Genomic DNA, 56,437 nt, shown 5'->3' with positions numbered 1-56,437 from the left:
CCCGAGCTGTCGATCGCGGGCATGCTCGGCGTCGGCGCCTTCGGCATCGTGAACGGCTGGATGACGGTCGGCACGCTGGTCGCGGCCGTCGCGGTGAGCGCGTACCTGCGCTGGCCGATCGACTCCATCGGCTGGTTGCTGGCGGAGACGAACCAGGCCGCGTCGGCGCTGGAACGCTACTGGGAGGTCATCGACTCCCCCGTGACGATCACCAGCCCCGCCTCGCCCGCGCCGCTGCCCACGCCGCTGCGCGGGCACGTCCGGTTCGAGGACGTGCGGTTCGCGTTCGAGGACGGCAACGAGGTGCTGTCGGGTGTGGACCTCGACCTGCGTCCCGGCGAGACGGTGGCGCTGGTCGGCGCGACCGGCTCCGGCAAGACGACGCTGACCGCGCTCGTGCCGCGACTGGCGGACGTCACCGGTGGCCGGATCACGATCGACGGCACCGACGTCCGGGACCTGTCGCTCGAGGACCTGCGGCGGGTGGTCGGCACGGCGTTCGAGGAACCGGTGCTGTTCTCCGCGTCGGTCACCGAGAACGTCGGGCTGGGCGTGCCGGACGTCTCCGAGGCCGCGGTCCGCGAGGCGTTGCGGGTGGCCAAGGCCGAGGAGTTCGTGGACGCCCTGCCGTGGGGGCTCGCGACCCGCATCGGCGAGCAGGGCCTGTCGCTGTCCGGTGGTCAGCGGCAACGGCTGGCGCTCGCCCGCGCGGTCGTCGGCAGGCCGTCGGTGCTGGTGCTGGACGACCCGCTGTCCGCGCTGGACGTCCACACCGAGGCCGAGGTGGAAGGGGCGCTGCGCCGGGTGCTGCACGACGTCACGGCGTTGGTCGTGGCACACCGGTCGTCGACGGTGCAGCTCGCCGACCGCGTCGCGATGCTGGCCGACGGCAAGATCGCCGCGATCGGCTCGCACCGGAAGTTGTTGGAGACGAACGAGGAATACCGGCGCCTGCTGTCCAACATGGACAGTGAGGAGATCGTGGAAGAGGAGGTGGCGTCGTGAGTGAAGAGGAGTGGCGCGGCGTCGCCGCGGAGGACATCGAGGAGATCTCGCACTCGACGGGCCTGCGCCTGCAGGCCCGGTCCCGCAAGCTGCTGGGCTCGTTGCTGCGCCCGCACATCGGCCGGGCGTCGCTGGCGGTCGCCGCGGTGGTCGGTGGCAACCTCGCGAACCTCGCGGGCCCGCTGCTGATCGCCGCCGCGATCGACAAGGGCATCCCGGCGGCGATGAGCGGCGGCGCGTGGATCCTGGTCTGGTGCGTGGCCGGCTACGCGATCTGCGCGGTGCTGACGACGTTCCTGCGCTGGGCGTTCCTGCGGATCTCCGGCCGCGTGGGCCAGGACCTGGTCCTGGACCTGCGCGGGCGGATCTTCCGGCACTCGCAGCGCCTGTCGGTCGGGTTCCACGAGTCCTACACGTCCGGCAAGGTCATCTCGCGGCTGACCAGCGACGTGGACGCGTTGCAGGACCTGCTGGAAGAGGGCCTGGACAGCCTGTTCAACGCCGCGCTGTCGGTGGCGGGCATCGCGATCATCCTGATCTACCTCGACGCGCCGCTGGCGTCCGTCGTGGTGGCGGGCTTCCTGCCGTTGTACTTCATCTGGCGCTGGTTCCGCCGCCGCTCGATGGAGGCCTACCGAGGCACGCGCGGCGCCATCGCGAAGATCATCATCCAGTTCGTCGAGTCCATGAACGGCATCCGCGCGGTGCAGGCGTTCCGGCGCCAGCCCCGCAACGAGCAGATCATGAAGGGCTTCAACGGCCAGTTCCGCGACGCGAACACCGACGCCCTGGGCGTGATGGCCACGTTCGTCGCCTCGATCCGCACGATCGGCAACGTGTCGCTGGCCATCGTCCTCGCCTGGGGCGCCTACCGAGTGGTGGGCGGCGCCCTGGAACTGGGCGTACTGGCGGCGTTCATGCTGTACCTGCGCCGCTTCTACGACCCGTTCGACGAGCTGGCGATGTTCGCGAACTCCTACTCCTCGGCCACGGCCGCGCTGGAGAAGATCTCCGGCATCCTGGAGGAGGAGCCGTCCGTGCCGGAGCCCGTCGCGCCGGTGGCCCTGCCGCACGCCCGCGGCGCCATCAGGTTCGCCGACGTCGAGTTCAGCTACCCCGGCACGTCCCGGCAGGTGCTTCCGCGCTTCTCGCTGGACGTACCCGCGGGCCAGACCGTGGCGCTCGTGGGCGCAACCGGCGCCGGCAAGACCACCGTGGCCAAGCTCGTCGGCCGGTTCTACGACCCGTCCGCCGGCTCCGTGCTGCTGGACGGCCTGGACCTGCGGTCCGTGGCGGACACGGACCTGCGCCGGGCCGTGACGATGGTGACCCAGGAGAACTTCCTGTTCTCCGGCTCGGTGGCGGACAACATCGCCCTGGGCCGTCCGTCCGCCTCGAGGTCCGAAATCGAGGCGGCAGCCGCCGAACTGGGCGCGCACGAGTTCATCGCCGCCCTCCCCGACGGCTACGACACGGACGTCCGCAAACGAGGCGGCCGCCTCTCCGCGGGCCAACGCCAGATGGTCGCCTTCGCGCGCGCCTTCCTGGCCGACCCAGCGGTACTGGTCCTGGATGAGGCAACATCATCACTGGACGTACCCACCGAACGCGCCGTGCAGGCCGCCCTGGAGACAGTGCTCGCCGACCGGACGGCGTTCATCATCGCCCACCGCCTGTCCACAGTCCTGATCGCGGACCGCGTACTGGTCCTGGATGGTGGCATTGTGGTGGAAGACGGCTCCCCGGAGGAGCTGATCGGTGAGCGGGGCCGTTTCGCGGCCCTGCACACGGCCTGGCGCGACTCGCTCGCCTAGGCCTGAGGTCGCGTTCGCGCCAATGGGGATCTGGCGCGAACGCGACCCGCGTCCGTCCGCCCGGAACGCGACCACCCTCAACACCACGTCGTCCGATAGGTTCTGCGCCGAGGCTCCGGAAGACCCGAGGAGAAATTTCGTGGAGTTGCGAGTCCGGGACGGCCGCGCCGTGCTCGCCGGGGAGGACGAGTCCGGTGAGCGCGAGGTCGACCCGCACAGCCTGCCCCTCGGCGCCGACCTCGCCGAAGCCCTGCACGAGTGGGCCAAGGTCGCGGACGCGGTCGTGCGCACCGAAACGCCGGCCGATGGTGTCGCCAGTGCGTTGGTCACGCGCCGGGGCAAGCAGCTCGCGGGGCGGATCGCGGCCGTCATGAACTCGCCGGTCAGCTACACCGACCCGGTCAGCGGGGAACTGGTGAGCGTCGAGGCGCCCGAAGCTCCCGCGAAGGCCGAACCGCCGGCGCCGGCCGTCGAGCCGGAGCCCACGCCGTGGGGCACCGGGCTCACGGTCAGCGCCATCACCGCGGCGATCGTGACGGTGACCGTCGTGTCGCTGTCGCTGGGTCTGGGCGAGACCAGCAGGTGGCTCGCGCTCGTCGCCAACGTGCTGGTCGTCGGTGGACTCGCGCCGAGCGTCTGGCTGGGACGCAGGGTGCCGGTGTGGCGCTGGGTCGCGTACGGCGTGGTCACCGGGGTGCTCGTCGCCTGGTTCGCGCTGATCCTCACCCTGCTCTAGTGCCGCGTCGCGGCTTAGTTCTGGCGCTTGCCCCGTGGATGAAGGGACCCTTCATCGACCTGAGGTGGGTGAAGGGTCCCTTCATCCACAACCGGGAGCACAACTAAGCCGCGACAACCTACTAGCAACCCCTCAGAGCAACGCGTAGAACGCCACCGCGCCCGCCGTCGCCACGTTCAGGGAATCCACGCCGGACGACATCGGGATCCGCACCGCCACGTCCGCCGCCTCGATCGCCTCGTCGGTCAGGCCGGGGCCTTCGGAGCCCAACAACACCGCCACGCGACGGCCTCGCAAATTGGCATCTGCAAGATGCAGCGCGGACGGCCGGGGCGTCAGAGCGGCAACTGTGAACCCCTTGTGCCGCAACATGTTCAGCGCCGCGGGCCACTCATCCGTGGTAGCGAACGGCACGCGCAGCACGTGGCCCATCGACACCCGCACACTGCGTCGATACAGCGGATCGCTGCAGCCGGGGCCCAGCACGACGCCGTCGACGCCCAGCGCGGCGGCGTTGCGGAAGATCGAGCCCAGGTTCTCGTGGTCGCCCACGCCCTCCAGCACGGCCAGGCGCTGAGCTCCGGAGACCAGCTCGTCCAACGACACCGCGGGGGCACGATCGGCCGCCGCGAGCACGCCGCGGTTCAGGTGGAAGCCGACGACGGAAGCCATGACCTCCGCTGACGTCACGTAGGCGGGAACGTCCAGGTCAGCGAGGTCCAATGCCTCGATCCGCCGGCGCACGCCGAGCAGGCCGCGCACCGGGTACGGCGAGGCCAGCAGGCGTTCCACCACGACGACGCCCTCGGCGATGACGAGGCCCCGTCCTCCTGGCCGGTCGGGCCTGCGATCGGCCGTCGACAGGTCGCGGAAGTCGTCCAGCCGCGGGTCGGCCGGGTCGTTGATCTCGATCACCTTCGCCACGCCGGAAGTTTCGCATCCTGCCCGATGTGGAACAGGCGAGGTAGTCCGGAGGGTGGAACCGAACACGCCCGACCAGCGCATGATCGCTGGTTGTTACCTCGACGTGACAGAGAGCACCGTTTTGGGCGATGTATAGGAGGTTTCCGCTGTGTCACGTTTGGCGTTCCGCCTGGCCCGCGCCCACCGGCGCCGAGCGAAGGGGTAGCGGCATGGGAAGCGAAGTGTCCAGCCGCACGTTCACCAGAGACGATCGCCTGCGTTATCGGGAGAAGATGCAGCGAAGTCTCGACGCACTGGCCACCATGCTGGCCGAAGACACGTTTTCCTTTCCGCGTCGGCAGATGGGGCTCGAGATCGAGTTGAACCTCGTCGACGACGCCATGCGGCCGGCGATGGCGAACTCGGAGGTGCTCGAGAAGATCGACGATCCCTCCTACACGCTCGAACTGGGACAGCAGAACCTGGAGATCAACGTCCCGCCGCGCGAGCTCGCGGGGGGTGAGATGCTTGGCCTGGAAGAGGAACTGCGCACGTCGCTCGACAACGCCGACGCCAAGGCCCACGACGTCGGCGCCAACCTCGCGATGATCGGCTTGCTGCCCACGTTGCGGGAGAGGCACTTCGACCGCAAGTGGCTCTCCGAGGCACCGAGATACGCGCTTCTCAACGACACCATCTTCAAAGCCCGCGGCGAGGAGATGGTGCTGCACATGGAGGGTCCGGCGATGCCGGGCAAAGGCCCGGAGAAGCTGCACACCTACGCCGAGTCGATCCTGCCGGAAGCCGCGTGCACGTCGGTGCAGCTGCACCTGCAGGTCGAGCCGACGCACTTCGCCGCGCACTGGAACGCCGCGCAGTGCCTGGCCGGAGTGCAGGTCGCCATCGCCGCGAACTCGGCTTTCCTGCTGGGCAGAGCGCTCTGGCACGAGACCCGCATCCCGTTGTTCCAGCAGGCCACCGACACCCGTCCGGACGAGCTGAAGAACCAGGGCGTCCGGCCGCGGGTGTGGTTCGGTGAACGGTGGATCACGTCGATCTTCGACCTGTTCGAGGAGAACGTGCGCTACTTCCCCAGTCTGCTGCCCGAAACCGACGACGAGGACCCGATCGAGACCCTCGAAGCCGGTGGCGCGCCTCGTCTTTCCGAGCTGCGCCTGCACAACGGCACGATCTGGCGCTGGAACCGCCCGGTCTACGACGTCGTCGACGGCGTGCCGCACCTGCGCGTCGAGAACCGCGTCCTGCCCGCGGGGCCCACGGTGCTCGACACCATGGCCAACGCCGCCTTCTTCTACGGCACCCAGCGCGCCCTCACCGGCCAGGAACGTCCACTGTGGACGCAGATGTCGTTCCAGGCGGCCGAGGAGAACCTCTACACCGGCGCCCGGCACGGCATGCACGCCCAGCTGTACTGGCCGGGCATCGGCTGGATCCCGCCGGACGAACTGGTGCTGCGCCGGCTCCTGCCGATGGCGCACGAGGGCCTGCGCGACTGCGGCGTCTCCGACGAGGCCCGCGAACGCTACCTCGGCGTGATCGAACAGCGCTGCCTCGCGCGGCGCACGGGATCGTCGTGGCAGCGGGAAACCGTTGCGCTGCTTGAGGAACGCGGACTGTCGAGGGAAGCGGCCCTGAGCGGCATGCTCAAGCGGTACATGGAGCTGATGCACGCGGGCGAACCCGTGCACACCTGGCACGTGGGCTAGGGCTTCAGCTTCTCCAGGAACGTTCCCCAGACGGCCTTGGGCAGGCCGGCGTCAACGGCGCCGCCGGCCTCGTCCCCGCCGACGAACACCGACACCGACAGCTCCGGGGTGTACCCGAGCATCCACGCGTGCCGAACCGGTCCGTCCACCGGCCACACGCCGGGCCGGCACGCCAGGTACGGGTTGGTGTCGCCACACACCGGGTCGTCCCGCAGAACCTTGGTGACCTGCTGAGCGATCTCCTTGCTGCGCAACGGATCCCGGTCGAACGCCGGCTGCGGCGTGTCCAACGCCTGGTAGAGCGTCGCCCCGTGCACATCGGTGACGTGCGTGACGAAGTGAGCGTCCCGGTGCACACCCTCCGCGGCGAACGTCGCATAGCCCGACGCCAGGTCGAGCGGCCGCAGCACACCTCCGGGTCCGTCGAGCAGCTTCGTCCGGCTGCCCTCGACGTCCGCGAACTCCGGCACTCCGGCCCGATGCGCGACGTTGATCGCCCGCTGCGCATCACCCTCGCCGAACGGCTTTCCCTCCTGCACCGCCGCTGCGGCGGTGAACGGGAAGAACGCCGAACCGGGCTCCTTCGCCACACCACCGGCGAAGTCCACCGCGGGATCGTTGCCCGGCGCGTAGGCCCGCACCGCACCGCTGGCCGGGTCGACGGCGGTCACCGAGGTTCGCGCGGCCGACTTCTCGCGAATCGCCGACGCCCCAGCGGACTGCGCCCTCGCGTCGATCGTCGTCACCACGACGGCACCGGTGTTGCGCAGCTGGTCCAGCGACAGCGACGCCCGCGTGCCGAGCTCGCGGACGATCTGCCGGACCAGCGGCGTCTCCGGTTCGCCCGACCGCCACAGCTCCGAGGCGTCCGCGTACTGCAGCACCACATAACGCTCCGACGGCTCCTCAAACCGTTGCCACACCGCCGCGGCAACGGCGCCGACGAGCACCAGCACACCCAGCACAGGCAGGAATCGCCTCATCAGCTCCCCCAAGCGGTCAGGTCTGCTCCACGAACTTCTGCCAGATGTTCCTGGGCAGCTCCGCGTCCGGACCGCCGGCCAGCACCGTGATCGCCATCCGACCGGTGTACCCGACGGTCCAGACGTGGCTGCTCGGCTTGTCCGGCGCGGGCTCGTACGTGGCAGTCCTGCACACAGCGCCAGGACAGAGGGTGTTGTCCTTCAGCACGGTCGTGACCTGCTCCGCGATCGCCTTGCTCCGCGCGCCATCCGGGTCGAACGCGGACGAGGTGCTCTCGACGGCCTTGTACAGCAGGTCGCCGCTCTCTGCGGTGATCTTGGTGACGAAATGCGTTTTGTGGTGCACGCCTCCCGCGGCGAAAGTCGCGTACACCGTCGTCAGGTCCAGCGGGCGCATCGCCGCCTGGTCCCCGCCGACCGCGATGCCCGCGTTCGGCAGGCCGCCGCCCTCGCCGACGAGCAGCTTCTTCTCTTGGCCGGCAACGACAACGGTCTCCGGCACACCCGCCTGCCGGGCGGCGGTCACGGCCGGCCTGATGCTGACCTGGTTGGAGATCAGGTCGTACATGACGACCTCACTGGACTTGGCGAACGCTTCCCGCAGGGTGGTCTGCTTGCCGAGCTGCACGTTGCCCTTGTTCCGCACCAGGACTCCGGCCACCTTGCGCGGCGAAGAGCCGTCGAACGTCGAGTCCAGCGTCTTGCCGTTCTGCAACGCCGCGACCACGTCGATCGGGAGGAACGCCGTTCCGGGCTCCTTGAGCACTCCGCCCGCGAAGTCGACAGCGGGATCCGCGCCGGGCACATAGGCCACCACGCCGCCCGTGGCCGGATCGACGGCGGTCAGCGAGCGCGGCGTCGCCGACTGGCCCTGCGCGATCGCGGCGACTCCGGCCGCCTGCGCCTTCGGGTCGATCGTCGTCACCACGACCCCGCCGACCTGCCGCAACTGGTCGGGCAGGATGGACGCCTGCTGGCGCACGTCCGCCAGGACCTGCTGCACGAGCGGCGACTTCGGGTCGCCGTCCTTGCTGTTCCACATCGTCGAGCCGTCCGCGTACTGCACGACGAAGTCCTTCAGTGGCACCGAAGCCGGCGGCGCGGCGTCCGACCGTTGCCACACCACCACCGCGACAACGGCACCGACCAGCACCAACGCGCCCAGCACAGGCAACAAACGCTTCACGACACTCCCCCCAGAGTTCATTCCCTGGGGTCAATCTAGCGGCGACGGCCTGCCTTCAACGGCGCAACGTCCGCACCGTCGTGGGAGATCCGGCATTCGTCCGGCGTCACGGCCTCGACCGCCAGCGTCAGCTCGCCCTTCACCCCGGTGTAGATCGACTCGCCGCGGGACGCCAGCGAGGCGTGCACGCGGTTCGAGTCGGTGAAGTCGCGTTCGTCCTTCACCCGCTTCTTCCCGGTCTCCTCCGGCCGCGTCGCGCTGCGGAGGTTGACCTCCAGCCACGCCGCGACCTCGGCCGGCGACGTGAGCACTTCCTCAGGCGTGCGTTCGAGCCGGACCTGCCGAGGAGACGCGTGGTCGAGGGACGTGTGCTCCACATAGGCGTGCCAGTGGGTGTTGCGCATTGACCAGGTCTGCTCGACCGGCCAATCCTCCTCGGTGGTCATGACTCATATCTTCCACCCTTAACACGAGGAAACGTGAGGAGGTCGCGAACGTTGATCTCGTGATCCACCCGCACGGCCGAAGCCAGCCGCCGATCGTGCGTGACCAGCAACAACGTGCCCTCGTAACTTTCGAGCGCTTGTTCCAGCTGTTCGATCGCCGGCAAATCCAAATGGTTCGTGGGTTCGTCCAGGACCAAACAAGTGGTGCCACGAGCTTGCAACAGGGCCAGACCGGCACGGGTTCGTTCGCCCGGCGAGAGTTCGCGCGCCGGCCGCAGCACGGTGTCCGCGCCGAGCCGGAACTTCGCGAGCAACGTGCGCACCTCGACGTCCGGCAGCCCCGTCGCGCCGGCCACGATCCGCAACGCCGATGCGTCGGAAGCGAACTCGGCGCGGAGTTGATCGACCTCGCCGACCACCACCCCCGGCCCGATCGAGCGGTCGCCGGAGACCAGTGGGATCCGGCCGAGCAGCGCGCCGAGCAACGTCGACTTGCCGGAGCCGTTCGGTCCGGTGATCCGCCACCGCTCGCCCGCGCCGATCGTGAGGTCGATCGGCCCGAGCGTCACCTCCCCGCGACTGACCACGGCGTGGCGCAACGTGAACGCCACCGAGCTGCCGCGCCCGGCCGACGGCAGGGTGAGCCGCAGTTCCCACGCCTCGCGCGGTTCCTCGACCTCCTCCAGCCGGTCCAGCTGACGGTCCACAACGGACGCTTTCGCGGTCAGGTTCTCCGCTCCCCGCTTGTGGCCCGCGCGGACGTTCTTGTCCGGCTCGTCGTTGCGCGCCTTGGCACTCGTCGCCCGGCGCACGCCCTTTCGCGACCACTCCTTGACCTGCCGGCTGCGCTGCACCAACGAATCGCGCTTGCCCGCGTAGGCCTCGTACTCCTCCTGGGCCCGCCGCCCGGCGTTCGCCTTCTCCTCGACGTAGGCGTCCCAGCCGCCACCGAACACGGTGAGCCGGTGCGAGAACTCGTCGAGCTCGGCGATCGCGGTCGTGGTGCGCGCCAGGAACTCCCGGTCGTGGCTCACCAGCACGATCGCGCCCGGATACCCGCTGACGTGGGACTCCAGCAGATCGAGCCCGATGGCGTCGAGGTCGTTCGTCGGCTCGTCGAGCAACAGCACGTCCGCGCGCGTCAGCAACACCGCCGCGAGCCGGAGCCGCGCCTGCTGCCCGCCGGACAGCTCGTCCGGCGCACGGCCGTCGAGCAGATCCGCCTTGAGGCCGAGGCGTTCGCAGACCGCGTCCGCACGTTCGCCGAAGTCACCGGCACCGATCGCGGTCCAGTGGTCGAGCGCGTCCGGGTAGTCGTCGCCACCACCCTCGCCGAGCGCTTCGGCCGCACGTTGCAGCCACGCTTCCGCCTCGGCGACGCCGGTGCGGCGGGCGAGGTGGTCGCGCAGGGACTCTCCAGCAACGTGGAGGGTCTCCTGCGTCAGGTGCGCGACGGTTCCGGTGCTTGAGACAGATCCGGTCTCCGGGCGCAGCTCGCCGGACAGCAAGCGGAGCAATGTCGACTTGCCGACACCGTTGGGCGCGATCAGACCGACGCGGTCACCAGGCGAAACATCGAAATCAACCTCCGAGATCACGGTCCTCGGACCGAACGACAGCGAAAGGTTCCTGGCTGTCAGCACGGACACGCTTCCGACGGTACGTGCCTCCGCAACTGGTTAACTCGTCCTTGTTGCTAGTAAGTTGCAAGTACCAAGCGATTGCAATTGGGGAGATGTCATGGCCCAGTACGTGCTGCCGGATCTCGACTACGACTACGGCGACCTCGAGCCGGCGATCATCGGCGAGATCAACGAGCTGCACCACGGCAAGCACCACGCCGCCTACGTGAAGGGCGCGAACGACACGCTCGAGCAGATCGAGGAAGCCCGCGACAAGGAGTCCTTCGGCTCCATCGTCGGCCTGGAGACCACGCTGGCGTTCCACCTGGCCGGCCACGCGCTGCATCAGGTGTGGTGGAAGAACCTCTCGCCCAACGGCGGCGACAAGCCGGTCGGCGAGCTCGCCGCGGCGATCGACGAGCACTTCGGCTCGTTCGACAAGTTCCGCGGTCAGCTCAACGCGGCCGCGTCCTCGATCCAGGGTTCCGGCTGGGGCATCCTCGCGTGGGAGCCGATCGGCCAGAAGCTGGTCACGTTGCAGCTCAAGGACCACCACTCCAACCTGTCGATCGCGACCACGCCGCTGCTCGCGTTCGACATCTGGGAGCACGCGTACTACCTGCAGTACCGCAACCTGAAGGCCGACTACATCTCGGCACTGTGGAACGTCGTCAACTGGGAGGACGTGTCGGCCCGCTTCGAGGCCGCGCGCGCCGGCCAGAACGGCCTGCGGCTCTGACTTCGGCGGTGGCTGCTCCGACAAAGCTGCCCGCCCGCTGAATACGACGAGGCCCCCGCTCTGCCCAGAGCGGGGGCCTCGTCCGTTCCCGAACTGACTGCCGCTCCCACCACGAAGCGACGAGACTTAGGTTAGCCTAACTTCGCTTCGGTGGGAAGCCCCCTGCAACAACCTGAACGCCGTTGTCGACCCACACGGCAACGGTCCGAACGACGGCGCCAAGGTGCAGTTGTGGCGGAAGAACTTCAAGCCGCAGCAGTGGTGGGACCTCGTCGAGGTGTGAATGCCGTTCTGATCCGCGCCCGGCACCGTTTTAGCGGTGCCGGGCGTGCGGCATGTCGTGAGCTGCCTTCCGCCGCGACGGACTAGGCGTCGTCAAGGCCCCGCTGAGCCCCACGTGACCCTCGCCTCGCGGCCCGGCGTTGCCAGTAGAACACTCCGTAGCCGATGATCCCGAGCAGACCGCCGGACAAGGTCGTCCAGAGCAGGGTGCTGTTCGAGCGGTCGACGACAAAAACGACCAGAAATCCGACGAACCACAGCGCGGTTCCCCCCAGCACCACCGGCACGGGATCGGCCAGCCGATGCGGCAGCGGCGGTGGGTGTGGGGCGGAGTCGCGTTCGGACACATCGTAAGGAGAGCAGATGCTGGACGGGTTCTTCAAGATTTCGGAGCGCGGGTCGACCGTGGCGCGTGAAGTGCGCGGCGGTGTCGTGACGTTCTTCACGATGGCGTACATCGTCGTGCTGAACCCGCTGATCATCGGCAGCTTCGCGCCGACGGGGCCGGGGGCGCACCCGGACGTGCTCGGAAACATCCTGCCCGTCGGTCAGGTCGCGGCGGTGACGGCGCTGGTCGCCGGGGTCATGACCATCCTCTTCGGACTGATCGCGAACTACCCGTTCGCGCTGGCCACCGGGCTCGGCATCAACTCGTTCGTGGCGGTCAGCGTGGCCGCGAAGGTCAGCTGGCCGGAGGCGATGGGCCTCATCCTGGTCAACGGCCTCGTCGTGCTCCTGCTGGTGGTCACGGGTGTGCGGACCGCGGTGTTCAACGCCGTGCCGAACGAGCTCAAGGCCGCCATCGCGGTCGGCATCGGCCTGTTCATCACGTTCATCGGCCTCGTCGACGCCGGGTTCGTGCGCAGGCTCCCGGACGCCGCCAACACCACCGTGCCGGTCGGGCTGGGCATCAACGGATCGATCGCGAGCTGGCCGACGCTGGTGTTCGTGGTCGGGTTGGTGGTCACCGGTGTGCTGTTCGCGCGCAGGATCAAGGGCGCGATCCTCATCGGCATCGTGAGCACGGCGATCTTCGCGATCATCCTCGAAGCACTCGTCAAGGCCGGTCCGTCCGCCGGCACGAACGCCAAGGGCTGGAACCTCGGCTACCCCGCACTGCCCGACCACGTCTTCGGCGTGCCGGACCTCAGCCTGCTCGGCGACGTGTCGTTCGGCGCCTGGACGCGACTCCCGGCGCTGGCCGCGGCCCTCATCGTCTTCACGCTGGTGCTCACCGACTTCTTCGACACGGTCGGCACGATGACCGGCCTGGGCAAGGAAGCGGACCTCATCGACAAGGACGGCCAGCTGCCGAACGTCGGCAAGGCGCTGTTCGTCGACGGCCTCGGCGCGGTGGCCGGCGGTGCCGCGTCCAGCTCGTCGAACACCGTCTACATCGAATCGGCGTCCGGCATCGCGGAGGGCGCGCGCACGGGCCTCGCGAACGTCGTGACCGGCGTGCTCTTCCTGCTCGCGATGTTCTTCACGCCGCTCTACGAGGTCGTGCCGATCGAAGCGGCCGCGCCCGCACTGGTGATCGTCGGCGCGCTGATGATGATGCAGGTTCGCGAGATCGACTTCAGCGACTTCACCATCGCCCTGCCCGCGTTCCTGACGATCGTGGTCATGCCGTTCACCTACTCGATCGCGAACGGCATCGGCGCGGGCTTCGTGAGCTACGTGCTACTCAGGGCGCTGACCGGACGGGCCCGCGGCATCCACCCGTTGATGTGGATCGTGGCGGCCGCGTTCATCGTCTACTTCGCACTGGGCCCGATCCAGGCCCTGCTCAACTGATCTTTCGGCAGGAAACTATTTCGTGAGGTATGCTAACTACGTGGCGACCGATCAGCACGGACTGGCGAGCAGGTTGAGGCTTGCCGTCGTGCGCCTCAACCGCCGCCTGCGAGCGCAGCGCACCAACTCGTCGGTGTCGCTGACGCAGGTGTCCGCGCTGTCCACGCTGCACAAGTGCGGACCGCTGACGCCAGGCGAACTCGCGGCCAAGGAAGGCGTGCAGCCGCCGTCGATGACGCGCGTGATCGCCGCCCTGGAGGAGTTCGGCTTCGCCACGCGCAGCCCGCACCCCACCGACGGCCGTCAAGCCATCGTCGAGCTGACCGGCGAAGGCTTGTCGTACCTCGAAGACGAGATCACGGCCCGCGAAGCGTGGCTGGACAAGAGGCTCGCGGAACTGGAACCCGACGAACGGGAACTGCTCTCGCGCGCCGCCGAGATCATCGACAGGATGGCGGGGCAGTAAGGACGTGTCGGGTTACGCGGGTGGTGGAGCAGACAGTTCGCCACCTCGTCGTACCGGAATGTTCAGATCGTTAGGCATATACAACTATCGCCTCTACGCCTCCGGCCAGATCATCTCGCTGGTCGGCGTCTGGATGCAGCGCGTGGCCCAGGACTGGCTGGTCCTGGAACTCACCAACGGCTCCCCGGTAGCCCTGGGCTTCGCCGCCTCCCTCCAGTTCCTCCCGGTCCTGATCCTCTCCATGTGGGGCGGCGTCCTCGCCGACCGCATGGACAAGCGCAAGCTGTTGCTGTGGCTGGAATCCGCCCTGGGCATCTGCGCACTGGCCCTGGGCCTGCTGGACGTGACCGGCGTGGTCGAACTCTGGCACGTCTACGTGCTCTGCTTCCTGCTCGGCTGCTTCTCCGCCGTGGAAACCCCGGTACGCCAATCGTTCGTCGTCGAAATGGTCGGCCGCGACCAGCTGACCAACGCCGTGGCGATCAACTCGATGATGTTCAACCTGGCCCGCATCATCGGCCCGGCCATCGCCGGCGTGACGATCGTGGCCATCGGCACCGGCTGGGTCTTCATAGCCAACGCCATCAGCTTCATAGGCGTAGTAGGCGGCGTCTGGCTGATGCGCACCTCCCAACTACAGCGCTCAGACCCGGTACCGCGCGAAAAAGGCCAACTCCTCTCGGGCCTCCGCTACGTCAAACACCGCCCAGACCTGCTGACCGTGATGCTGCTGGTCTTCTTCATCGCCACCTTCGGCATGAACTTCTACATGACCCTGGCAATCATGGCCCGCAACGTCTTCGGCGGCGACGCCGACGCCTACGGCCTGCTCTCCACCCTGATCGCAGTGGGCACCCTGGCAGGCGCGACCTGGGCCGCCAGACGCAAAACCCCAAAGCTGACCGTCTTCATCGGCGCGGGCGTGGTCTTCGGCGCACTGGAAATCGTCTCCGGCCTGATGCCAACGATGATCCTCACGGGCCTGATGATGATCCCCGTAGGCATAGCGATGATGACCTTCAACACCACCGCGAACGCCACCATCCAACTGGCCGTGGAACCAGAGATGCGCGGCCGCGTGATGGGCATCTACATGCTGGTCTTCCTGGGCGGCAACCCGGTGGGCGGCCCGCTGATGGGCTGGCTGGGCGAGATCAACGGCCGCGCGCCGATCATCATCGGCGGTGCCGTCTCCATGATCGTGACGATCACCGCCTGGATCATCCTGGTGAGGCGCGGCGACATAGCAAAACCAAGCCTGCGCAAACAAAAGCAGCAATCCAACAAGACCAACTCAGCAGAACTGCACTCAGCAGACCGCTAGTTCAACGCAATGCCGAGCCGCCCCAAAGGCGAAGCCGAGGCGTCCTGAGCTTGAAACGAAGGTCCCGGTCCGGACCACCAACGCAACAGGACCAGCCGGACGCAAGGCGACCACCCGCAAAGTCGCGCCAGAGATCAGCCCAACTCAGCCCAACAACGTGGCCGCAGTCGGATCCCCGATCAACGCAACAAACGTGTGCCGATCCGCCCACCGCCCAGCCACCCAAGCCAAAGCCCGAGCCAACCCCTCAGGGGTATCCGCAGCATGCGGCACCCCCTCCACCATCCACCACTCAACCCGCTGCCCATCAACGAACAACGAGTCGTGCACCACGACGACCCCATCAGGCAAAGCAACCTCGAGCAGCTCACAAGCCATCCGAACCGCCCCGAGGTCCTCCCACCGCACAACCTCGCCAACGTGATCGGGAGACCCGTCGAACTCCTCAGAAGCCAGCGCCAGATCCAGCAGATCCGCCAGCTCCTCGGACCCGTCCGCGAGCAACACCCGAGAAGGCGGCACCACCCCGAGCAACCAGGGGTGATCCAGCACAACTACGTCATCCGCGAGAACAACCTCACCGGACAACACCCGAACCCGCTCAGGCGGAGCGAAATCCCCTTCCGGCAGAGCCGCATGCGCCCGCAACACCACAGCGTCCGCAACGACCCGATCCGGATCCCCGAGCCGCTCCAGGACGAGCTCGGCATCGTCGTCGTCCAGGATCTCCAACCGCGACCGAACGCCGACAGCCCGCAACACGTGCTCCGGCACCCCAAGGTCCGGCACAGCGTCGAACAGCCCGTCCAGTAGCGTTGCCTCAGCCAGCCGATACTCGCGCGGCGCCTTCCCCGCCAGCAGAGCATGCCGGGCGATCCACCACCCCGTGTACCCGTCAGGCTCGGCAACAGCCCGCCACGTAACCGGATCAGACGCCAGCAACCGCAACGCGGCAGGCCAGTCGGCCACCAGATCCAGGTCCCGGACCGCGACCACCCGAGCGGGCTCGTCCGGCACCGACGACCACCACGCGGACTCGTCCGGCAGATCGTGATCCGGACCAGCAGGCTCGTCGTCGACGATCAGCGAGAACCCGTCGACCACCCCGACCGCGACCAGCGCGGCGCGCGGGTAGGACTCGGCGATCTCCTTGGACAGCAACGGGAACGCGTCCGCCTCGACCACGCCGACCAGCGGCGAGTCTGGCAGCAGCAGCTCGTCCGCGCGGTGCCACTCGCCGGAACCGTCCGGCAGCGCCAGCGCGCCCAGCCACGGTTCCTCGCCGGCCCGCACCGCCGCGCGATCCACCAGCCGCAGCACGGTCTCAGCCAGATCGAAACCGTCGAGTCCTGCCTCGGCATCCTCCAGCGACCGCGCCACGTTCTCGCGCAACGACGGATCCGCCAGCAGCTCCGTGGCACCCGCCTCGACCGCGCCGAGCCGCACCAGCAACGGATGCACGGCGTCCGGGTGCACGACGCGCAGGCCGGGCAGCGGCTCGTCAGCGATCAAGGTCGTGCGCGGTCCGGTGACCGTCCGGCCGTCAGCCAGCGGCACCGGCAACGACTGCAGGGCCTCGCGCACGTCCGGGTCGACCTCGGCCAACGGCTCGAAAGCGGCGTACACATCACGCCACCAGCCCGGATCACCGGAGACGCCGGCCAGCGCCGCGACGACCTCGGCCGTCGACACGCGCGGAACCTCCAGAGCGGCCAACGCCTTGGCGTGCACCGGCGCGGACAGCTCCGCGTCCAGCAGTCCGGGCAGTGCGTCCTCGACCAGTTCGACGAGCTCCTCGGAGCCGACGTCCAGCACGCGCGCCCGAGCCGGCGCGATCCACTCCCCCGACGCCAGCGGCAGCCAGGCGGCGGCGCGCAGCGAGCGCAGCACCGCGGACCGGAGTCGATCGTCCACTTCGGACATCGGGAACCCCGGCAGCGGCACCAGAGCGGTCCGCTCGACAGCAGGAACCCGCGCGATCAACGCCGGGTACAGCGAAGCCGCGGCGTCCAGCACCGACCACGCGGCCGCGCCGGGCAGGATCCGGCGGCGCGACGGCTCGACCGGCAAGGTCGCGATCAGGCGGGCCGGCAACGACAGGCGCTCGTCGGTCGGCGTGGGCGCGTGCAGCACGTCCTCGCCCAGCGGAGCGTCCAGCGGGTACGCCCACGCGACCGTCCACTGAGGACGGTGTTCGACGCCCTGCACCAGTTCGGCCGGCAGTTCGCCGACAGCGCGCTCGACCAGCCAGCGCGACGACCCGACGGTGACGACGCCGTCCGCGGTGACGAAGCGTTCCCACGACTGCGAGCCGACCTCGACGCGACGCAGGCCGGGCAACGCCAGCAGCAGGTCCGGCACTTCGGCGGCCAGATCGTCCAGCGACAGCGAGACCTTCAGCGGCAGCCGGACCTCGGTCGTGAAGCCCTCGGGGACCGTCTCGTCGCACGGCCACACCAGACGCAGCACCGGCACGTCGCCACCGCGCTCCGACGCCAGCTCCGGCACCTCGGCGCGAGTCCGGGCGGCGGAGAACTCCACGCCACCCGAAACGGAGACCACGCGCGGCGCGTCCGACACGGCCAGGACGGCCGCGAACCCGACACCGAACTGCCCCACACCGGACTCCTTCGCCGACGCCCGCAGCGACGCCAGGGCGGCCACGCCGGCGGACGTCAGCGGAGCACCGGTGTTGGCGGCCCTGAGCTCGCCGTCGACCAGAGTGATCCGCAACACACCCGGCTCGGCACCGGCCGCGTCGGCGGCGTTCTGGGCGAGCTCGACGAGCAGGCGGTCCCGGTAGCCGCCGAGACGGAGGTCTTCCTCGGCGTTCGCGTCTTCGCGGAAGCGGGTGGGCGACCCACGCCAGGCGGCGAGGACCGAGGTGCGCAGGGCCTCGGTGCCGAACGGGTCGGTCACTCCGAGACGTCCAGAACGTCCAGCTGCGCGTCGTCGTAGACCAGGTCGGCGACCGGCACCATCGGGCTGATGTCGACCTCGGCCTGCGAGTGGGCGCCGCAGCCGTACTCGACGTGCACGACGTGGCCGTCCGCGGGCGCGATCTCGTTCGCGCACACGCCGAACGCCGCACCGAACGCGCCGGCGACACGGGTGTAGAAGCCGCACGTGCCGCAGTGCGCGGGGGCGCTGCGGGCCATGTCGGACTTGGGGCCGAAGTCGGAGCTCACCCAGCGGTCGGCGGCGTCGAGGCGGCCCTCGCGGGACAGGACGCGCGTGCGGCCGAGGCCGATCTCCAGCGCGACCTCCTCGACCGCGGGGTCGTCGGACTGCACGTAGGCCTCGACCAGGCGCGGGTCGTCCTCGCGGGGCGGCATCAGGTCGCCCACACCGAGGTCGCCGGCACGGACCCGTTCGCTCCACGGCACCCACTCGGGGGCGACCAGGGCGTCCTGACCCGGCAGCAGCACGACCTCGCTGACCGACACCGGGGAGCCCTCGCCCGCGAAGGCGACGGTCACGGCCCAGTTCCAGCCGCGGTAGCCCGCGTGCTCGGCCTCGAACAGGTGCGTGACGGAGTATTCGTCCTCGCCGTGCACCCCGACGTGAGCGCCGACGCGTTCCACACCTGCCTCTTCTTCAGCGGCGGCGCGGGCGAGATCAATGGCGTCGAGGAGCATCTCAGTCGCGGTCACGTGGTGAATTGTGCCGCAGGTCTTCGCCGGGACGAAAACTCGTGCCACCCTCCGTGGGGTGCGCTCACCCGTCTGGCTGGTCCTCGTCGCGGTCCTGGCTGCCTGCTCGTCGCCGCCGGAAACAAAACCGCAGGTAGAAGTCCTGCAAAAGATCCCGCACGACACGTCGGCGTTCACCCAGGGGTTGGAACTGGTCGACGGCGTCCTCTACGAGGGCACCGGCCTGGAGGGCCAGTCGACGATGCGGGCGCTCGATCCGTCGAGCGGGAACGTCCAGAAGAAGGTCGACCTCCCGCAGGACTTCTTCGGCGAGGGCATCACGGTCGTCGGCGACACCATCTGGCAGATCACCTGGCGCAACGGCGTGGCCATCGAACGCGACCGCAAGACGCTGAACGAGCTCCGCCGGGTCGAGTACCAGGGCGAGGGCTGGGGCATCTGCGACGACGGCCGGCGCCTGGTGATGAGCGACGGCAGCGCGAAGTTGACCTTCCGCGACCCGAAGTCGTTCACGGAGACCGGGAACGTGCAGGTCACCCGCGACGGCAAGGCGCTGGAGCAGCTCAACGAACTGGAGTGCGTCGGCGGCAAGGTCTGGGCGAACGTGTGGAAGACCGACGAGATCGTCCGCATCGACCCCGCCAACGGCCAGGTGATCAGCACCTACGACCTGTCGGCGCTCAAGCCTTCGGGTCAGGTCGACGTCCTCAACGGCATCGCGCACATCCCCGGGACCAACGAGTTCCTGGTCACAGGCAAGAACTGGCCCACCATCTTCCGGGTGAGGTTCAACGGGATGGGGCAGGATTGACGGTGTGACCGGCGACCGCGGGTGGAGTGACGAACCGACTCCGAAGCGCTACCCGTGGCAGGACGACGAATACCAGCCGCGGCAGCGTCGCGAGGCTGCGGCCGAGCACGGTTTCCAGCCCCCACCCCGCCGTCCGCAGAACACGCGTCCGCTGCCGAACCAGGACCAGCAGACCACCCCGACGCCCAAGCCGCCGAGGAAGCTCACGGTCACGCGCGTCGCCTGGTTCCGCGGCAAGCAGCTCTCGCAGCAGGCGGTCGCGGCGTTCCGGCGCGCGGCCCACGCGGACGGTGCCAAGAAGTCCGGCATGTCCTCGGTCACCTACGCGGTGATGATGAACTACGCCGCCGACGCGGCGATGGCCGTGGCGCTGGCGAACACGCTCTTCTTCAGCGCCGCGAGTGCCGAGTCCAAGACCAAGGTCGCGCTGTACCTGTTGATCACCGTCGCGCCGTTCGCGTTGATCGCGCCGGTGATCGGGCCGTTGCTGGACAAGATCCAGCGCGGCCGGCGGCTCGCACTGGCGGCCTCCTGCGTGCTGCGGATCGTGCTGTCCGTCGTGATGGCGCTCAACTTCGACAACTGGCTGCTGTACCCGGCGGCGCTCGGCAGCATGGTGCTCAGCAAGTCGTTCACGGTGCTCAAGTCCGCGATCACGCCGCGCGTGCTGCCGCCGGAGATCACGCTGTCCAAGACCAACGCCCGCATGACGATCTTCGGGCTCGCGGCGGGCGCGGTGTTCGGTGCGATCGCGGCGGGCTTCGCGAACCTCTTCGGCTCACCGGGCGCGCTGTGGTTCACTGCGGCGCTGTGCCTGGTGAACGCGTGGCTGTGCATGAAGATCCCGGCGTGGGTCGAGGTGACCGAGGGCGAGGTCCCCGCGACGCTGACGGCCAAGCCCGCCAAACAACCCGTGTCGCGGCATGTCGTGGTCGCGTTGTGGGCCAACGGTTCCATCCGCATGCTGACCGGCTTCCTCACGCTGTTCGCGGCTTTCGTGGTCCGTGCGCAGACGGAGGGCGACGCCGTCCGGCAACTCCTGCTGCTCGGTGTGATCGCCGGCGCCGCGGGTGCGGGCAGCTTCCTCGGCAACGCCATCGGCGCACGCCAGCACTTCGGCAAGCCGGACGAGGTGGTCATCGCCTGCGTGGGCACGGCCCTCGCCGCGACCGTGGTGGCCGCCGCGCTGCCGGGCCTGACGACCGCGGCGATCGTCGGCCTGCTGGGCGCCACGGCGTCGTCGCTGGCCAAGATCAGCCTGGACGCGGTGATCCAGGACGACCTGCCGGAGGAGTCGCGCGCGTCCGCGTTCGGCCGCTCGGAGACGATCCTGCAACTCGCGTGGGTGTTCGGCGGCGCGCTGGGCGTGCTGCTGCCGGCGACGTTCTGGGTCGGCTTCCTGGTGCTCTCGGTCCTGCTCGCGCTGGGCCTCACGCAGACGTGGATGTACCGCAACGGCACCTCGCTGCACACGGTGTTGCACAGGCTCGTCCGCAGGCCGGCCGCAGCCACCCCGTAGGCTGCCTGACGTGCGTCGACTTGCTTCGGTAATGGCTGTCAGTGTTCTCGTGCTGTCCGGCTGCTCGCTGCAGCGGCACGACCCCGAGGTCACGTTCTACGCGAACGGCAAGACCATCCGCGTCGAGCCGACGATCTACTGCGACGTCACCGGCGAGAACTGCGCGGAGAAGAACGCTCCCAGCAGCCTGAAGGTGCCTGCGGGCAAGGTCGTGCAGATCTCCGTGGACGGACAGCTCGCGGACGGCCTCTGGGAGGTCGTGTGCGTGTACGAGAACGCCGCGAAGGTGCAGGAAGGCTGCACCTCGCCGTTGCTCGGCAAGGGCGAGAACTACACCTACACGCTGGCCGTGCCGAACGACTCCGACCAGCTGCTGCGCATCGAGGTGCACGAGGCGGCCGGCGCGGTGCTGGAGACCGGCCAGCCGCTGATGCGCGGTTCCTGGGTCGTCGACATCACGCGCTAACGCCTGCCGAACGCCTCCCACCACTCGCTGGGGGCGATTCGCAGAGCCGAGTCCATCAGGGCCTTGCCGGTGTCGGTGACCACCGACGCCTGCATGGTCTGGATGAAGCGCTCCATCTTGGTGATCCCCGCGGCCTGGTACTCGCGGGCCTGCAGCAACAACTCCAGCTTGTCGGCGTCTCGCGAGCAGCGCGCTTCCGGCGTGAAGTCGTCGCTCTTCGCGGACTCGTGCTCGGCGACCAGCTGTTCGATGTGCGCGGCCAGCGGCGCGGGCAGGTGCCGGACCTGGTCCGCGGCAACGGCTTCCGGCGACATCTTCACGTCGAGGTAGAGCTTGCCGACGTACGGGATGTCGCCGATCCGCGTCTCCGGGACGTCGTGGAACAGCCCCAGCGTCGCCGCCCGGTCCGGGTTCGCACCCTCCTGGACGGCGATCGCGTACGACAGAACGCCCACCCGGAACGAGTGGGCCGCCACCGACTCGGGGTGCTGCACCCCGGCGAACAGCCACCCCGCTCGGGGCAGGCGCTTGAGCTGGCCGACTTCGTAGAGGAACTCGACGATCCTGTCAGCGTCAGACATGACGCTGATCTTTTTACGGATCGAGGTCCCGCGCCACCGCCCGGACGACCTCGGCGACGAGCTTCATGCTCTTCTTGTCGGACGGGTAGCGGCCGCGCCGCAGGTCAGGCTGGACCTTGGTCTCCAGCAGCTTGATCATGTCCTCGATCAGGCCGTGCAGCTCCTCCGCGGGACGGCGGCGCGCCTCGGCGACCGACGGCTGCGGGTCGACCAGGCGCACAGACAGCGCCTGCGGACCGCGCCGGCCTTCCGCCATGCCGAACTCGATGCGCTGACCGGCCTTCAGACCGGTGACACCCGGAGGCAACGCCGCCTTGCGGACGTAGACGTCCTCGCCACCGTCCTGGGTGACGAAGCCGAAGCCCTTCTCCGTGTCGTACCACTTGACCTTGCCGGTCGGCACCGCGCTCACCATTCCCAAGCTTGTCGCACAACGAACGCGCCCCAGGCGTACCCGAGACGCGTCTCACCAGAGTAGCCAGAAGACCAGCGCGAAGGCACCTCCGTTAGCGCGACTAGGCTGCCGGGCATGACCGCTCCGAAATTGATCCCGCTGGCCATCGGCCTGTTCGCCGTCGGCGTACTGGCGATCATCGCGGTCTTCGTGCTCTTCGCCACGGGCCACGGCGACCTGCCGGTCTGGCTGAACGTCGCGGCGACCTACCTGCCCGCGATCGGCCTGGGGCTCGGAATCATCGCGGTGATCAGGAAAGCACGCCAGAAGAAGTCCTGAGCCACTCCGGGAACTCACGCAGGTCCTCCAGGACGACCGCGGCGCCAGCCTCGGCCAGCTCGGCGCGACTGCACGGCCCGGTGACGACGCCGACGCCCAGTGCTCCGGCCGCTGCCGCGCCACGCATGTCGCCGATGTGATCACCCACGTAGACCGACGCGCCGTGCAGCTTCAGCGACTCCGCCTTGCCGGTCGCCCACAGCTCGCCGTAGAGGTGGTCGACCTCCCAGCCGAGGGCTTCCAGGTGCAATGCGGCGTTCTTGCGGTACTTGCCGGTCACGACCATGGTCCGGCCGCCGAGCTCGCGCACGCACTGCAGAGCAGCGGCGGCTCCGGGGAGCGCGACGGTTCCGGGGATCACGACGTCCGGGTACAGCGCGCGGAACAGCGTGACCAGGTCCGGGATCTCCTCCTCGGGCACACCCATCGCGCGGTAGGTCATGTCGAGGGGCGGGCCGAGGTTCGCGGCGAAGTGCTCGCCGTCCAGGGCGTGCCCGGTGCGGGCGCCCACCTCGTTCAGCACCGCGGCCATGCCCGGTCTCGGGTCGATGAGGGTCATGTCCAGGTCGAAGCCCACGGTGAACGGCACAGAGCCCAACTCTACGTCTTTACAAAGTCAATAATTGTGTAAAGCTGACAGCGTGAGTGACATCACCGAGCTCTTACTCGATGCGGCCGCTGACCTGCTCGCGGCCCACGGTTTCCACGGCCTGCGGATGATCGAGGTCGCCACTCGCGCCGGGGTGAGCAGACAGACCGTCTACAACGAGTTCGGCAACAAGGAGGGGCTCGTCCAGGCCGTCGCGGCCCATCAGACGGAGGAGTACCTCACCGAGATCGTGACCCGCCTCAAGGAGAACCCCGACCCGTGGGACGCGATGCGGTCGGCGTTCCGGTACACCTTCGAGCGGACCGAGAAAGATCGGCTGGTGTCCGCCATCCTGACCGGCCAGGATGCCGAGGACCTGCTGCCGTTTCTCACGATTCGCGGCCATCCCGTGCTGTTCCACGCGACCGAGGTCGTCGAGCGGCACCTCAGCGAGCACTTCCCCGGCAGGCGTGTGCGGCTCACGGCGGAAACCACCGTGCGTCTAGCGTTGAGCCATCTGCTGATGCCCAGCGGCGACCTCGACAGTGCGATGGACGCCGTCGTGCGTGTGGCCAGAGCCACGATGGAGGCTTAACCCTTGTTGCAATAATCTTGCAGCAAGGGGGTGTCCGATGGTCGCTGTTTCGACGCGCTTACGTGCGGGTGCGGCGTTGCTCGGTCCGGCGTTCGTCGCCGCGATCGCGTACGTCGACCCCGGCAACGTGGCCACCAACACCGCGGCGGGTGCGCGCTACGGCTACCTGCTGGTGTGGGTGCTCGTGGTCGCGAACGTCATGGCGGGGCTCGTGCAGTACCTGTCGGCGAAGCTCGGGCTGGTCACCGGAAAGTCGTTGCCCGAGGCGGTGCGCGACCACCTGCCCCGTCCGGTGCGGCTCGCGTACTGGGGCCAGGCCGAGGTGGTCGCGATGGCGACCGATCTCGCCGAGGTGCTCGGCGGGGCCATCGCGCTCGCGCTGCTGTTCGACCTCCCGCTGCTGCTCGGCGGCGTGATCACCGGTGTCGTGTCGACGGTTTTGCTGCTGGTGCAGGACAAGCGCGGGCAGAAACCGTTCGAGCGCGTGATCACGACAATGCTGATCGTCATCGCGGTCGGGTTCATGGCGGGACTCTTCGTGTCACCGCCGTCGGTCAGCGGCGCGGTTTCCGGTCTGGTGCCGCGATTCGACGGCGCGGACAGCGTGCTGCTCGCGGCGGGCATGCTCGGGGCGACCGTCATGCCGCACGCGGTCTACCTGCACTCGGCACTGGCCAGGGACCGGCACGGCCGCAACCCCTCGGTACTCGGCGCGACGAAGATCGACGTGGTCGTCGCGATGGTGCTGGCCGGTGCGGTGAACATGGCGATGCTGTTGCTCGCGGCTTCCGCCTTGCAGGGCGTTCCCGGCGTGGACACCTTGCAAGGCGCGCACGCGGCTGTCGGTTCCACGCTGGGTGGCGGGATCGCGCTGCTGTTCGCGTTGGGTTTGCTGGCTTCGGGTTTCGCGTCGACGGCCGTCGGTTGCTACGCGGGCGCGGTGGTGATGGACGGGCTGCTGCGGGTGCGGATTCCGTTGCTGGCACGCCGTTTGGTGACGCTCGTACCGGCGCTCGCGATCCTGGCGTTCGGTGTCGATCCGACGTTCGCGTTGGTGCTGTCGCAGGTCGTGCTGTCGTTCGGCATCCCGTTCGCGCTGGTGCCTTTGGTCTGGCTGACCGCGCGCCGATCCGTGATGGGCTCGTTCACGAACCGGCGCTCGGTCACCTTCGCCGCCTGCGTCGTGGCGTTCGCGGTGGTGGTGCTGAACGTGGCGTTGATCTACTTGACGATGTCCGCGTAGCTCACGCCGAGCTGGTACAGCGCTTCCTCCAGCGTGCGCATGACCTCCAGAGTGTTCTGCCAGGTGATCGCGGGGCTTTCGGTCAGGCCGGCGGCGACGTACTCCTCGACCGCGCGGATCTGGTGCGTGTAGCCGTCGTCCTCGATGGTGTGCTCGACGCCGTTGATCGTCGCCTTCGTCGCGTTGAACATCGGCTCGGCGATGTCGATCCGGCCCTTGGTGCCGACGATGTCCGCGGTGCAGCCGATGTTCGCGACGAGCGAGCAGCTCAGCAACGCGTGCACACCGCCGGGATACCCGAGCAGCAGGCCGGCGTCCGAGTCCACATCGGACGGTGCCTTGCCGCCCCAGGCCCGGATCTCCAGCGGAACCCCGAGCAGCATGTGCGCGAGCGCGACCGGGTAGACGCCGAGGTCGAGCAGCGCGCCGCCGCCGGCCTCCTTGGCCCAGAGCCGGTGGTCGGGGTCGAACCCGAGCGCGAAGCCGAAGGTGGCGCGCAAGGAGCGGACCTCGCCGATCTCACCGTTGCGGACGGCCTCGTGGACCTTGCGGATCAACGGGTTGAACCGCGTCCACATGGCTTCCATGAGGAAGAGGTTCTTCTCCTTCGCCTTGTCGATCATCTCCTCGGCCTGGGCGACCGTCAGCGCGAACGCCTTCTCGCACAGGACGTGCTTGCCGGCGTCGAGCGCGGCGAGCGTGACCTCGTGGTGCTGGCCGTGCGGCGTGGCGATGTAGACGACCTCGACATCGGGATCAGCGAGCAGTTCGCGGTAGTCGCCGTACGCGCGCTCGATGCCGAACCGATCGGCAAACGCTTGCGCCCTCGTGACGTCGCGTGAGGACACGGCCAGAACCGTGACACCCTCGACTTTCAGCATGTCGGCGGTCACGGTCTGCGCGATTCCACCGGTAGCGATCACACCCCACTTCATGAGGTGAGCTTAGATTGGAAGTATGCGCCTCATCCTGAACGTGATCTGGCTGGTGCTCGCCGGGTTCTGGATGGCCGTCGGCTACGCGGTCGCCGGCCTCATCTGCTGCATCCTGATCATCACGATCCCGTGGGGCATCGCGTCGTTCCGCATCGCGAACTACGCGCTCTGGCCGTTCGGCCGCGAGGTCGTGGAGAAGCCGGGTGCCGGCACCGGGTCGTTGCTGGGCAACATCATCTGGATCATCGTCGCCGGCCTCTGGCTCGCCATCGGCCACGTCCTCACCGGCATCGCGCTGTGCGTCACGATCATCGGCATCCCGCTCGGCCTGGCCAACTTCAAGCTGGTGAAGGTCTCGCTGGTGCCGCTGGGCAAGGAGATCGTCGAGGTTCCGTGAGGGTCTCCCGCGTCCGCCGGGGGCAGTCGCGGGAGACCACTTGCGCAGGCACCAGCCGTCAGGCGTCGTCGCCCAGCAGCTCGTGCAGGCACAGGATGTTGCCCTCGGTGTCGGTGAACCAGGCCGCGCGCTCGGTGCCCATGACCGCGATGTGGTTGGTCGTCTTGAAGTCGGGCAGGTCGTAGTCCTCGAAGTGGACGCCCTTGTTCTCGAGCTCGCGGATCTCGTCCTCGAGGTTCGGCACCTCGAAGCTGAGGACCGTGTGCGCGGTCTGCGCACCCTTTTCCGCAGGCATCAGACCCAGCGCGTCGCCCTGGCCGAGCTCGAAGATGCGCGTGCCGTCGGGGGCGGTGGTGATGGGCTTGAGACCGAGCATGTCCGCGTAGAAGCGTCCGGCGCGGTCGGAGTCTTCGACGGGCAGCATCGTGGTGGTCTTGGTGGCGGTGAGCATGCGCGCCTCCTTCTGGCGGAATCCATCGATGTTGCGCGCGTCACACTCCGTCCACAAGGGTCTTTCCGCCCGTCGCCCGCAGTAGTTCCCCGGACACGGCCGGAGGTCAGTCAGCGAGCCCAGCGCCGACGATCGCCTTGATGTGGTCGAGGTCGGAGCCCCGCCCGGTCGGGTTCAGCGAGTAGACCACGCGGTGACGCAGGTCCCGCGTGGCGAAGAACCCGTTGTCCCAGCCGGGGCGCGAGCCGGTCTTGCCCCACGCGTACTCCCCGCTCGGCAGCCGGTAACGCATCAGCCCACCCACGCTGTAGCAAGCCTCGGTGCCGAAGCAGTACCTCGTGTTGGTCGCCGCTCCTGGCACGTTCGGCACGTCGAACAGCAGCTTCTGCTCAGCAGGAGGCAGCAGGCGGCCCTGGAACAGCGCGACGAGGAAGCGGTCCAGGTCGGCGGCCGTGGAGATCACGCCGCCCTCCGCCCACGGGTACGGGCTCTGCTCGGTCACGTCGTCCCCGCCGACGTACACCCGCGCGTGGGGCGAGGGGATCGCCGGGCCGTCGGGAAGACTCGTGTGCCGCAGTCGCAGCGGCCGGATGATCCGCCGCTCCAGTTCGCAGGCGAAGGAGTGGCCGGTGACCTCCTCGACGAGCAGGCCGAGAACGAGCGAGTTGAGCCCGTTGTACTGCTGCTCGGAGCCGGGTGCGGGCGGCACGGCGGTGGCCGCCGCGAACGAGGCGCGCAGGGCGTCGCGAGGCGACACGGACCTGAGCCACCACCCGGGACCGTCCAGCGGACTCGGAGCCGCGGCCGGCTTGGGCAGGCCGCTGGTGTGGTCGAGGAGCTGGCGCACGGTCACGCCGTCGTACTGGCGGGGCATCAGTTCCGGGACGTAGCGGTGGGCCGGCGCGTCGAGGTCGACGCGGTGTTCGGCGACGAGCTGGAGCACCACGGTGCTGGTGAACACCTTGGTGACGCTGCCGATCCGGAAGTGCGCGTCGGCGGTGACCGGACCGGCCGCGGCCCCTGCGCCGTCGTGTCTGACCAGCGCGCCCGCCACGACGTCGTCCGGCAGCCGGTCGAGGACTCCGCGCACGCCGGGACCCACGGACGTCGCGGCGGTCGCGGGGAACGCGGCGCCGATCGCGAGGGTGGTGGCCAGGACTGCGGAGGTGATGCGTTTGCGCATGGTGGACGGCTCCGGGGAAAGGATCAAGGTGGCGGCGCCGACTCTGCCGCGCCGGGCCGCCGGCGCCCATCGGTGATCACCCCGGTCGGTCCCTGATCCACCCCTGACCACCTCAGAGGGCGATGAGTCCGGCCTTGGTCGGGGAGAACCCGCAGGCCTGGAGGTAGAACTCGCTCAGGTGGTCGTCGAAGTCGACGTGGAGCCACTCGCAGCCGACGGCCCGGACGTGCGGCACGGCGGTCCGGATCAGCGCGGTACCGACACCACGGCGCCGAGCCCGCGCGGACACCATCGTGTCGATGACGAAGGCGTGCACACCGCCGTCCCAAGCGATGTTCACGAACCCCATCAGCCGGCCGGCCTCCTGGGCGCACACCCAGCCGAGGCTGTGCCGGTTCACCTGCGCTCGCCAGTCGTCGTCCAGCAACTCGTGTTCGAAGCATTCGGCGTGCAGTGCGTTGACCGCCGCGTTGTCGACCTCGCCCCGCCACTCGTAGGTGATCACTAGGCGTGCTCGACGCTGTCGTCCAGGCTCAGCAGTTCCACGGCCTTCGCCCGCATCTCCACCTTGCGGACCTTGCCCGTGACCGTCATCGGGAACTCCTCCACCACGTGCACGTACCGCGGGACCTTGTAGTGGGCCAGCTTGCCGGTGCAGAACTCGCGGACGGCCTCGGCGGTCAGCGGCTCGGCGCCCTCGCGCAGGCGGACCCAGGCCATGAGCTCCTCGCCGTACTTCGCGTCGGGCACGCCGATCACCTGCGCGTCGAGCACGTCCGGGTGGGTGTAGAGGAACTCCTCGATCTCGCGGGGATAGATGTTCTCGCCGCCGCGGATGACCATGTCCTTGATCCGGCCGGTGATGTTCACGTAGTCGTCGTCGTCCATCACCGCGAGGTCGCCGGTGTGCATCCAGCCCGCCTGGTCCACCGCCTCGGCCGTTTTCTCGGGCTCGTTCCAGTAGCCGAGCATGACGGAGTAGCCCCGCGTGCACAGCTCCCCCGGCACCCCACGCGCAACCGTGAGGCCCGTTTCCGGGTCGACCACCTTGACCTCGAGGTGCGGACCGACCCGGCCGACCGTCCCGACTCGACGGTCGAGTGAGTCGTCGATGCGCGTTTGCGTTGACACCGGCGAGGTTTCGGTCATGCCGTAGCAGATCGAGACCTCGCGCATGCCCATGCGGTCGACGACCTGCTTCATCACCTCGACCGGGCACGGGGAGCCGGCCATGATGCCGGTGCGCAGGCTGCTCAGGTCGTAACCGTCGACCAGGTCGAGCATCGCGATGAACATCGTCGGCACGCCGTAGAGGCTGGTACAGCGCTCTTCCTGAACCGCCGCAAGGGTTTTGACCGGGTCGAACGCCGGCGCGGGGATCACCACGCAGGCGCCGTGGCTGGTGGCGGCGAGGTTGCCCATGACCATGCCGAAGCAGTGGTAGAACGGCGGCACCACGCAGATGCGGTCGTGCTCGGTGTAGTTGATCAGCTCGCCGACGAAGTAGCCGTTGTTGAGGATGTTGTGGTGGCTGAGCGTCGCGCCCTTGGGGAATCCCGTGGTGCCGGAGGTGTACTGGATGTTGATCGGGTCGTCGCGGTCCAGCTCGACGTCCGGGATCTCGGTGCCGGTCCACTGTGGATCGTCGACGAACACCACGTGCCGCAACGCCTCACACCGCGGCCGGACCTCTTCGATCATCGCGGCGTAGTCGGAGGTCTTGAACGTGCGCGCGGACACCAGCGTGTGGATGCCGGCCTGGTTCAGCACGTACTCCAGCTCGTGCACCCGGTACGCCGGGTTGACGTTGACCAGGATCGCGCCGATCCGGGCCGTCGCGTACTGCACGAACACCCACTCGGCGCAGTTCGGCGCCCAGATCCCGACCCGGTCGCCCTTGCGCACGCCGAGGCTGGTGAGCCCGGCCGCCGCTTTGTCGACCTCGGCCGAGAGCTCGGCGTAGGTCCACCGTCGATCTGTGGCCTTGTCGACAAGTGCCTCACGATCACCGAAACGCGCGACGGTCGCGGCGAAGTTCGCGTGGATCGTGTCGCCCAGCAGCGGGGCGGCGGAGGTGCCCGAGGAGTAGCTGGCGGTCATCTGCCTGACCGTAGTCAGGCTCCGGCGTATGGCAAGGGGACGACCAGGCACGGACCGCCGCTGTAGAGGCCGGCGTCGATCGCCAGCACCTTGTCGTCGGCGTACACGAGCGGCCCGTCGATCTGCTCCGGCGGCACCCCGAGCTGGTCCGCGATGACGCTGTGGCCGTGCACGATCTTGCTGCCGCCAAGGGTCGCGAGCAGCTCATCCGCGATTTCGGGCCCCTGTGGACCACGGAACGCGTACCGGGTCGTCATCTTGCGCCAGCACTCCCACCAGTCGACGAGGTCGTCGCCCTTGAGCACCTGCCGAACGGCCTCGTTGACCTCCTCGATCGAGGACCCCCATTCGAGGTAGGCCACCGTGTCGGAGTGCATCAGCAGGTGCTCGTCGCGCAGCTTCAGCACCGGTCTGCTGGTGAGCCACTCGACGTGCTCCTCGGTCAGCCGGTCCTGGTCGCTGCGCAGCCCGCCGTTGAGCAGCCAGCTGCGCGCGAACGACCGCGGCCCCAGGCTGTCCGGCACCTGGTCGTCGCCGAACCGGTGCATGCCGAGCAGCAGCACCTCGTGGTTGCCGATCAACGAGTTGACCGACCCACCCGCCTCGGCCGCCTCCTCGCCGAGGCGCATGACCAGGTCGATCACGCCCACGCCGTCCGGCCCGCGGTCCACGAAGTCGCCGAGGAACCACAGTTCGGCCTCGCCGCCCGCCCAGTGCCCTTCCTCGTCGCACAGTTCGGCGACGTGCAGGGCCCTGGTCAGTTCGGCGAGGTGCCCGTGCACGTCGCCCACGACGTACATCGAGCGTCGATCCGTGTCCACGTCCGCGACGATAGGTGATTTGTCCTCGCGCGTCAGTGGGCAGCCCAGTTCACGCCGTCGCCGGGCTCTGCAGGACGCGGTCCCAGTCGACGGTCCTGGCCCAGTCGGCGTAGCTGTGCCAGGTCACGTCGGGGTGGTCGGCGTGCAGGGTCTCGATGTCGAGGAAGTCGGTGTTGTCCTCGAACCGCTGGAACATGTCGGCGATCTCGTCGCCGGCCCACTGGCGGACCTGCGGCAACGGCAGCTGCCGGTAGGGAATCTCACGCCCGAGCACGTCGCTGAGGATCCCGGCCGCCTGTTCGCCGGTCACCCGATCGGAGGCGATGTCGATCCGCTTGCCGATGAACCGGTCCGGCTGCTCGACGGCGTGCACGGCGAGACCGGCGATGTCCCTGACGGTGACCTGGTCCAGTGGCTTGCCCGCGGAGAGCGGGTTGACCAGGACACCGTCGGTGAGGCGGCTGAAGCCGACGTTGAGCACGTTCTCCATGAAGTACACCGGCCCCAGAACCGTCGCCCGGACCTGCTGACCACGCAGGTAGGCCTCCACGAGCTGCTTGCTGTCGGCGTGGTCGATGTCGGTCGCCGTCAGCCGGTCGGCGCCACGCACCGAGGAGTAGACGAGGTGCGCGTCGGTCTTCGCCGCGACATCGACCAGGAGACGACCTTGGGCGACTTCCTCGTCCTTGCCGCCGGAGCCGAACGGCACGGACAGCCCGAAGATCGCGTCAGCTCCTCGTGCGGCACGAGCGAGTGCCTGCGGATCAGCCAGGTCGCCGGTGACCAGCCGGGCGCCGGCGGTGGACAGCGCCTGTGCGGATGGCGACTCGGGCGAACGCACGTAGGCGGTGACGTCGTGGCCGTGGTCGAGCAGGAGCTCGGCGACGGCGCCGCCCTGCTTCCCGGTGGCGCCGATGACGAGAACGGAGGTCACGAATGCTCCTTGATCGCGTTTGGTGGACGAACGCGATCCTCTGGCCTCAACTTTGGTTGAGGTCAAGTGCTACGTTCCCGGCCATGCCGAGGGCGCACACCACGTTCCACGAACTCACCGTCGGACAGGTCGCCGAGCGCAGTGGTGTCGCGATCTCCGCGCTGCACTTCTACGAGCGCCAGGGCCTCATCCGCAGCGCCCGGACAGCGAGCAACCAGCGCCGGTACAGCCGCGACACACTGCGCCGGGTCGCCTTCATCAAGACCTCGCAGAACGTCGGCATCCCGCTGGCGACGATCCGGGCAGCCCTGGACCAGCTGCCCAGCGAACGCACGCCGACACGCGAGGACTGGACACGCCTGTCCAAGGGATGGCGCGTCATCCTCGACGCGCGGATCGCCCAGCTGCACGCGCTGCGGGACACCCTCGACGACTGCATCGGCTGCGGCTGCCTCTCACTGCGGTCGTGCCACCTGAGGAACCCGCGCGACGTGCTGGGCCGCGAAGGGCCCGGCGCACGCCGTCTGCCGCCACCGTCCGAACGTCAGCCGGACCAGTCGCCGAACGGGTCCTGAGAGTGACCGACCAGCTCGGCGATCGACTTGAGCACGCGCGTCGGCCGGTACGGGTACATCTCCGCGTGCTCCGAGGTGAAGATCCCGGACAGCACGAGGATGGTCGACAGACCGGCCTCCAGGCCCGAACGCACGTCGGTGTCCATCCGGTCGCCGATCATCAGCGCGTTCTCCGAGTGCGAGCCCAGCGCGCGCAACGCCGACCTCATCATCAACGGGTTCGGCTTGCCCACGTAGTAGGGCTCACGGCCGGTGGCGCGCTCGATCAACGCCGCCACGGCTCCGGTCGCGGGCAGCGAGCCCTCCCTCGAAGGCCCGGTCGCGTCCGGGTTGGTCGCGATGAACTTCGCGCCCTCCTCGACCAGGCGGATGGCCTTGGTGATGGCGGTGAAGCTGTAGGTGCGGGTCTCGCCGAGCACGACGTAGTCCGGGTCGCGGTCGGTCAGCACGTAGCCGATCTCGTGCAGCGCGGTGGTCAGGCCGGCCTCGCCGATCACGAAGGCCGAGCCGTTCGGGCGCTGCGAGTCCAGGAACCTGGCCGTGGCCAGCGCGGACGTCCAGATCGACTGTTCCGGGATGTCCAGGCCGGTGCGCTGCAGCCGGGCGCGCAGGTCCCGTGGCGTGTAGATGGAGTTGTTGGTGAGCACGAGGAACGGGGTCTCGGAAGCGCGCAGCTCCGCGACGAACTCGTCCGCTCCGGGGATCAGGTGCTCCTCGTGCACGAGGACGCCGTCCATGTCCATCAAGTAGTGCCACATGGACTAAGTATCGATCACGCGCTTGCGGAACGTCTCGATCTGGACCTGGAGATAACGCTCGATAACCTGGAGCTCGTCGTCGCCGAAGTGGCTGAGCACCTCGATCAGGCTCTGCCGGGCCACCTCGAAGAGCTGACCGAACTTCTCCACGTCGCCGACCGTGACCTCGACCAACACCTTGCGGCGGTCGTGCGGATCTCGGACACGGCGGACGAAACCGGCACGTTCGAGGCGGTCGATCACGCCCGTGACGGCTCCGGTGGAGAGGCCGGAGAGTTCGGCGATCCGGCCCGCGGTGACCGGTCCATCGGCCCTCATGATGAGATCGATGCACTTCTCGTCGGTCGCGGACACGCCCATCTTCTCGGCGATCTTCGAGTGGAACATGACGGTGAGCGCGCTCTGCTCACGCATGTACCAGGTGAACCTCTCGAGCACTTCAGGTTCCATGTCGAACATCTTAGCCACTAAGACAATTCCTTGTGACAGTGCTCCAAACGGGCGGAACGTGAGAAACCTCGTTTGTGGAGGCATCTACAAGGGGTTGTTCATTAAGCTAAATAAGGTGACAGCAGTGGACCTGGGACTACCCATCGTGCGCGGCACCCCTGACGTGTCCGCACGACCGGACTCGCCTCTGCTCGTCGACCGGTTCGGCCGGGTGGCGACGGACCTGCGCGTGTCGCTGACCGACCGCTGCAACCTGCGCTGCACGTACTGCATGCCGGCCGAGGGGCTCGACTGGCTGCAGAAGGACGAGCTCCTCACCGACGCCGAGCTGATCCGGCTCATGCGGATCGCGGTGGTCGACCTGGGCGTCACGGACATCCGGTTCACGGGCGGCGAGCCGTTGCTGCGGCGCGGCCTGGAGCACGTCATCGCCGCGACGGCCGAGCTGGAGCCGCGGCCGCGGATGTCGATGACGACGAACGGCATCGGGCTGTCCCGCCGGGCGAAGTCGCTCAAGGCGGCGGGCCTGAACCGGATCAACGTCTCGCTCGACACCCTCGACCCCGACCGGTTCGCGACGCTGACCAGGCGCGACCGCATCACGGACGTGCTGGACGGGCTGGACGCCGCCCGTGAGGCCGGGCTGGAGCCGGTGAAGGTCAACTCCGTGCTGATGCGCGGGTTGAACGAGGACGAGGCCGTGCCGCTGCTGCGCTTCTGCGTCGAGAACGGCTACCAGCTGCGGTTCATCGAGCAGATGCCGCTGGACGCACAGCACGGTTGGACGCGCACGAACATGGTGACGGCCGACGAGATCCTCACGAAGCTCTCGACCGCGTACACCCTCACGCCCGAGGAAACCCCTCGCGGCGGTGCGCCCGCCGAGCGCTGGCTGGTCGACGGCGGACCCTCGGTCGTCGGCGTGATCGCGTCGGTGACCAGGCCGTTCTGCGCCGCGTGCGACCGCACCCGGCTCACCTCCGACGGTCAGATCCGCAACTGCCTGTTCAGCCAGGGCGAGACCGACCTGCGCACGCTGCTGCGCGACGGCAGCCCCGACGAGGCGATCGCCGACGCCTGGCGTGCCACCATGTGGGCCAAAGCGGCCGGTCACGGCATCAACGACGCGGGCTTCCACCAGCCGGACCGTCCCATGAGCGCCATCGGAGGATGACTGTGACATCCCTGCCCGGGACGGCCGTCAAGATCCGCTACTTCGCGGGTGCGCGCGCTGCGGCCGGGGTGGCCGACGAGGACCTGCTGCTCGACGCCTCCGAACCCACCGTGGCGCTCGTGGTGAGCACCATCGGTGAACGGCACGGCTCCCAGCTCGGCAAGGTCCTCGCCGCGTCCAGCTTCCTGCTGGACGGCGTCGCGGTGCGCGACACGTCGACGCGCGTGCCCGCGGGCTCTCAGCTGGACGTGCTGCCGCCGTTCGCCGGCGGCTGAGCGGCCAGGAACGCCTCCGCCTGAGCCACCACGGCGCCCTGTTCACGTGACCGGGCCAGCTCCAGCGCCTCGCGTGCCACTGCCGCGTCACCTGTCGCCTCGGCCAGCGCGAGCAACGCCGGTGACTCCAGCAGCAGGTCGTCGCTGTCCCGCACGTCCCGCAAGAGTTCCTCGGCCAGCGCCCGGTCATGCCTCGCGAGCTGCAGCTGTGCCTTGCGCCGGCCAACCGGGTGGTCGACCTCGTTCGCCATCTCGATCGCCGCCGTCAGGTCTCCCAGCACGACCAGCGCCTCGACCTCGATGCGGGCGTCCTCGACCTTCCGCGCCGCCTCGATGCTCGCCAGCGCCAAGGTCCGCGCCCGCTCGCGGTCACCGGCCTTCGCGGCTGTGTCCGCGAGGTTGACCAGCACGTTCGGCGTCGAGAACGGCGCCACGATCGTCTCCTGGTAGAAGGTCAACGCAGCCTCCAGGTGCCGCTGCGCGTCGTCGAACTCCCCCAGTTCGAGGTGGGCGACGCCGAGACCCTCGGCGGCGGCAGCGACCTTGAGCAGGAGTCCGTGCTCCTCCGACAGCCGTCTGGCCTCCTCGAAGAGCTCGATCGCCCTGCGCAGCTCGCCGCGGATACCCGCCATCGAGCCGAGATTGCCCAGCACGGTCACCTGCAGGTCCGGATATCCCCCTGACATTCGCAACGCGTGCTCCAGGTCCGCCACCGCACCGGTGACATCGCCGATGTCCCGCCGCAGCAAACCCATGTTGTTGAGCAACGTCGCCCGCATGTGATCCGTCGTGGCCAGCTCGTACGCCGCGCCGTAGGTCTCCAGCGCCTCGGCATAGGCCCCCCGGAACCAGTGGATCTCGCCGACCCCGTTGAGCATCGCCGCCTCGCGGACCACGTCTCCCGCCGCGCGCGCCGACGCCAGGCCGGCGGTCAGCGTCATGGCCAACTCCGACCGGTAGCCGCCGGAAGTGAGGTAGGCGCGCAAGGTGTCGGCGAGCTGGCTCGCGAACGGATGCGGCGCGACCTGCACCGCCGCCACGAGCACCGAACGTTTCGCGTCGAGCCACGCACGCGCCTCGTCCGCGGTCGCGAACGACCGGCCCTCGACGTCGACCGGCAACGGATCCAGCCGTTTCATCGTCGGGTAGACGAGTTCGGCGGCAACACGTGCGGTGGCCAGGTAGAAGGACAGCAGTCGGCGCAGAGCCGGTGCCGCTTCCGCGCCCACCTGCTCGGAGGCGAAGAGCCGGATCAGGTCGTGCAGCTGGAACCGTTCTCCCGCTTGCTGGACGAGCCCTGCCCGCACCAGCACGCCCATCAGCGTTGCACTGTCCTCAGTGGACAAATCACCGATGACGGCAGCGGACCGCACGCCGAAGTCGGTTCCCGGGTGCACGCTGAGCAGTCCGAACAACCGGCGCGCCTCGGCCGGCAGCGCCGTGTAGGACAGGTCGAACGCCGCCCGCACCGCCGCGTCGCCCTCGATCTCCAGCGCGTCCAGCCGGCCGTCGCCGCGGAGCTCGGCCAGGTAGTCGGGCAGGTGCCGATCAGCGAGGTGCGCGCCCGCGATCCGCAACGCCAGCGGCAGGTTCGCGCACAGCCTGATCAGCTCGGCGCGCTCCTCCGCCGAACCGTCGATCTTCCACCAGTCGAGCAGCGTGCCGGCCTCCGCCTCGGCCAGCACGTCCAGCCGGACCTGGCCCTCCAGGTCGTTGCGGCTGGTCACGATGGCCGTGCAGCCCTCCACGTCCGGTATCAGTGGACTGAGCTCCGCCGCGTTGTCGAGCACCACCAACACTCGGCGGCCGCGCAGCTTCGACCGGTAGAGCTCGACCTGCTCGTCGCGTTCGAGCGGCACCCGCTCCGGCGGCACCCCGAGTGCCCGCAGGAACCGGCCCAGCGCCTGCTCGACGGTGACCGCCGGTCCGGTCGCGAACCCACGCAGGTTGACGTGCAGCTGACCGTCCGGAAACCGGTCCCGGACGCGGTGCGCGAGTTTGATCGCGAGCGCGGTCTTGCCGACGCCGGGCGGGCCGGTGATCACCACGACCGGCGCGTCCGTCGCGGCCAGCACGGACAACGCGGCGAGTTCCTCGTCCCTGCCCACGAAATCCGGCAGGTCGGCGGGCAGCTGCGCCGGACCGGGCCCACGCGCCACGAGCCGGTAGCCGGTGGCGTCCGTGACGATCTCGTCGTCGGTCGACTGCCGCAGCCGGTGGACCAGCGAACGAAGGGCGGCCAGCGGATTGACGGGCGGCTCGTCACCCCAGACCGCCTGGACGAGATCCGCGAACAACACCGGTTGGCCCGCCCTGGCAGCCAGCGCCCGGTGCAGTGCGATCAGCCGAGGCTCCTTGCTCATATGACCATCATCCGGCAGCGGCCCCGCGCAGGAACGCCTGTGCACGGGCAACCACGGCTCCCTGCTCGCGCGACCGGGCCAGCTCCAGCGCCTCCCCGGCCAGGACCACGTCGCCGGTCACCTCTGCCAGCACCAGCACGGCCGGGGCCTCCAGCAACAGGTCGCCGTTGTCCCGCACGTCCCGCACCAGCTCTTCCGCGAGTGCTCGATCATGCCTGGCGAGTTTCAGCTGCGCCTTCCGCCGCGCCACCGGGTAGCCGATCCGGTCTGCCAGCTCGACCGCCGCCTGCAGCTCCTCCAGCACGACCAGCGCATCGGCCTCGGCCCGGAGATCGCCGAACTTCCGTGCCGTTTCGAGGCTCCGCAGCGCCAACGTCCTGGCCTGCTCGGGGTCACCCGTTTCCGCGGCCACCACAGCCAGGTTGAAGAGCACGTTCGGCTCGCCTTCCGCCGCCCCGCTCTCCTGGTAGCCGGCCCGTGCGGCCTCCAGGTGGCGCCGTGCCTCGTCGAACTCCCCGAGCTCGCAGTGAGCGATGCCGATGCCCTCGTCGGCGATGGCCAGGTTGATCGTGGAACCGGTCGCCTCCACGATCAACCTGGCCTCCTCGAAGTGCGCGATCGCCGTGCGGAGCTCGGCGCGGGCACCGCGGATCGTGCCCAGGTTGAACAACATGGCCGCGAGAACGCCGGGCTCGTCGGGGCCCAGGCGCCACAGTCGTACCGCTTCTCCCAGGTCTGCCAGCGCACCGGTGAGATCACCGGTGTCCCGCTTCACCAGCCCCCTGTTGTTGAGCACCGAGGCCCTCGAACGATCCGAGGTGGTCAGCTCGACCGCCTCGCCGAACGACGCCAGCGCCTCGTCGTACTCTCCCAGCATCCACCGGAGGTGGCCGCGTCCGTTGTGCATCGCCGCCTGACAGACGACATCGCCCGCCGCGCGTGCCGACGCGAGACCCGTCGCCAGCAACATCTTCAGCTCCGGCCGGTAGCCGCCGTAGTGGAGGTAGCCGCGCAACGAGTCGGCGAGGTGGCTCGCGAACGGGTGTGGCGCGACCTGCACCGCCGCCACGAGCGCCGCGCGTTTCGCATCGAGCCACGCCCGTGCGTCGTCGGCAGTGGCGAACGCGAGTCCCTCGACGTCCAGCGGCAGCGGGTCCATCCGTTTGACCGAGGGGGTGGCGAGTTCGGCGGCGGTGCACGCGGTGGCCAGGTAGAAGGACAACAGCCGACGCAAGGCGGCGGGTCCGTCGGCACCGACCTGTTCCGAGGCGAAGAGCCGGATCAGGTCGTGCAGCTGGAACCGCTCTCCTGCCTGCTGCACGAGCCCTGCGCGCACCAGCACGCCCACCTGCCGCGCACTGTCCTCAGTGGACAGGTGACCGAGCACGGCCGCGTCCGTCACGTCGAAGTCCGTGCCGGGGTACACACCGAGCAGCCGGAACAACCGGCGCGCGTCGTCCGGCAACGACTGGTAGGACAGCTCGAAAGCCGCCCGCACCGCCGTGTCGCCCTCGATCTCCAGCGCGTCCAGCCGGTGGTCGCCGCGGAGCTCGGCCAGGTAGTCGGGCAGGTGCCGGTCGGTGAGGTGCGCGCCCGCGATGCGCAACGCCAGCGGCAGATGCGCGCACAACCTGATCAGTTCGGCGCGCTCCGCCGGTGTCCCCTCGATCTCCCACCGGTCGAGCAACGCGCGAGCGTCCTCATCGGCCAGCACCTCCAGCCTGGTCTGGCCGGGGAGATCGTTGCGGCTGGTCACGATGGCCGCGCAGCCGTCGACCTCCGGTACGAGCGGGCTCAGTTCGGTGGCGTTGTCGAGCACCACCAGCACCCGGCGGCCACGCAGCTTCGACCGGTAGAGCTCGACCTGCTCGTCGCGTTCGAGCGGCACCCGCTCCGGCGGCACCCCGAGCGAGCGCAGGAACCGGCCCAGCGCCTGCTCGACGGTCACCGCCGGCCCCGTCGCGAACCCGCGCAGGTTGACGTGCAGCTGACCGTCCGGGAACCGGTCCCGGACGCGGTGCGCGAGTTTGATCGCGAGCGCGGTCTTGCCCACGCCGGGCGGGCCGGTGATCGCGAGCACCGGATCGTCCGAAGTGGACAGTGCGGCGAGCTTGTCCTCCCGTCCGACGAAGTCCGGCAGGTCCGCGGGCAGCTGAGCCGGGCCGGACGGACGCACGACGAGCCGGTAGCCGGAGACGTCGGTGACGATCTCGTCGTCGACCGACTGCCGCAGCCGTTTCACGAGACTGCGCAAGGCGGGCAACGGTTTCGCCGGTGGCTCGTCACCCCAGACCGCCTGGACGAGGTCTGCGAACAACACAGGCTGGCCCGCCCTGGCGACCAGTGCCCGGTGCAGCGCGGTCGTTCGAGGTTGCTTGCTCATGTGACCACCCATTAAACAGCGGCCTCGCGCAGTTCCCGGTCCCACAAATGACATTCGGTCTCGTCGACGAGCGCCTGGGCCTCCTGGACGGTCCGGTCGGCGGCCGTGTGGTCGCCGAGCGCGCGGTGAATGCCGGCCAGCACGACCAGCACACGGACCAGGCGCACGCGCAGTTCGCCGCTCTCCGCCCGTTCCCTGGCCTGCCGCGCGAGGTTCAGCGCCTCCTTCAGCTCGCCCGCCGCGTGATGGTCGGCGGCGAGGCCCGCCAGGTTGTCGACCTCACCGCGCAGGTAGCTGGTCTTGACGGCGATCGCGAACCCTTCGCCGTGGGCGGCGAGGGCCTGGTCGATGTCACCGAGCCCGCGCTGGGCGTCGCCGATGCTGTCGTAGTAGTCGGATTGTTCCCTTTGGCGGTCCTGGGCCTGCGCCGCGGCCAACGCCTTGTGGAAGGCGTCCAGGGCCTCCTGGTAGCGGCGGTCGGCCAGCGCCATCGTCGCGCGTGCCACGAAGAAGCTCGACTCGTGGGCCAGACTCGACGGTAGCTGCCGCCGCAGTGCCGCGGCCTGGTCGGCGACCCGTTCGGCTTCTTCGAACCGGCCCGACGTTTCGAGCACCTCGACGCGCGCGTCCAGGGCGTACAGGGTGACGTGCGGCAGCTCCTGCTGCTCCGCGAGTTCGAGCGTGCGGTCGACGTTGGCCAGTGCCGCCGACAACGGGCCGAGCTCCAGGTAGATGGCGCCGAGGTTGTGGGTCGCGGCGGAGTTGTCCGGCTGCAGTTCGAGCGCTTCGGTGTACACCCCGGCCGCGTCGCGCAGCCGGCCGAGCTCGCGGTAGGCGATGCCGCTGTTGATCAGCACGGACACCAGCATCCGGTCGTCGGGGCTGCGCCGCAGCAGTTCGCGTGCCTGGCCGAACTCCACCAGCGCGTCGGGCAGCTGGCTGCTGGCGAAGTGGGCGAGGCCGATGCTGCCGTGCATCACGGCCTGCGCGAGATCGTCACCCGCAGCACGTGCGGCAGCGAGTCCCGCCGTGGCCGCGACGAACCAGTCGACCTTGTAGGAGTGGAAGTAGAAGTAGCCGCGCAGCATGTCCGCGAGCAACCACGCCACCGGTGCGGGACTCGCGTGCGGGATGGCGGCCACGATGTTGCCGCGCTCGGCCTCGAACCACTCGATCGCCGCTTCCTGGGAACCGAAGTCGTGCCTCGGGAGATCGCCGGGGAGCTCCGGTACCGGCATGCGGGCGAACTCCGGGTTGATCGTCCTGGCCGCCGCTTCCGCGTTGACGAGGTAGTAGTCGAAGAGCCTCGCCCGCGCGGTTTCCGCCTCCCCCAACCGAATCGCGTACATGCGGAGGAGGTCGTGGAGGCTGTACCTGTCCTCGTTGCGTTGGACGAGGTTCGCGTCCACGAGCTGCTGGAGCGGTTCGCCGGCCGGCTCGCCGAGCAACGCGGTGACCGCCCCGATCCCGAAGTCCTGGCCGGGAACGAGGCCGAGCAGCCGGAACACCCGTTGCGCGACAACGGGTTGCGCGCGGTAGGAAAGGTCGAACGCGGCGTTGACGGCGGCGTCACCCTCGATCTCCAGCGCGTCGAGCCGGTCGTCACCCCGCAGGTCGGCGAGGTAGTCGACGAGGTGGCCGTCCGTCACGTGTGCCGCGGCGATGCGCAACGCCAGCGGCAGGTGCGCGCAGAGCCGGACCAATTCCCCCTTGTCGTCCGGCGAGCCGGTGATCCGCATCCGGGCGAGGAGTTCCTGCGCCTCGTCGTCCTCGAACACGCCCAGCCTGATCTGCTCGTGCTCGGACAGATCGGCGCGACTGGTGACGATCACCCGGCAGCCGGGCCCCTGCGGCAGCAACGGCCCGATCAGGTCGCGGGTGGCGTTGTCGATCACGACGAGCACCGCGCGGTCCGCCGTCATCTTCTGGAACAACGCGGACTGCGCGTCGAGGTCGACCGGGACGTCCTCGGCCCCGAGTGCGCGCAGGAACCGGTGCAGCGCCTGGTTCGCCGTCATCGCGGCGTCCTCGGCGAACGCGCGGAGGTTCACGTGGAGCTGACCGTCCGGAAACCGCTCGCTCAGCAGGTGCGCGACGTGGATCGCGAGCGAGGTCTTGCCGACACCGGGCGGCCCGGTGATCGCGAGCACCGGTGCCGTGCTGTCCAGGGCTCGCGCGATCTCGTCCGCCCGGCCGACGAAGTCCGGCAGACCCGCCGGGAGCTGCCGCGGTCCCGGTTTGCGCAACACCAGCCGGTACCCACTGGGCTCGGTGACGACCTGCTCCGTGGTGCGCAGCCGTTGCACGAGGTTGCGCAACGCCTGCTTCGGGTTCACCGGCCGCTCGGCGCCCCAGACCGCGTCGATCAGCTCGTCGAACGACACGGGCTGGCCGGGCCTGGCGGCGAGCGCCTCCCGAAGCGCGTCGATTCTCATGCCTTCAGATCTTGGTGCGTTGATCTTGAACAGTCGATCGCGATGCGACTTGGTGGATGCTGGTGGAGTGACCGAGGCACCGTGGGATCCGATCTCGCACGTTCCGCCGAACTACCTCACGTCCGACGACGGCCGGAAGTGGGCGGAGAAGCACTGGTTGAACGTGCCCGGCCCCTTCTACACAGGCGAGACCGACACCGGTTGGACCGGCCGGATGTCCGCACCACGACACGTCCTCTACGGCGGCGAGTACTTCAACGAGTTCGTCTACCGCCAGCCCAAGACCAAGGCGGAGGTCGAGTGCCTGCTGGAGGCCGCCGGGGACGAACCCATGGGTGGCTACGCCTGCGACGGCGACGCGCGGTGGACACCGGACGCCGTCCGCGCCTGGTGGGACGCGCGGGACGAGGTCGAGGAACACGTCGCCTGGCTGGCCGCCGATTTCGCCTCCATCGACCGTCCTGCCTGCCAAGAGGCCGCCGAAGGTGCGCGCGACTTCCTCGCCTACCTGGCCGGTGATCTCAGGGCCGACCTCCAGGCCTACCTCTTCCGGCTGGAACGAGGCCGTTACCCGGTCACCGGTGACCAGCTCCCGGACCTCTGAGCCAGCCGCCGTTCCCACGAGCGGCGCCCGGTGACGCGAGCCAGCTCCAGCGCACGCGACCGGCACTCCTCGGCCTGCTCCACCGCACCCATCGCCCGGTGCACCTCGGCGAGCTCGGCCAGCGCGGGCACCTCGCGGACACGCAGCTGACCGCGGTCTGCCGCGGCGACGGCTTCGGTGGCGTGCTCGAACGCCTCTGACAGGTGCCCGGTCGCGCGCAGGCAGGCGGCGAGACCGGTGAGGGCGTCGACCTCGCCGCGCAGGAAGCCGACCTTGTGGCACAGCTCGAGGGCCTCCTGGTGGTGCTGGAAGGCGTTGCCCGCACGCCCTTGGCCGGTCAGCGCGAAGCCGAGGCTGTTGTTTCCGTCCGCTTCCGTCTTGGGGTCACCGCAGTCGATCGCCAGCTCGATCGAGCGGCGGGCGTTCGCCTCTGCGGCGGCGAAGTCACCGCGTTCCAGGTCCAGCAACGCGAGGGTGTCGGTGTTGCGGGCGACGAACGCCGGGCCGACCTGTGTCAGGTCGAGCCGGTCGATCTCGTCGAGCTGGGCCGCCGCGCTCTCGACGTCGCCGATCAGCACGTAGCCATCGGTGAGGTGGCCGGCGGCGAACACCCTGCCCACCGGGATGTTCTGCGCGATGGACAGCCGGCCGACCTCCTCGGCGTAGGAGATGGCCATGTCGAGTGGCCCGAGGTCCATGTGAATGCCGCTGAGGTTGAACACCGCCGGTGCGCTGTCGGGGTCGATGGCCAGCGACTCGCGCAGGGCGTCGGCGGCCTCGGCGAGCCGGCCGTGCTCCCAGTTCACGATGCCGATGTTGGTCAGCACGGAGCTCAGCGTGAGCTCGTCACCGAGGTCGCGGGCGATCGCCACGGCCGGTTCGAACTCCGCCAGTGCCTCGGTGAACTGGCCGCCACGCCAATGAGCGAGGCCGAGTGCGTTGCGCATGGTCACTTCGGCGTTCAGGTCGCCGTGGTCGCGGGCGGCACGAAGGCCGGTTCTGGCCGAGGTGACCCATTCGACGAGATGACTGTGGAAGTAGAAGTAGGCCCGCATGGCATCGGTGAGCTGCCACGTCAACGGCTGACCGGCGGCTGCGAGGATCGCGGCCACGATGCTCGCCCGTTCCGCGTCGAGCCAGGCGAGCGCGGCGGGTGTGTCGGACAGGTCGTGTTCCGGCACGGATTCGTGCGGTGGCAACGGCAACCGGCGGAACTCCGGGTGCAACGCCTTGCCCGCCGCGAAGGCGTTGACGAGGTAGTAGTCGTGCAGACGGCCCAGCGACGGCTCGCCCAGCCGCATCGCGTAGATGCGCAGCAGGTCGTGCAGGAAATAGCGATCTCCGTGGCGTTGCACGAGGTTCGCGTCGACGAGCTGGCCGAGGGGCTCGGTGGCGTCCGCGCCGAGCAACGCGGTGGCGCCGGCGACACCGAAGTCCGGGCCCGGCACGTGGCCGAGCAACCGGAACAACCGGCGGGCCACGGCGGACTGCGCGCGGTACGACAGGTCGAAGGTCGCGCGCACCGCGGCGTCGCCCTCGATCTCCAGCGCGTCGAGGCGGTCGTCGCCGCGCAGTTCGGTGAGGTAGTCGGGCAGATGGCTCTCGGCGACGTTCGCCGCGGCGATGCGCAACGCCAGCGGCAGGTGCCCGCACAGGCGCGCGAGCTCGGCGCGGTCGACGTGGCTGCCGCCGATCCGCAGGTGGGACAACAGGTCCTGGGCTTCGCGGTGGTCGAACACGCCGAGCTTGAGCTGCTCGAACTCCGGCAGGTCCGTGCGGCTGGTGACGATCACCCGGCACCGGTCGCCCGCCGGCAGCAGCGGGCCGACCAGGTCGCGGGTGGCGTTGTCGATCACGATCAGCACCGCGCGCTCGGCGGTCAGCTGGTGGTACAGCGCGGTCTGGGCGTCGAGGGTGACGGGGACGTCCTCGGCGCCGAGCGCGCGCAGGAACCGGGAGACGGCCTGTTCCGGCGTGACCGGGGTGCCCGGCGAGAACGCGCGCAGGTTCACGTGCAGCTGGCCGTCCGCGAACTGCGAGCTCAACCGGTGCGCGAGGTGGATCGCGAGCGAGGTCTTGCCGACGCCGGGCGGACCGGTGATCGCGAGCACCGGCGCCCGCGACGCCAGCGCGGCGGTGATCTCGCCCGTGCGGCCGACGAAGTCCGGCAGGTCCGCCGGCAACTGCCGCGGCCCCGGTTTGCGCGGCACCAGCCGGTAGCCGGACGGTTCGGTGACCACCTGCTCGGTGGCGCGGAGTCGCTGGACGAGGTTGCGCAACGCCTGCTTCGGGTTCACCGGCCGCTCGGCGCCCCAGATGGCGTCGATCAGCTCGTCGAACGGCACGGGCTGGCCGGGTTTGGCCCCCAACGCTCGCCGGAGCGCGTCGATTCTCATGCTTCAGATCATGGTCATTCGATCGCGGTGATGGCCAGAACCGGCGTGTCGCAGATGGCCTAACCCGCGTGAGCCACGCCTCACTTTCCGTGATAAATCTCGATCGATCTCAGAATGGAAACGGACCGATAACGACACCTTTGAGCTGCGCGTTTGTAGGACCAGCACAAAGATTCGGACTGTTACTGTGATGTGCGTCACGGCCCGAAACATTTGGTGAGCCCGACTTCGGTTACGTACGGTCGCTCCTCGGCTGGCCCCGACCAGCCACGAGCACGACCGGAGGACCGAGCACCGAGCCCAGTCCGAGGGTTCTCCGGCACAAACCCCGAGCGAGAGACACCGCCGGACTGGGACGCAGGAACGTACCGGGCCCGAACCCGAGTTCCTGACCGCAGGTGCGGTGGACCGAGAGGCACATGGCTTTCAACCGTGGCAAGCAGGGCAAGCAGGGTTCCGCCGCTCGCACTATCGCCAAGGTCGCGGCTGTCGGCATCATCGCCGGCGCCCCTCTGGGCCTCGCCGTTGGCACCGCCAACGCCGCCCCTGGAATGGACTGGGACGCACTCGCGCAGTGCGAAGCCAGTGGCAACTGGGCCGCCAACACCGGCAACGGGTTCTACGGCGGTCTGCAGTTCACGCAGCAGACCTGGAACGCCTACGGCGGCCAGGGCAACGCGGCCAACGCCTCGCGCGAGCAGCAGATCGCTGTCGCCGAGCGCGTGCTCGCCGGCCAGGGCCGCAACGCCTGGCCCTCGTGCAGCGCCAGGCTGGGCAACTACACCGGCCAGGCCCCCAAGGCCACCCCGGCCCCGCAGCAGCGCAAGGCGCAGCCGCAGCAGCGCCAGGCCCCGGTGCAGCAGGCTCCGGTAGTCGCCCTCGCGGGTTCGAAGTCGAACCCGAGCGGCAACTACGAGATCAAGCCGGGCGACACGCTGTCGAAGATCGCCGACGCCAACAAGGTCGCCGGCGGCTACCAGGCCATCGTGGAGAAGAACAAGGAATTCCTCACGAACCCGGACCTGATCTTCCCGGGCGACAAGATCCTGATCTGATCAGGGCTTCAAGCCGATTCTGAACGTTGGCCCCTGTTCGTCATGGGCTGATGCAGGAACCAGGGATCTCACCGCTATCCCCCCGGCGGTGAGGTCCCTGCCTGCGTTTGCAGGGTCTGATGGCGAGTTGCCCAACGGCCAAGCCGCTGGAACCGGGCAAGCCGACCCGTACGGTGCCAACCGCAAGGCAGCCGGCTCAGGGGCAGTTGACCCACTCGTCCTTGCCGTCCGAGAACACCTGCCGCTTCCACACGGGCAACCGAGCCTTGACCTCGTCCACGAGGTCCGAGCACAACGAGAAAGCCTCCCCGCGGTGCTCAGCCGCCACCGCGCAGGCCAGCGCGACATCCCCGATCTTCAACGGCCCGACCCGGTGCGACACCGCGATCCCGTGCACCCCGGAGTACTTCGAAGCCAGCGACTCCACGACCTCGGCCACGACATCAGAAGCAGACGGGTGCGAGTGATACTCCAACTCCAGCACCGAACGCCCGCCGTCGTGATCGCGCACGACCCCGGAGAACGTCACCACCGCGCCGGCCCGGTCCGAAGCCACCAGAGCGGCGTGCTCCTCGACCGACAACGGCTCCTCGGTCACGACGGCCCGCAGCACCACGCTCATTTGTGGTCACCTCCACGCAGTTGGTCCAGCGCATGCTCTACGACGGACCCCAGCACGTCCAGCCCGTCGCGCACGCCGCCGGTCGAGCCCGGCAGGTTCACGATCAGCGTGCGGCCGGCCACCCCGGCCACGCCGCGCGACAGCACCGAGCCCGGCACGCGCGGCCAGCCCGACATGCGGATGACGTCGGCCAGGCCGGGCACCTCGTAGTCCAGCACCGCACGCGTGGCTTCCGGCGTCCGGTCGGTCGGGTTGATCCCGGTGCCGCCCGTGGTCACCACCAGTTCGGCGCCCGCGGACACCGCGTCGACCAACGCGAGACGGACCGGTTCGCCGTCCGGCACGACCACCGGCGCGGCGACCGAGAACCCGCGATCGGCAAGCCACGAGACGATCAGGGGGCCGCTGCGATCCGGGTACACCCCCGCGGCGGCGCGGTTGGAGGCCGTGATCACCACCGCCTTCACGGGCGTTCCCACAGACCGGACTTGCCGCCCTCCTTGCGTTCCACCCGCACCGCGTCCAGCGACGCGGCCGGGTCGACTGACTTCACCATGTCGTGCAGGGTCAGGCCGGCGACCGACACCGCGGTCAGGGCCTCCATCTCGACGCCCGTGCGGTCGGTGGTGCGGACCGTGGCCGTGATCAGCACCGAGTCCGCAGCCAGGGCCAGGTCCACCACCACCGACGACAGCGAGATCGGGTGGCACAGCGGCACGAGTTCCCAGGTGCGCTTCGCGGCCATGATGCCGGCGATGCGGGCCGTGGCCAGGGCGTCGCCCTTGGGCAGGTCGTCGGCACCCAGCAGCCCAACCACCTCGGCGGTCGTGTGCAGGATCCCGGTGGCCACGGCCGTCCGGGTGGTCTGCTCCTTGCCGGAGACGTCGACCATGCGGGCCGCTCCGTGTGAGTCCAGGTGGGTGAACTGCTTGGTCATACCGCGATCGTATGCCCGGCATTGCAGGAACGCGGGGGCCCCGCGTTCCCCTGAAGGAAGCGTGGGGCCCCCGCGTTCCTTGAAATCAGGACTGGGCGGCCTTGCGAACGGCGTCCGCCACGGCCGGGGCGACCGTGTTGTCGAAGACCGACGGGACGATGAACGACGCGTTCAACCGGTCTCCGTCCACCACGTCGGCGATGGCCTGCGCGGCGGCCAGCAGCATCGCGTCGGTGATCGTGCGGGCGTGCGCGTCCAGCAGGCCGCGGAACACGCCGGGGAACGCCAGCACGTTGTTGATCTGGTTCGGGAAGTCCGAGCGGCCGGTCGCCACGACGGCGGCGTGCTGCTGGGCCTCCATCGGGTCGATCTCCGGGTCCGGGTTGGCCAGCGCGAACACGATGGCGTCCTTGGCCATCGTGGCGACCTGGTCGGCGCCGAACAGGTTGGGAGCCGAGACGCCGATGAACACGTCCGAGCCGACCAGCGCGTCGTGCAGGCGGCCTGCCTGGTTGTCCTTGTTCGTGGACGCGGCGATGGACTTCAGGTTCGAGTCCAGGCCGGGACGGTCGCGGTGCACGATGCCGTCCACGTCGACGGCGATGATGTCGCCGGGCTCCTGGGCCTGCAGCAGGCGGATGATCGCGGAACCGGCCGCGCCGACGCCGCAGACCGTGATGCGGCAGTTCTTGATGTCCTTGTTCACCACGCGCAGGGCGTTGCGCAGGGCGGCGACGACGACGATGGCCGTGCCGTGCTGGTCGTCGTGGAAGACCGGGATGTCGAGCTTCTCGCGCAGGCGGGCCTCGATCTCGAAGCAGCGCGGCGCGGAGATGTCCTCGAGGTTGATGCCGCCGTACACGGGAGCGATGAGCTCGACCGCGCGGATGATCTCCTCGGTGTCCTGGGTGTCCAGGCAGACCGGCCAGGCGTCGACGCCGGCGAACTTCTTGAACAGCGCCGCCTTGCCCTCCATCACCGGCAGCGCGGCGGCGGGGCCGAGGTTGCCGAGGCCCAGCACGGCCGAACCGTCGGTCACGACGGCGACGGTGTTGCGCTTGATGGTCAGACGGCGGGCGTCGTCCGGGTTCTTGGCGATCGCCTCACACACGCGGGCGACACCCGGCGTGTACGCACGGGACAGGTCGTCGCGGTTGCGCAGCGGCACCTTCGACGAGATCTCGATCTTGCCGCCGAGGTGCACGAGGAACGTGCGGTCCGACACCTTGCGCACGACGATGCCGGGCAACGTCTCCAGCGTGTCGGTGATGTCCTTGGCGTGGTTCGCGGACAGCGCGTTGCAGGTGAGGTCGATGACGACGCGGTCGTTGTGCGACTCCACGACGTCGAACGCCGTGATGACACCGCCCGCGCGGCCGACGGCCGACGTGAGGTCACCCGCGGCGCTCGCTGACGGCGGCGCCTCCAGACGAACGGTGATCGAGTAACCAGGGCCGGGGACCGGCATCGTCTTCCTCCCACGAAGTGCTGCTCAAGCGGGAAGTGAGCCTATCCCCGGGCCCATTGCGGTACGCACGCGACTCGGCAGTCTTAAGACCGCCCTGACAGTCCGATCAGGACTTGTTGATTTCGGTCACCGGGTGCGTGTAGCCGAGGTCCTCCACCGGCAGCGGGAACGTCACCGTGCCGAACGGGGAGAGCGCACCCTGCGAGTCGCTGGTCAGTTCGGTGACGGGGTGGCCGCCGTCGGGGCCTTCCGGCCAGTGGGGGTCGACCCGTCCAGGGCGTCCTTTCGCCACTTTCTCCTCCTCGGTGGTGCCTGATGACGCGACAAGTGTGACAGAGCACGATGTGTTCCCCACCGGCCCATATAACGTGGTGAGAATGTCCGGCATCACTCTCGCCGACTGGCTGCGCGCCCAGGACGACGTCGCTCTCGTGGCGCTGTTGCGCGCGCGTCCCGACCTGGCAACGCCCCCACCTGCCGATATGTCCGTGCTCGCGACACGGGTCGGCACCAGGGCGTCGGTCGCGCGCGCCTGCGAGGACCTCGACACCTTCACGCTCGCCGTCCTCGAAGGCCTGGTCGTGCAGGGTGCCGACGCCGAACCCGTGGCGTTGGCCACACTCGCGGAGGTGCTCGGGCCGGACGTGAAGCCCAAGCCGCTCAAGCAGGCCGTCGCCAGGCTCAGGTCGCAGGCACTGCTGTGGGGCGAGGACGACGCGCTGTCGATCCCCCCGGTCACGCGCGAGGCGTTCGGCAGCTACCCCGGCGGTCTGGGCCGGGCCACCGGACAGAGCTACGACCTCCACGGCATCACCGAGGGCGAACAGCGCGTGCTGCAGAAGCTCGCCGCCGGACCACCCATCGGCGACACCAAGGACGCCTCCCGGGTCGTGCCGCTCGGCAAGGCCGAGACGCCCGTGCAACGGCTGCTCGCCCGCAACCTGCTGCTGCGCCGCGACCCCGGCACCGTCGAACTGCCCAGGGAGATCGCCCTCCAGCTGCGCGGCGAACGCCCGCTCGGCCCGATCCAGGTCACCGAGCCGAAACCGAAGACCTCCACGCTCCAGCAGACCAGCATCGACGCCACCGGCGGCGGCGAGGCCCTGGAGCTCGTCCGGCACGTCGAGAAGCTCATCGCCGCCTGGTCCGCCGAACCGGCACCGGTGCTGCGGACGGGCGGGCTGGGCGTCCGCGAGCTGCGCAAGGCCGCCAAGGACCTCGACGTCGACGAACGCCGGGCCGCTCTGCTGATCGAGCTCGTGGTCGGCGCGGACCTGGTCGCGAACACCGAGGCCGCCGAACCGGAGTGGGTGCCGACCACCAAGGCCGACGTCTGGCTCGCCGCGACCGCCGAGGTCCGCTGGGCCACGCTCGCGCACGCCTGGCTGGAGCTGCCCCGGCTGCCCGCGCTGATCGGTCGCCGGGACGAGAAGGACAAGCTCTTCACCCCGCTCGCGGACGAGGTCCGGCGTGCCCAGGCACCCCGCGACCGCAGGTGGGTCCTGGAGGCGCTCGGCGCGTTCCCCAAGGGCACCGCCATCGCGAACCCCGCCGACCTGGCCGCGCTGCTCGGCTGGCGGGCGCCGCGCCGGGGCGGACGGCAGCGCGACGAACTGGTGCGCTGGACCGTCGAGGAGGGCACGGCCGTCGGCGTGCTCGCACTCGGCGCGATCACCACGGCGGGCCGCGTGCTGCTCGACGAGGGCCCCGGCCACGCCGCCAAGACCCTCGCCGACGCACTGCCAGAGCCGCTCGATCACGTACTGGTGCAGGCCGACCTCACGGTCGTCGCGCCGGGCCGGCTCGAACCGGACCTCGCTGACGAGCTGGCGATCGTCGCGAACGTCGAGTCGGCGGGCAGCGCGACCGTCTACCGGATCAGCGAGGCCACCGTCCGGCGCGCGCTCGACTCCGGCCGCACCGCCGATGAGCTGCACGAACTCTTCAAGGTCCGCTCGCGCACGCCGGTTCCGCAGTCGCTGACCTACCTGATCGACGACGCCGCACGCCGGCACGGGAGGCTCCGCGGCGGTGCCGCCGGGTCGTTCCTGCGGTGCGACGACCCGGTGCTGATCAGCGAGGTTCTCGCGCACCCCGAGGCCGGGCGGCTGGAGCTGCGCCGGATCGCGCCGACCGTGCTGGTCAGCCCGTTGCCGCTGGCGGACGTGCTGGACGGACTGCGCTCGGCCGGGTTCGCCCCGGCCGCGGAGGGCCCGGACGGCCAGGTCCTCGACCTGCGGCCGGGCGGGCGCCGAACCACGCCGAGGCAGCGATCGGCACGCAAACCGGCGTCACCCGCAGTGCCCGCCGACGAGCGGTTGGGTGAACTCGTCCGGCTGGTCCGGGCAGGAGATCGTGCCGCCGCGACACCACGGGGTGAACGCATCGCCGTTCCCGGCCACCTCGGCGCCGGGCCGTCCGCCACCCTGTCGTTGCTCCAGCAGGCAGCACGGGCGCGACGAAGGGTGCTCGTCGGGTTCGTCGACTCCCACGGCACGGCGGCACAGCGCGTGATCGAGCCGCACGTGGTCGGCGGCGGCGTGCTCGAAGGCTACGACCACAGCTACGGAGAGGTGCTCAGGTTCCCTCTTCATCGCGTCACGTCCGCCGCATTGGTGGACGAGAGCTGACCGTCGGTCATCCCCCGGTCGATCCGCACGACCACCCTTGCGTGGCTGTTTCGCGACCTAGCGTCGAGTGGCGTGAGCGTTTTACAACGCTCGCTCGACGACAGGAGGAGCAGCGCAGATGGCCATCAACCGGTGGGCGCGTAGAGCGGTCCTCACCGCAACGGCATTGGCGTTCGCCTTGCCGTTCACCACAGGATCAGCCCAGGCCGACCCGATCATCGAGGTTCTCGCGGACAACAACGTCAACGTGACCGTTGGCGCCTACAACAACAACGTGGACTCGATCCCGGTCAGCCTCGGCGCGGGCGCGAGCCTCAACACGGGCAGCGGTATCACGCTCGACCTCGACGAGAACGAGGGCATCCAGCTCGCGCTGGACATCGGCCACGCGGAGATCTGGGCCGACGCGTCGGTCGGCGTTCCGTTCACGAACATCGGCGTCGAGGCCGCCGCCGCGGCGGCGGTCGAAGCACCCTCGGTTGCTGTCGCCGTCGCGCCACCGCCGGCCGCTGAGCCCGAGGTGGCGGCGCCTCCCGCCCCTCAGGTGGCCGCACCGCTCGCTGCACCAGAGGCCACGCCGGTCTTCGAGTCCGCCGTCACGATCACCGATGACACCGCGGCGCTGACCGAGGAGCCCAAGGGCGACGACGAGGAGGACGACTGCCCGGAGGAAGTCGAACCGTCCGGCTGTCCCAACATCACCGCGTTGGGAATTCTCAGCGTCTGTCTGCTGCCGAACCTGGTTCAGCTCCACATCTGATCCGACGACACCGCGGAGCCGGAAGGGAGGCCCTCACGACGACGTGATCCGCATCTGAATCAGACCGCAACGACGAGGCGAGCGCCGCACCCGAAGGTGGCGCTCGCCTCGTTGCTCGTGGAGTTGGATCGGCGCCGGCGAGGTCAGCCCGCGCGGACGGACATCCACTGGCGCATGGCGTGCTCGACCAGCGTGATGAGCGTCTGCTTCGTCGACTGCCGGTTCCGCGCGTCACAGGTGACGATCGGCACCGACTCGTCGATCGTCAACGCCTCGCGCACGTCCTCCAGCCTGTGGTGCAGGAGGCCGTCGAAGCAGTTGACGCCCACGACGTACGGCAGCTGCCGGTCGTCGAAGAAGTCGATCGAGGCGAACGCGTCGGCCAGGCGGCGGGTGTCGACCAGCACGATGGCGCCGATGGCACCCCGCACCAGGTCGTCCCACATGAACCAGAACCGGTGCTGACCCGGTGTACCGAAGAGGTACAGGATCAGGTCGCTGTCGAGCGACACGCGGCCGAAGTCCATCGCGACCGTCGTGGTGACCTTGTTCGGCGTGGCGGAGAGGTCGTCCACCCCCGCGCTGGCCTCGGTCATCACCGCCTCGGTGGTCAACGGGACGATCTCGGACACCGAGCCGACGAACGTCGTCTTGCCAACACCGAAGCCACCCGCCACCACGATCTTGGCGGAGGTCGTCGGCTTCCGTGCGCCCTCGGCGCCCTGGGGACTAGAGCCTGCGAAGCCCACTGAGCACCCTCTCCAGGAATTCCATGGAAGGCCGGTCCCCCACGACCAGACCGCCCTGGTGAATCAAAACCAATCCCATGCTTGCCATGTCGCCGATCAACACCCGCACGACGCCAAGAGGCAAGCGTAGGAGTGCAGCGACCTCGGCCACTGACCGAGTGTCGACACACAGCCCGCAGATCGACCTGTGTTCGGGAAGCACTGCGGCGTCCCGTTCGAGGCCCCGCTCGCTGGTCGAAATCAGCGCCTCGATGGCCAGGTCGTAGTCGGGCCGGGTGCGTCCACCAGTGCGCGTGTAAGGCCGCACAAGTGAACCCGAGTCCGCAGAGGAATTCTCCTCCGGCCGCACAACAGGCTGCGCACCGGTGCTGTACACCGGCTGCGGCCCGGTGGTGTACGGCAGCTGTTCCGGCACGGCGTCCGGCATCTCGTGCTGGCCGAAGAGGTCCGCACCGGGGCCACCGAACAACCCGGTGCCGTACCCGTCGATGTCGAACCGGTTCGGCACGTCGTCGTACGGATACGACGACGAGTCATCCACCTCACGCTGAGACATATCGCCTAGCCCTTGCCCTGTAACCCGCTCATCGTGGGGTGCGTCCTCGGCTTCCTCTGGTTCTTGGGGTATCGCATCAGGCTCGTCGAACTGGAACCCACCAGCGGCCCACTCCTGGTAGTTGAAGTTCCTACCGAAGCCACGGCCTCTAGCGCCAGGTCTGCTAGCCATCTCTTCTCACCCCTGAACTGCCAGTGAGGTCTAGCGACGGACCACACCCTGAAGCTGCGCGCGCAGCTCAGGGGTGAGTTGTTGACCGACACGCTCCACCAGGAGCGTCATCTCGTATGCCACCAGGCCGATGTCACAGTTCGGTGCCGCCAGGACGGCGAGACACGAACCATCGCTGATCGACATGAGGAACAGGTAGCCCCGCTCCATCTCGACGACGGTCTGGTTGACCCCGCCTGCCTCGAAGCAACGGGCAGCACCCTGTGTGAGGCTGACCAATCCGGACGCGACAGCGGAGAGCTGCTCTGCACGGTCTCGGGGCAGCCCCTGAGACCCCGCGAGCAACAGCCCGTCCGCGGACACCACGACGGAATGTGCCACTCCGGGCACCCTCCGCACGAAGTCGGTGATAAGCCAACCAAAGCTGCCTGGCTGCGCTGCGGTCGTCACTCCTGCTCCTCGTTCTGCCGGCTCGATTGGTCACCAGCGTATGCCTCGATCAATGCGTGCCGGCCTCGCTTGACACCACTCTGCAGGCTCGACATGCGCCCGCGCACCGCGTCAGCGGTACGAGGCGGCAGCGGGGGCCGCTGCGCGGTCTGCGTCGTGCCCTGCGGCTTGGGTGCCGCAGATCCTGGCACGAGCTGAGCCTTCGGTGTCCGTTTTGGCAATCCTGCCGATGTCTTCGACTCCGGCGCCTTGTTCAACAACGCCTGAGCCGCTTGCCATCCCTCGTCGGCAGGCGATTGCCAGGCCGATTCGGAAGTGGGTGCCGCCGCTGGAGTCTCCTCCACAACGGGCTCCGGTTCCACAACTCGCTCCTGCTCGGCGGGGGCGACTACTTCCTCGGCCTGCTTCACCTTGGCGCGCGGCTGGCGCACGGGAAGACCAGCGGCCGACGTGGTGGTGGGTGCCACCGCCGGGACGGGCTTGGGGCTGCGGGTCGGCAGTTCCGGTTCGGGCCCGTCCGAGAGCGGAGGGGTCGTGACCGGTTCGTCGATGTACTCGACACCGTTCTTGCCGGCCTTCTCGACGCTGCCGAGCTTGGACTCGACCCGTCCGTTGGTCGCCGCGGGCTCTGCCGGCTCGTCCGCCGCGGCGGGAACCGGCTGGGCCGCGGCCGCGGAGGTCTCGCTGCCGACCGCCTGGAACCACTGCGACAGGACCGCCTCGTAGATCGGCAGGCGCTCGGTCGGTGCGTCCAGGTCGTGCTCGACCCCCTTGCGGGAGGCCTCGGACGTGCCGTTGCGGTGCCCCATGCCGATGTCCAGCGAGCCGGTGTCGACCGGTGCCCGCGAGACGCCGTTGCTCGAGTGCGGTTCGTCGTCGATCGGCGGGATCGGCACGAACTGCGTGGTCTCGTAGCCCGGCTCGAAGGAGATCTCGCCGCCGTCCTCGTGGCGGTCCTCGTAGGCCGTGAACAGCGTGGGCTCGCCGAACGAGCCCTCGGGCTCCACGGCGGCCAGCTGGTCACGGCGCCACCGCTCGGACGGCGTCACGTCCTCGATCGGCGGCTCGCTGTAGACGGGTACCGCCGTCGCGCCGGCACCGGTGTCGGTGAGCGCGCTCGGGACGAAGCTGACCGGGATGCTCGGGTTGCTCGGGCTCGACTCGTCGATCCTCGGCGTGGTGCCGGTGGCACCGCCGAACGCACCCGCGATCCCGCTGGCCCTGGTGGCCGTGGTGCCGATCTCGGTGGTGAGCTCGGTCGAGGCCAGGCCGGCCGACGGGCTCGGCATGCCGAACGCCGAGGCGAGCGAACCGGAACCGGACGGCGGGGTCGAGACCGGAGTCTGACCGGGGAACGCGATGAGCGTCTCCGGCACGATCACCAGTGCCGTCGTGCCGCCCTCGATGTCCTCGTTGCCGCGCAGGCGGACCTTGATGTCGTGGCGCTTGGCGAGCCGCGCGACCACGTACAGGCCCATTCGGCGGGAGACGGCGACGTCGACGTCCGGCGGGTCCGCCAGCCGGTCGTTGGCGTCGATGATCTCCTGGTCGCCCATGCCCACGCCGCGGTCCTGGATCTCGATCG

General features: G+C 69.2%; 55 protein-coding genes (2 of these 55 only partly in view). 22 read left to right on the top strand and 33 right to left on the bottom strand.

Annotated features, from left to right (window positions below; genetic code table 11):
- The 3 genes from B0F77_RS10785 to B0F77_RS10775 all read left to right on the top strand — a co-directional run.
- Nucleotides 1-1,005, top strand: partial view of an ABC transporter ATP-binding protein gene (locus B0F77_RS10785; protein ID WP_245847941.1) — the 3' portion only. 696 nt of this gene lie to the left of the window's left edge; only the last 1,005 of its 1,701 coding nucleotides appear in the window; its start codon lies beyond the left edge, outside the window; its stop codon occupies nt 1,003-1,005.
- Entirely contained in the window at nt 1,002-2,819 is a 1,818-nt protein-coding gene (locus B0F77_RS10780) for an ABC transporter ATP-binding protein (protein WP_086662666.1), read from the top strand. Before B0F77_RS10785 ends, B0F77_RS10780 begins: the two co-directional genes overlap by 4 nt.
- 139 nt (nt 2,820-2,958) lie before the next feature.
- Nucleotides 2,959-3,555: a DUF2537 domain-containing protein gene (locus B0F77_RS10775; protein ID WP_086662665.1), complete on the top strand. Its 597-nt coding sequence runs from the start codon at nt 2,959-2,961 to the stop codon at nt 3,553-3,555.
- Nucleotides 3,556-3,687: 132 nt separating this feature from the next.
- On the opposite strand, the gene B0F77_RS10770 is transcribed toward B0F77_RS10775, so the two are convergent.
- Nucleotides 3,688-4,479, bottom strand: coding sequence for a TrmH family RNA methyltransferase (locus B0F77_RS10770; protein WP_086662664.1), 792 nt, complete (start codon nt 4,477-4,479; stop codon nt 3,688-3,690).
- Between the two features lie 209 nt (nt 4,480-4,688).
- Between B0F77_RS10770 and B0F77_RS10765 the strand changes: the two genes are divergently transcribed.
- Entirely contained in the window at nt 4,689-6,185 is a 1,497-nt protein-coding gene (locus B0F77_RS10765; RefSeq protein WP_086662663.1) for a glutamate-cysteine ligase family protein, read from the top strand.
- On the opposite strand, the gene B0F77_RS10760 is transcribed toward B0F77_RS10765, so the two are convergent.
- Genes B0F77_RS10760 through B0F77_RS10745 form a run of 4 tightly spaced genes read right to left on the bottom strand, consistent with a single transcriptional unit; the run spans nt 6,182 to nt 10,449 of the window.
- Nucleotides 6,182-7,168, bottom strand: coding sequence for a hypothetical protein (locus B0F77_RS10760; protein ID WP_143466666.1), 987 nt, complete (start codon nt 7,166-7,168; stop codon nt 6,182-6,184). The two genes, B0F77_RS10765 and B0F77_RS10760, sit on opposite strands and share 4 nt — an antisense overlap.
- Before the next feature lie 16 nt (nt 7,169-7,184).
- Nucleotides 7,185-8,354 carry a penicillin-binding transpeptidase domain-containing protein gene (locus B0F77_RS10755; RefSeq protein ID WP_158102662.1) on the bottom strand — a complete coding sequence of 390 codons (1,170 nt, stop codon included), beginning with the start codon at nt 8,352-8,354 and terminating at the stop codon, nt 7,185-7,187.
- Nucleotides 8,355-8,389: 35 nt separating this feature from the next.
- Nucleotides 8,390-8,800 (bottom strand): hypothetical protein, encoded by a 411-nt coding sequence (locus tag B0F77_RS10750; protein WP_030467775.1) that lies wholly within the window; start codon nt 8,798-8,800, stop codon nt 8,390-8,392.
- Nucleotides 8,797-10,449, bottom strand: a complete 1,653-nt coding sequence (locus tag B0F77_RS10745) for an ABC-F family ATP-binding cassette domain-containing protein (protein ID WP_086662660.1) — start codon at nt 10,447-10,449, stop codon at nt 8,797-8,799. Before B0F77_RS10745 ends, B0F77_RS10750 begins: the two co-directional genes overlap by 4 nt.
- Before the next feature lie 91 nt (nt 10,450-10,540).
- Here B0F77_RS10745 and B0F77_RS10740 point away from each other — a divergent pair, with 91 nt between their 5' ends.
- Entirely contained in the window at nt 10,541-11,161 is a 621-nt protein-coding gene (locus B0F77_RS10740; RefSeq protein WP_086662659.1) for a superoxide dismutase, read from the top strand.
- Nucleotides 11,162-11,526: 365 nt separating this feature from the next.
- Here B0F77_RS10740 and B0F77_RS10735 read toward each other — a convergent pair whose 3' ends face one another.
- Nucleotides 11,527-11,790, bottom strand: coding sequence for a DUF2530 domain-containing protein (locus B0F77_RS10735; protein WP_245847940.1), 264 nt, complete (start codon nt 11,788-11,790; stop codon nt 11,527-11,529).
- Nucleotides 11,791-11,806: 16 nt separating this feature from the next.
- Between B0F77_RS10735 and B0F77_RS10730 the strand changes: the two genes are divergently transcribed.
- From B0F77_RS10730 to B0F77_RS10720, 3 genes are read left to right on the top strand one after another with little or no spacing between them, the layout of a single operon-like run.
- On the top strand, nt 11,807-13,240 hold the full coding sequence (locus B0F77_RS10730; RefSeq protein ID WP_086662657.1) for an NCS2 family permease: 1,434 nt from the start codon (nt 11,807-11,809) through the stop codon (nt 13,238-13,240).
- Between the two features lie 40 nt (nt 13,241-13,280).
- Nucleotides 13,281-13,706 (top strand): MarR family winged helix-turn-helix transcriptional regulator, encoded by a 426-nt coding sequence (locus B0F77_RS10725; RefSeq protein ID WP_086662656.1) that lies wholly within the window; start codon nt 13,281-13,283, stop codon nt 13,704-13,706.
- 58 nt (nt 13,707-13,764) lie between these two features.
- On the top strand, nt 13,765-15,030 hold the full coding sequence (locus B0F77_RS10720) for an MFS transporter (RefSeq protein WP_086662655.1): 1,266 nt from the start codon (nt 13,765-13,767) through the stop codon (nt 15,028-15,030).
- A 144-nt stretch (nt 15,031-15,174) separates the two neighbouring features.
- On the opposite strand, the gene B0F77_RS10715 is transcribed toward B0F77_RS10720, so the two are convergent.
- Both B0F77_RS10715 and B0F77_RS10710 read right to left on the bottom strand, forming a co-directional pair.
- Nucleotides 15,175-17,949, bottom strand: coding sequence for a sacsin N-terminal ATP-binding-like domain-containing protein (locus B0F77_RS10715; protein WP_086662654.1), 2,775 nt, complete (start codon nt 17,947-17,949; stop codon nt 15,175-15,177).
- Complete coding sequence (locus B0F77_RS10710; RefSeq protein ID WP_245847939.1) at nt 17,946-18,683, bottom strand: DUF3027 domain-containing protein; 738 nt, start codon at nt 18,681-18,683, stop codon at nt 17,946-17,948. Before B0F77_RS10710 ends, B0F77_RS10715 begins: the two co-directional genes overlap by 4 nt.
- A 58-nt stretch (nt 18,684-18,741) precedes the next feature.
- Between B0F77_RS10710 and B0F77_RS10705 the strand changes: the two genes are divergently transcribed.
- From B0F77_RS10705 to B0F77_RS10695, 3 genes are read left to right on the top strand one after another with little or no spacing between them, the layout of a single operon-like run.
- Complete coding sequence (locus B0F77_RS10705) at nt 18,742-19,494, top strand: glutaminyl-peptide cyclotransferase (RefSeq protein ID WP_086662653.1); 753 nt, start codon at nt 18,742-18,744, stop codon at nt 19,492-19,494.
- Between the two features lie 4 nt (nt 19,495-19,498).
- Nucleotides 19,499-21,013 (top strand): MFS transporter, encoded by a 1,515-nt coding sequence (locus tag B0F77_RS10700; protein WP_245847938.1) that lies wholly within the window; start codon nt 19,499-19,501, stop codon nt 21,011-21,013.
- Between the two features lie 31 nt (nt 21,014-21,044).
- Nucleotides 21,045-21,479: a DUF2771 family protein gene (locus B0F77_RS10695; RefSeq protein ID WP_086662651.1), complete on the top strand. Its 435-nt coding sequence runs from the start codon at nt 21,045-21,047 to the stop codon at nt 21,477-21,479.
- Here the strand turns inward: B0F77_RS10695 and B0F77_RS10690 are convergent.
- Nucleotides 21,476-22,060, bottom strand: a complete 585-nt coding sequence (locus B0F77_RS10690; RefSeq protein ID WP_086662650.1) for an HD domain-containing protein — start codon at nt 22,058-22,060, stop codon at nt 21,476-21,478. The two genes, B0F77_RS10695 and B0F77_RS10690, sit on opposite strands and share 4 nt — an antisense overlap.
- A gap of 13 nt (nt 22,061-22,073) precedes the next feature.
- Entirely contained in the window at nt 22,074-22,463 is a 390-nt protein-coding gene (locus tag B0F77_RS10685) for a cold-shock protein (protein WP_086662725.1), read from the bottom strand.
- Between the two features lie 126 nt (nt 22,464-22,589).
- Between B0F77_RS10685 and B0F77_RS10680 the strand changes: the two genes are divergently transcribed.
- Nucleotides 22,590-22,793, top strand: a complete 204-nt coding sequence (locus B0F77_RS10680) for a hypothetical protein (protein ID WP_086662649.1) — start codon at nt 22,590-22,592, stop codon at nt 22,791-22,793.
- On the opposite strand, the gene B0F77_RS10675 is transcribed toward B0F77_RS10680, so the two are convergent.
- Nucleotides 22,765-23,382 carry an HAD family hydrolase gene (locus tag B0F77_RS10675; protein ID WP_086662648.1) on the bottom strand — a complete coding sequence of 206 codons (618 nt, stop codon included), beginning with the start codon at nt 23,380-23,382 and terminating at the stop codon, nt 22,765-22,767. The genes B0F77_RS10680 and B0F77_RS10675 overlap by 29 nt on opposite strands.
- Before the next feature lie 52 nt (nt 23,383-23,434).
- Here B0F77_RS10675 and B0F77_RS10670 point away from each other — a divergent pair, with 52 nt between their 5' ends.
- Together B0F77_RS10670 and B0F77_RS10665 are read left to right on the top strand one after the other, a co-directional pair.
- Nucleotides 23,435-23,977: a TetR/AcrR family transcriptional regulator gene (locus B0F77_RS10670; protein ID WP_158102661.1), complete on the top strand. Its 543-nt coding sequence runs from the start codon at nt 23,435-23,437 to the stop codon at nt 23,975-23,977.
- A 37-nt stretch (nt 23,978-24,014) separates the two neighbouring features.
- Nucleotides 24,015-25,220 (top strand): Nramp family divalent metal transporter, encoded by a 1,206-nt coding sequence (locus tag B0F77_RS10665; protein WP_086662646.1) that lies wholly within the window; start codon nt 24,015-24,017, stop codon nt 25,218-25,220.
- Here the strand turns inward: B0F77_RS10665 and B0F77_RS10660 are convergent.
- The gene (locus tag B0F77_RS10660) at nt 25,199-26,155 is read right to left on the bottom strand and encodes a Gfo/Idh/MocA family protein (RefSeq protein ID WP_086662645.1); all 957 of its coding nucleotides are present in this window, start codon (nt 26,153-26,155) and stop codon (nt 25,199-25,201) included. The two genes, B0F77_RS10665 and B0F77_RS10660, sit on opposite strands and share 22 nt — an antisense overlap.
- A 22-nt stretch (nt 26,156-26,177) precedes the next feature.
- Here B0F77_RS10660 and B0F77_RS10655 point away from each other — a divergent pair, with 22 nt between their 5' ends.
- On the top strand, nt 26,178-26,552 hold the full coding sequence (locus tag B0F77_RS10655; RefSeq protein ID WP_086662644.1) for a YccF domain-containing protein: 375 nt from the start codon (nt 26,178-26,180) through the stop codon (nt 26,550-26,552).
- A gap of 58 nt (nt 26,553-26,610) precedes the next feature.
- Here the strand turns inward: B0F77_RS10655 and B0F77_RS10650 are convergent, their stop codons facing one another.
- From B0F77_RS10650 to B0F77_RS10625, 6 genes are all read right to left on the bottom strand, one after another.
- A complete protein-coding gene (locus B0F77_RS10650) occupies nt 26,611-27,003 on the bottom strand; it encodes a VOC family protein (RefSeq protein WP_086662724.1) in 393 nt (130 codons plus the stop codon).
- Between the two features lie 106 nt (nt 27,004-27,109).
- The gene (locus B0F77_RS10645; protein WP_086662643.1) at nt 27,110-28,186 is read right to left on the bottom strand and encodes a serine hydrolase domain-containing protein; all 1,077 of its coding nucleotides are present in this window, start codon (nt 28,184-28,186) and stop codon (nt 27,110-27,112) included.
- A 112-nt stretch (nt 28,187-28,298) separates the two neighbouring features.
- Nucleotides 28,299-28,691, bottom strand: a complete 393-nt coding sequence (locus tag B0F77_RS10640) for a GNAT family N-acetyltransferase (RefSeq protein ID WP_086662642.1) — start codon at nt 28,689-28,691, stop codon at nt 28,299-28,301.
- Nucleotides 28,691-30,286, bottom strand: a complete 1,596-nt coding sequence (locus B0F77_RS10635) for an AMP-binding protein (protein WP_086662641.1) — start codon at nt 30,284-30,286, stop codon at nt 28,691-28,693. Before B0F77_RS10635 ends, B0F77_RS10640 begins: the two co-directional genes overlap by 1 nt.
- Before the next feature lie 14 nt (nt 30,287-30,300).
- Nucleotides 30,301-31,086 carry a metallophosphoesterase gene (locus B0F77_RS10630; protein ID WP_086662723.1) on the bottom strand — a complete coding sequence of 262 codons (786 nt, stop codon included), beginning with the start codon at nt 31,084-31,086 and terminating at the stop codon, nt 30,301-30,303.
- 70 nt (nt 31,087-31,156) lie between these two features.
- Entirely contained in the window at nt 31,157-32,041 is an 885-nt protein-coding gene (locus B0F77_RS10625; protein ID WP_086662640.1) for an NmrA/HSCARG family protein, read from the bottom strand.
- Between the two features lie 83 nt (nt 32,042-32,124).
- Here B0F77_RS10625 and soxR point away from each other — a divergent pair, with 83 nt between their 5' ends.
- The gene (gene soxR, locus B0F77_RS10620; RefSeq protein WP_086662639.1) at nt 32,125-32,616 is read left to right on the top strand and encodes a redox-sensitive transcriptional activator SoxR; all 492 of its coding nucleotides are present in this window, start codon (nt 32,125-32,127) and stop codon (nt 32,614-32,616) included.
- On the opposite strand, the gene B0F77_RS10615 is transcribed toward soxR, so the two are convergent.
- Nucleotides 32,586-33,374: an HAD-IIA family hydrolase gene (locus B0F77_RS10615; protein ID WP_245847937.1), complete on the bottom strand. Its 789-nt coding sequence runs from the start codon at nt 33,372-33,374 to the stop codon at nt 32,586-32,588. The genes soxR and B0F77_RS10615 overlap by 31 nt on opposite strands.
- Nucleotides 33,375-33,377: 3 nt before the next feature.
- The gene (locus tag B0F77_RS10610) at nt 33,378-33,824 is read right to left on the bottom strand and encodes a MarR family winged helix-turn-helix transcriptional regulator (RefSeq protein ID WP_086662721.1); all 447 of its coding nucleotides are present in this window, start codon (nt 33,822-33,824) and stop codon (nt 33,378-33,380) included.
- A 115-nt stretch (nt 33,825-33,939) separates the two neighbouring features.
- Between B0F77_RS10610 and moaA the strand changes: the two genes are divergently transcribed.
- Together moaA and B0F77_RS10600 are read left to right on the top strand one after the other, a co-directional pair.
- A complete protein-coding gene (moaA, locus tag B0F77_RS10605) occupies nt 33,940-34,998 on the top strand; it encodes a GTP 3',8-cyclase MoaA (RefSeq protein WP_245847936.1) in 1,059 nt (352 codons plus the stop codon).
- Nucleotides 34,995-35,273, top strand: a complete 279-nt coding sequence (locus B0F77_RS10600) for a MoaD/ThiS family protein (RefSeq protein WP_086662637.1) — start codon at nt 34,995-34,997, stop codon at nt 35,271-35,273. Before moaA ends, B0F77_RS10600 begins: the two co-directional genes overlap by 4 nt.
- On the opposite strand, the gene B0F77_RS10595 is transcribed toward B0F77_RS10600, so the two are convergent.
- The 3 genes from B0F77_RS10595 to B0F77_RS10585 are packed head-to-tail and all read right to left on the bottom strand — an operon-like array spanning nt 35,237 to nt 42,454.
- The gene (locus B0F77_RS10595) at nt 35,237-37,636 is read right to left on the bottom strand and encodes an ATP-binding protein (RefSeq protein WP_086662636.1); all 2,400 of its coding nucleotides are present in this window, start codon (nt 37,634-37,636) and stop codon (nt 35,237-35,239) included. The genes B0F77_RS10600 and B0F77_RS10595 overlap by 37 nt on opposite strands.
- Nucleotides 37,637-37,643: 7 nt before the next feature.
- Nucleotides 37,644-40,019 (bottom strand): ATP-binding protein, encoded by a 2,376-nt coding sequence (locus B0F77_RS10590; protein WP_158102660.1) that lies wholly within the window; start codon nt 40,017-40,019, stop codon nt 37,644-37,646.
- A gap of 11 nt (nt 40,020-40,030) precedes the next feature.
- Nucleotides 40,031-42,454, bottom strand: coding sequence for an ATP-binding protein (locus B0F77_RS10585; RefSeq protein WP_086662634.1), 2,424 nt, complete (start codon nt 42,452-42,454; stop codon nt 40,031-40,033).
- A 67-nt stretch (nt 42,455-42,521) separates the two neighbouring features.
- Here B0F77_RS10585 and B0F77_RS10580 point away from each other — a divergent pair, with 67 nt between their 5' ends.
- Nucleotides 42,522-43,058: a hypothetical protein gene (locus B0F77_RS10580; protein WP_086662633.1), complete on the top strand. Its 537-nt coding sequence runs from the start codon at nt 42,522-42,524 to the stop codon at nt 43,056-43,058.
- Here B0F77_RS10580 and B0F77_RS10575 read toward each other — a convergent pair.
- The gene (locus tag B0F77_RS10575; RefSeq protein WP_086662632.1) at nt 43,022-45,454 is read right to left on the bottom strand and encodes an ATP-binding protein; all 2,433 of its coding nucleotides are present in this window, start codon (nt 45,452-45,454) and stop codon (nt 43,022-43,024) included. The two genes, B0F77_RS10580 and B0F77_RS10575, sit on opposite strands and share 37 nt — an antisense overlap.
- Nucleotides 45,455-45,873: 419 nt before the next feature.
- On the opposite strand from B0F77_RS10575, the gene B0F77_RS10570 reads away from it, so the two are divergent.
- A complete protein-coding gene (locus B0F77_RS10570) occupies nt 45,874-46,509 on the top strand; it encodes a transglycosylase family protein (RefSeq protein WP_086662631.1) in 636 nt (211 codons plus the stop codon).
- 196 nt (nt 46,510-46,705) lie between these two features.
- Here B0F77_RS10570 and B0F77_RS10565 read toward each other — a convergent pair whose 3' ends face one another.
- The 5 genes from B0F77_RS10565 to B0F77_RS10545 form a co-directional block, all read right to left on the bottom strand.
- Nucleotides 46,706-47,131 carry a molybdenum cofactor biosynthesis protein MoaE gene (locus B0F77_RS10565; RefSeq protein WP_086662630.1) on the bottom strand — a complete coding sequence of 142 codons (426 nt, stop codon included), beginning with the start codon at nt 47,129-47,131 and terminating at the stop codon, nt 46,706-46,708.
- Nucleotides 47,128-47,598 carry a MogA/MoaB family molybdenum cofactor biosynthesis protein gene (locus B0F77_RS10560; protein WP_086662629.1) on the bottom strand — a complete coding sequence of 157 codons (471 nt, stop codon included), beginning with the start codon at nt 47,596-47,598 and terminating at the stop codon, nt 47,128-47,130. Before B0F77_RS10560 ends, B0F77_RS10565 begins: the two co-directional genes overlap by 4 nt.
- The gene (gene moaC / locus B0F77_RS10555) at nt 47,595-48,068 is read right to left on the bottom strand and encodes a cyclic pyranopterin monophosphate synthase MoaC (RefSeq protein WP_086662628.1); all 474 of its coding nucleotides are present in this window, start codon (nt 48,066-48,068) and stop codon (nt 47,595-47,597) included. The genes B0F77_RS10560 and moaC overlap by 4 nt, the downstream gene beginning before the upstream one ends.
- An 85-nt stretch (nt 48,069-48,153) precedes the next feature.
- A complete protein-coding gene (locus tag B0F77_RS10550) occupies nt 48,154-49,536 on the bottom strand; it encodes an NAD-dependent malic enzyme (RefSeq protein WP_086662627.1) in 1,383 nt (460 codons plus the stop codon).
- A gap of 106 nt (nt 49,537-49,642) precedes the next feature.
- Nucleotides 49,643-49,828: a hypothetical protein gene (locus tag B0F77_RS10545; RefSeq protein WP_086662626.1), complete on the bottom strand. Its 186-nt coding sequence runs from the start codon at nt 49,826-49,828 to the stop codon at nt 49,643-49,645.
- An 85-nt stretch (nt 49,829-49,913) separates the two neighbouring features.
- On the opposite strand from B0F77_RS10545, the gene B0F77_RS10540 reads away from it, so the two are divergent.
- Complete coding sequence (locus B0F77_RS10540; RefSeq protein ID WP_086662625.1) at nt 49,914-52,166, top strand: helicase-associated domain-containing protein; 2,253 nt, start codon at nt 49,914-49,916, stop codon at nt 52,164-52,166.
- Nucleotides 52,167-52,284: 118 nt separating this feature from the next.
- On the top strand, nt 52,285-52,926 hold the full coding sequence (locus B0F77_RS10535) for a hypothetical protein (protein WP_086662624.1): 642 nt from the start codon (nt 52,285-52,287) through the stop codon (nt 52,924-52,926).
- Between the two features lie 143 nt (nt 52,927-53,069).
- Here B0F77_RS10535 and B0F77_RS10530 read toward each other — a convergent pair whose 3' ends face one another.
- The 4 genes in view from B0F77_RS10530 to B0F77_RS10515 are tightly spaced (at most 30 nt apart) and all read right to left on the bottom strand, a layout consistent with a single transcriptional unit that may run on beyond the window.
- Nucleotides 53,070-53,675: a GTP-binding protein gene (locus tag B0F77_RS10530; RefSeq protein WP_030470877.1), complete on the bottom strand. Its 606-nt coding sequence runs from the start codon at nt 53,673-53,675 to the stop codon at nt 53,070-53,072.
- Nucleotides 53,656-54,402 carry a DUF742 domain-containing protein gene (locus B0F77_RS10525; RefSeq protein ID WP_086662623.1) on the bottom strand — a complete coding sequence of 249 codons (747 nt, stop codon included), beginning with the start codon at nt 54,400-54,402 and terminating at the stop codon, nt 53,656-53,658. The genes B0F77_RS10530 and B0F77_RS10525 overlap by 20 nt, the downstream gene beginning before the upstream one ends.
- A gap of 30 nt (nt 54,403-54,432) precedes the next feature.
- The gene (locus B0F77_RS10520; RefSeq protein ID WP_030470879.1) at nt 54,433-54,852 is read right to left on the bottom strand and encodes a roadblock/LC7 domain-containing protein; all 420 of its coding nucleotides are present in this window, start codon (nt 54,850-54,852) and stop codon (nt 54,433-54,435) included.
- Nucleotides 54,849-56,437, bottom strand: partial view of a nitrate- and nitrite sensing domain-containing protein gene (locus B0F77_RS10515; protein ID WP_245847935.1) — the 3' portion only. Its footprint extends 1,750 nt past the window's final position; only the last 1,589 of its 3,339 coding nucleotides appear in the window; the start codon falls outside the window, past its right edge; its stop codon occupies nt 54,849-54,851. Before B0F77_RS10515 ends, B0F77_RS10520 begins: the two co-directional genes overlap by 4 nt.

The organism is Lentzea kentuckyensis (genome assembly GCF_002150765.1).
In the GTDB taxonomy this organism is placed as follows: Bacteria; Actinomycetota; Actinomycetes; order Mycobacteriales; family Pseudonocardiaceae; genus Lentzea; species Lentzea kentuckyensis.
This window is presented reverse-complemented; position numbering and strand designations above follow the sequence as displayed.

Bases quoted from the DNA above. Each gene is read 5' to 3' on its own strand.
- B0F77_RS10590 (WP_158102660.1), bottom strand. From the start codon at position 40,019: ATGAGCAAGCAACCTCGAACGACCGCGCTGCACCGGGCACTGGTCGCC.
- B0F77_RS10655 (WP_086662644.1), top strand. From the start codon at position 26,178: ATGCGCCTCATCCTGAACGTGATCTGGCTGGTGCTCGCCGGGTTCTGG.
- B0F77_RS10575 (WP_086662632.1), bottom strand. From the start codon at position 45,454: ATGAGAATCGACGCGCTCCGGCGAGCGTTGGGGGCCAAACCCGGCCAG.
- B0F77_RS10660 (WP_086662645.1), bottom strand. From the start codon at position 26,155: ATGAAGTGGGGTGTGATCGCTACCGGTGGAATCGCGCAGACCGTGACC.
- B0F77_RS10600 (WP_086662637.1), top strand. From the start codon at position 34,995: ATGACTGTGACATCCCTGCCCGGGACGGCCGTCAAGATCCGCTACTTC.
- B0F77_RS10645 (WP_086662643.1), bottom strand. From the start codon at position 28,186: ATGCGCAAACGCATCACCTCCGCAGTCCTGGCCACCACCCTCGCGATC.
- moaC (WP_086662628.1), bottom strand. From the start codon at position 48,068: ATGACCAAGCAGTTCACCCACCTGGACTCACACGGAGCGGCCCGCATG.
- B0F77_RS10650 (WP_086662724.1), bottom strand. From the start codon at position 27,003: ATGCTCACCGCCACCAAGACCACCACGATGCTGCCCGTCGAAGACTCC.
- B0F77_RS10525 (WP_086662623.1), bottom strand. From the start codon at position 54,402: ATGGCTAGCAGACCTGGCGCTAGAGGCCGTGGCTTCGGTAGGAACTTC.
- B0F77_RS10535 (WP_086662624.1), top strand. From the start codon at position 52,285: ATGGCCATCAACCGGTGGGCGCGTAGAGCGGTCCTCACCGCAACGGCA.
- B0F77_RS10760 (WP_143466666.1), bottom strand. From the start codon at position 7,168: ATGAGGCGATTCCTGCCTGTGCTGGGTGTGCTGGTGCTCGTCGGCGCC.
- B0F77_RS10550 (WP_086662627.1), bottom strand. From the start codon at position 49,536: ATGCCGGTCCCCGGCCCTGGTTACTCGATCACCGTTCGTCTGGAGGCG.
- B0F77_RS10765 (WP_086662663.1), top strand. From the start codon at position 4,689: ATGGGAAGCGAAGTGTCCAGCCGCACGTTCACCAGAGACGATCGCCTG.
- B0F77_RS10695 (WP_086662651.1), top strand. From the start codon at position 21,045: ATGGCTGTCAGTGTTCTCGTGCTGTCCGGCTGCTCGCTGCAGCGGCAC.
- soxR (WP_086662639.1), top strand. From the start codon at position 32,125: ATGCCGAGGGCGCACACCACGTTCCACGAACTCACCGTCGGACAGGTC.
- B0F77_RS10690 (WP_086662650.1), bottom strand. From the start codon at position 22,060: ATGTCTGACGCTGACAGGATCGTCGAGTTCCTCTACGAAGTCGGCCAG.
- B0F77_RS10730 (WP_086662657.1), top strand. From the start codon at position 11,807: ATGCTGGACGGGTTCTTCAAGATTTCGGAGCGCGGGTCGACCGTGGCG.
- B0F77_RS10565 (WP_086662630.1), bottom strand. From the start codon at position 47,131: ATGAGCGTGGTGCTGCGGGCCGTCGTGACCGAGGAGCCGTTGTCGGTC.
- B0F77_RS10665 (WP_086662646.1), top strand. From the start codon at position 24,015: ATGGTCGCTGTTTCGACGCGCTTACGTGCGGGTGCGGCGTTGCTCGGT.
- B0F77_RS10635 (WP_086662641.1), bottom strand. From the start codon at position 30,286: ATGACCGCCAGCTACTCCTCGGGCACCTCCGCCGCCCCGCTGCTGGGC.
- B0F77_RS10630 (WP_086662723.1), bottom strand. From the start codon at position 31,086: ATGTACGTCGTGGGCGACGTGCACGGGCACCTCGCCGAACTGACCAGG.
- B0F77_RS10585 (WP_086662634.1), bottom strand. From the start codon at position 42,454: ATGAGAATCGACGCGCTTCGGGAGGCGCTCGCCGCCAGGCCCGGCCAG.
- B0F77_RS10750 (WP_030467775.1), bottom strand. From the start codon at position 8,800: ATGACCACCGAGGAGGATTGGCCGGTCGAGCAGACCTGGTCAATGCGC.
- B0F77_RS10595 (WP_086662636.1), bottom strand. From the start codon at position 37,636: ATGAGCAAGGAGCCTCGGCTGATCGCACTGCACCGGGCGCTGGCTGCC.
- B0F77_RS10570 (WP_086662631.1), top strand. From the start codon at position 45,874: ATGGCTTTCAACCGTGGCAAGCAGGGCAAGCAGGGTTCCGCCGCTCGC.
- B0F77_RS10680 (WP_086662649.1), top strand. From the start codon at position 22,590: ATGACCGCTCCGAAATTGATCCCGCTGGCCATCGGCCTGTTCGCCGTC.
- B0F77_RS10740 (WP_086662659.1), top strand. From the start codon at position 10,541: ATGGCCCAGTACGTGCTGCCGGATCTCGACTACGACTACGGCGACCTC.
- B0F77_RS10540 (WP_086662625.1), top strand. From the start codon at position 49,914: ATGTCCGGCATCACTCTCGCCGACTGGCTGCGCGCCCAGGACGACGTC.
- B0F77_RS10610 (WP_086662721.1), bottom strand. From the start codon at position 33,824: ATGGAACCTGAAGTGCTCGAGAGGTTCACCTGGTACATGCGTGAGCAG.
- B0F77_RS10720 (WP_086662655.1), top strand. From the start codon at position 13,765: ATGTTCAGATCGTTAGGCATATACAACTATCGCCTCTACGCCTCCGGC.
- B0F77_RS10615 (WP_245847937.1), bottom strand. From the start codon at position 33,374: ATGTGGCACTACTTGATGGACATGGACGGCGTCCTCGTGCACGAGGAG.